At 36.6% G+C, this 57,671-nt stretch carries 50 protein-coding genes (2 of these 50 running past the window's edge); 28 read left to right on the top strand and 22 right to left on the bottom strand.

The window, feature by feature from the left end; translation table 11 throughout:
• On the top strand, positions 1-230 hold the 3' portion of the coding sequence (locus tag LKL37_RS01590) for an SDR family NAD(P)-dependent oxidoreductase (RefSeq protein WP_431608830.1). 784 nt of this gene lie to the left of the window's left edge; only the last 230 of its 1,014 coding nucleotides appear in the window; its start codon lies beyond the left edge, outside the window; the stop codon is at positions 228-230.
• A 41-nt stretch (positions 231-271) separates the two neighbouring features.
• A complete protein-coding gene (locus tag LKL37_RS01585) occupies positions 272-1,078 on the top strand; it encodes a helix-turn-helix domain-containing protein (RefSeq protein ID WP_431608829.1) in 807 nt (268 codons plus the stop codon).
• A gap of 304 nt (positions 1,079-1,382) precedes the next feature.
• On the opposite strand, the gene LKL37_RS01580 is transcribed toward LKL37_RS01585, so the two are convergent.
• Together LKL37_RS01580 and LKL37_RS01575 are read right to left on the bottom strand one after the other, a co-directional pair.
• Positions 1,383-1,814 (bottom strand): branched-chain amino acid ABC transporter substrate-binding protein, encoded by a 432-nt coding sequence (locus LKL37_RS01580; RefSeq protein ID WP_431608828.1) that lies wholly within the window; start codon positions 1,812-1,814, stop codon positions 1,383-1,385.
• A 9-nt stretch (positions 1,815-1,823) separates the two neighbouring features.
• A complete protein-coding gene (locus tag LKL37_RS01575; protein ID WP_431608827.1) occupies positions 1,824-2,990 on the bottom strand; it encodes a THUMP domain-containing class I SAM-dependent RNA methyltransferase in 1,167 nt (388 codons plus the stop codon).
• Positions 2,991-3,127: 137 nt separating this feature from the next.
• Between LKL37_RS01575 and LKL37_RS01570 the strand changes: the two genes are divergently transcribed.
• From LKL37_RS01570 to LKL37_RS01555, 4 genes are all read left to right on the top strand, one after another.
• The gene (locus LKL37_RS01570) at positions 3,128-3,853 is read left to right on the top strand and encodes a class I SAM-dependent DNA methyltransferase (RefSeq protein WP_431608825.1); all 726 of its coding nucleotides are present in this window, start codon (positions 3,128-3,130) and stop codon (positions 3,851-3,853) included.
• A complete protein-coding gene (locus LKL37_RS01565) occupies positions 3,853-4,581 on the top strand; it encodes a ZIP family metal transporter (protein WP_431608824.1) in 729 nt (242 codons plus the stop codon). The genes LKL37_RS01570 and LKL37_RS01565 overlap by 1 nt, the downstream gene beginning before the upstream one ends.
• A 268-nt stretch (positions 4,582-4,849) precedes the next feature.
• Positions 4,850-7,588: a SusC/RagA family TonB-linked outer membrane protein gene (locus tag LKL37_RS01560; RefSeq protein ID WP_431608823.1), complete on the top strand. Its 2,739-nt coding sequence runs from the start codon at positions 4,850-4,852 to the stop codon at positions 7,586-7,588.
• 10 nt (positions 7,589-7,598) lie between these two features.
• A complete protein-coding gene (locus LKL37_RS01555; protein WP_431608821.1) occupies positions 7,599-9,251 on the top strand; it encodes a RagB/SusD family nutrient uptake outer membrane protein in 1,653 nt (550 codons plus the stop codon).
• A 61-nt stretch (positions 9,252-9,312) separates the two neighbouring features.
• On the opposite strand, the gene LKL37_RS01550 is transcribed toward LKL37_RS01555, so the two are convergent.
• Both LKL37_RS01550 and LKL37_RS01545 read right to left on the bottom strand, forming a co-directional pair.
• Positions 9,313-10,698, bottom strand: coding sequence for an OmpP1/FadL family transporter (locus LKL37_RS01550; protein ID WP_431608820.1), 1,386 nt, complete (start codon positions 10,696-10,698; stop codon positions 9,313-9,315).
• A 54-nt stretch (positions 10,699-10,752) separates the two neighbouring features.
• A complete protein-coding gene (locus tag LKL37_RS01545; protein ID WP_431608819.1) occupies positions 10,753-11,874 on the bottom strand; it encodes a prolyl-tRNA synthetase in 1,122 nt (373 codons plus the stop codon).
• Positions 11,875-12,016: 142 nt separating this feature from the next.
• Between LKL37_RS01545 and proS the strand changes: the two genes are divergently transcribed.
• The 6 genes from proS to dnaJ all read left to right on the top strand — a co-directional run bounded on the left by proS (position 12,017) and on the right by dnaJ (position 18,847).
• Positions 12,017-13,492: a proline--tRNA ligase gene (proS, locus tag LKL37_RS01540; protein ID WP_431608818.1), complete on the top strand. Its 1,476-nt coding sequence runs from the start codon at positions 12,017-12,019 to the stop codon at positions 13,490-13,492.
• Positions 13,493-13,611: 119 nt separating this feature from the next.
• On the top strand, positions 13,612-14,937 hold the full coding sequence (locus tag LKL37_RS01535; RefSeq protein ID WP_431608817.1) for a DUF937 domain-containing protein: 1,326 nt from the start codon (positions 13,612-13,614) through the stop codon (positions 14,935-14,937).
• 114 nt (positions 14,938-15,051) lie between these two features.
• A complete protein-coding gene (locus LKL37_RS01530; protein ID WP_431608816.1) occupies positions 15,052-16,380 on the top strand; it encodes an Nramp family divalent metal transporter in 1,329 nt (442 codons plus the stop codon).
• 200 nt (positions 16,381-16,580) lie between these two features.
• Positions 16,581-16,874: a Bor family protein gene (locus tag LKL37_RS01525; protein ID WP_431608815.1), complete on the top strand. Its 294-nt coding sequence runs from the start codon at positions 16,581-16,583 to the stop codon at positions 16,872-16,874.
• A 217-nt stretch (positions 16,875-17,091) separates the two neighbouring features.
• Positions 17,092-17,628, top strand: a complete 537-nt coding sequence (locus LKL37_RS01520) for a nucleotide exchange factor GrpE (RefSeq protein WP_431608814.1) — start codon at positions 17,092-17,094, stop codon at positions 17,626-17,628.
• A gap of 100 nt (positions 17,629-17,728) precedes the next feature.
• Positions 17,729-18,847 (top strand): molecular chaperone DnaJ, encoded by a 1,119-nt coding sequence (gene dnaJ, locus LKL37_RS01515; protein WP_431608813.1) that lies wholly within the window; start codon positions 17,729-17,731, stop codon positions 18,845-18,847.
• Between the two features lie 153 nt (positions 18,848-19,000).
• On the opposite strand, the gene LKL37_RS01510 is transcribed toward dnaJ, so the two are convergent.
• Positions 19,001-19,885 carry a DUF808 family protein gene (locus LKL37_RS01510; RefSeq protein WP_431608812.1) on the bottom strand — a complete coding sequence of 295 codons (885 nt, stop codon included), beginning with the start codon at positions 19,883-19,885 and terminating at the stop codon, positions 19,001-19,003.
• A 155-nt stretch (positions 19,886-20,040) separates the two neighbouring features.
• Here LKL37_RS01510 and LKL37_RS01505 point away from each other — a divergent pair, with 155 nt between their 5' ends.
• From LKL37_RS01505 to LKL37_RS01495, 3 genes are read left to right on the top strand one after another with little or no spacing between them, the layout of a single operon-like run.
• A complete protein-coding gene (locus LKL37_RS01505) occupies positions 20,041-20,526 on the top strand; it encodes a tetratricopeptide repeat protein (RefSeq protein WP_431608811.1) in 486 nt (161 codons plus the stop codon).
• A gap of 41 nt (positions 20,527-20,567) precedes the next feature.
• Positions 20,568-21,956, top strand: a complete 1,389-nt coding sequence (locus LKL37_RS01500) for a serine hydrolase (protein ID WP_431608809.1) — start codon at positions 20,568-20,570, stop codon at positions 21,954-21,956.
• Positions 21,957-22,006: 50 nt separating this feature from the next.
• Positions 22,007-22,876, top strand: a complete 870-nt coding sequence (locus LKL37_RS01495) for an alpha/beta hydrolase (RefSeq protein ID WP_431608808.1) — start codon at positions 22,007-22,009, stop codon at positions 22,874-22,876.
• 284 nt (positions 22,877-23,160) lie between these two features.
• On the opposite strand, the gene LKL37_RS01490 is transcribed toward LKL37_RS01495, so the two are convergent.
• The gene (locus LKL37_RS01490; protein ID WP_105702492.1) at positions 23,161-23,859 is read right to left on the bottom strand and encodes a DedA family protein; all 699 of its coding nucleotides are present in this window, start codon (positions 23,857-23,859) and stop codon (positions 23,161-23,163) included.
• An 86-nt stretch (positions 23,860-23,945) separates the two neighbouring features.
• On the bottom strand, positions 23,946-25,058 hold the full coding sequence (gene prfB / locus LKL37_RS01485; RefSeq protein WP_431608807.1) for a peptide chain release factor 2: 1,113 nt from the start codon (positions 25,056-25,058) through the stop codon (positions 23,946-23,948).
• Between the two features lie 159 nt (positions 25,059-25,217).
• Here prfB and LKL37_RS01480 point away from each other — a divergent pair, with 159 nt between their 5' ends.
• Positions 25,218-25,490, top strand: coding sequence for a hypothetical protein (locus LKL37_RS01480; RefSeq protein ID WP_431608806.1), 273 nt, complete (start codon positions 25,218-25,220; stop codon positions 25,488-25,490).
• On the opposite strand, the gene LKL37_RS01475 is transcribed toward LKL37_RS01480, so the two are convergent.
• The 3 genes from LKL37_RS01475 to LKL37_RS01465 all read right to left on the bottom strand — a co-directional run bounded on the left by LKL37_RS01475 (position 25,487) and on the right by LKL37_RS01465 (position 28,365).
• The gene (locus LKL37_RS01475) at positions 25,487-25,792 is read right to left on the bottom strand and encodes a hypothetical protein (RefSeq protein WP_431608805.1); all 306 of its coding nucleotides are present in this window, start codon (positions 25,790-25,792) and stop codon (positions 25,487-25,489) included. The genes LKL37_RS01480 and LKL37_RS01475 overlap by 4 nt on opposite strands.
• A gap of 64 nt (positions 25,793-25,856) precedes the next feature.
• Positions 25,857-26,963 carry an NAD(P)/FAD-dependent oxidoreductase gene (locus LKL37_RS01470; protein WP_431608804.1) on the bottom strand — a complete coding sequence of 369 codons (1,107 nt, stop codon included), beginning with the start codon at positions 26,961-26,963 and terminating at the stop codon, positions 25,857-25,859.
• A gap of 49 nt (positions 26,964-27,012) precedes the next feature.
• Positions 27,013-28,365, bottom strand: a complete 1,353-nt coding sequence (locus LKL37_RS01465; RefSeq protein WP_431608803.1) for an AAA family ATPase — start codon at positions 28,363-28,365, stop codon at positions 27,013-27,015.
• Positions 28,366-28,481: 116 nt separating this feature from the next.
• Between LKL37_RS01465 and LKL37_RS01460 the strand changes: the two genes are divergently transcribed.
• Both LKL37_RS01460 and LKL37_RS01455 read left to right on the top strand, forming a co-directional pair.
• Complete coding sequence (locus tag LKL37_RS01460) at positions 28,482-29,384, top strand: ABC transporter ATP-binding protein (RefSeq protein WP_431608802.1); 903 nt, start codon at positions 28,482-28,484, stop codon at positions 29,382-29,384.
• 2 nt (positions 29,385-29,386) lie between these two features.
• Positions 29,387-30,232 (top strand): ABC transporter permease, encoded by an 846-nt coding sequence (locus LKL37_RS01455; RefSeq protein ID WP_105702486.1) that lies wholly within the window; start codon positions 29,387-29,389, stop codon positions 30,230-30,232.
• A gap of 73 nt (positions 30,233-30,305) precedes the next feature.
• Here the strand turns inward: LKL37_RS01455 and msrB are convergent, their stop codons facing one another.
• From msrB to LKL37_RS01435, 4 genes are all read right to left on the bottom strand, one after another.
• The gene (gene msrB / locus LKL37_RS01450) at positions 30,306-31,403 is read right to left on the bottom strand and encodes a peptide-methionine (R)-S-oxide reductase MsrB (protein WP_431608801.1); all 1,098 of its coding nucleotides are present in this window, start codon (positions 31,401-31,403) and stop codon (positions 30,306-30,308) included.
• 17 nt (positions 31,404-31,420) lie between these two features.
• Positions 31,421-31,864, bottom strand: coding sequence for a DUF417 family protein (locus LKL37_RS01445; protein ID WP_431608800.1), 444 nt, complete (start codon positions 31,862-31,864; stop codon positions 31,421-31,423).
• A 79-nt stretch (positions 31,865-31,943) separates the two neighbouring features.
• Positions 31,944-32,213 (bottom strand): hypothetical protein, encoded by a 270-nt coding sequence (locus tag LKL37_RS01440; RefSeq protein ID WP_431608799.1) that lies wholly within the window; start codon positions 32,211-32,213, stop codon positions 31,944-31,946.
• A 5-nt stretch (positions 32,214-32,218) separates the two neighbouring features.
• On the bottom strand, positions 32,219-32,773 hold the full coding sequence (locus LKL37_RS01435; RefSeq protein WP_431608797.1) for a sigma-70 family RNA polymerase sigma factor: 555 nt from the start codon (positions 32,771-32,773) through the stop codon (positions 32,219-32,221).
• Positions 32,774-33,011: 238 nt separating this feature from the next.
• On the opposite strand from LKL37_RS01435, the gene alaS reads away from it, so the two are divergent.
• From alaS to LKL37_RS01405, 6 genes are all read left to right on the top strand, one after another.
• Positions 33,012-35,654, top strand: a complete 2,643-nt coding sequence (alaS, locus tag LKL37_RS01430) for an alanine--tRNA ligase (RefSeq protein ID WP_431608796.1) — start codon at positions 33,012-33,014, stop codon at positions 35,652-35,654.
• Positions 35,655-36,164: 510 nt separating this feature from the next.
• Entirely contained in the window at positions 36,165-37,643 is a 1,479-nt protein-coding gene (locus tag LKL37_RS01425) for an alkaline phosphatase PhoX (RefSeq protein ID WP_431608795.1), read from the top strand.
• A gap of 65 nt (positions 37,644-37,708) precedes the next feature.
• Positions 37,709-39,523 (top strand): cytochrome-c peroxidase, encoded by a 1,815-nt coding sequence (locus LKL37_RS01420; RefSeq protein ID WP_431608794.1) that lies wholly within the window; start codon positions 37,709-37,711, stop codon positions 39,521-39,523.
• 303 nt (positions 39,524-39,826) lie between these two features.
• On the top strand, positions 39,827-42,154 hold the full coding sequence (locus tag LKL37_RS01415; RefSeq protein ID WP_431608793.1) for a hypothetical protein: 2,328 nt from the start codon (positions 39,827-39,829) through the stop codon (positions 42,152-42,154).
• A gap of 74 nt (positions 42,155-42,228) precedes the next feature.
• The gene (locus LKL37_RS01410; RefSeq protein ID WP_431608792.1) at positions 42,229-42,465 is read left to right on the top strand and encodes a hypothetical protein; all 237 of its coding nucleotides are present in this window, start codon (positions 42,229-42,231) and stop codon (positions 42,463-42,465) included.
• Between the two features lie 8 nt (positions 42,466-42,473).
• Positions 42,474-43,943, top strand: a complete 1,470-nt coding sequence (locus tag LKL37_RS01405) for a M20/M25/M40 family metallo-hydrolase (protein ID WP_431608791.1) — start codon at positions 42,474-42,476, stop codon at positions 43,941-43,943.
• A gap of 610 nt (positions 43,944-44,553) precedes the next feature.
• On the opposite strand, the gene ilvA is transcribed toward LKL37_RS01405, so the two are convergent.
• The 7 genes from ilvA to folP all read right to left on the bottom strand — a co-directional run bounded on the left by ilvA (position 44,554) and on the right by folP (position 52,821).
• On the bottom strand, positions 44,554-45,828 hold the full coding sequence (ilvA, locus tag LKL37_RS01400; protein WP_431608790.1) for a threonine ammonia-lyase: 1,275 nt from the start codon (positions 45,826-45,828) through the stop codon (positions 44,554-44,556).
• Positions 45,828-46,874 (bottom strand): ketol-acid reductoisomerase, encoded by a 1,047-nt coding sequence (gene ilvC / locus LKL37_RS01395; protein WP_105702476.1) that lies wholly within the window; start codon positions 46,872-46,874, stop codon positions 45,828-45,830. Before ilvC ends, ilvA begins: the two co-directional genes overlap by 1 nt.
• Positions 46,875-46,922: 48 nt before the next feature.
• On the bottom strand, positions 46,923-47,204 hold the full coding sequence (locus tag LKL37_RS01390) for a hypothetical protein (protein WP_105702475.1): 282 nt from the start codon (positions 47,202-47,204) through the stop codon (positions 46,923-46,925).
• Between the two features lie 10 nt (positions 47,205-47,214).
• Complete coding sequence (gene ilvB, locus LKL37_RS01385) at positions 47,215-48,939, bottom strand: biosynthetic-type acetolactate synthase large subunit (protein ID WP_431608789.1); 1,725 nt, start codon at positions 48,937-48,939, stop codon at positions 47,215-47,217.
• A 6-nt stretch (positions 48,940-48,945) separates the two neighbouring features.
• Complete coding sequence (gene ilvD, locus LKL37_RS01380) at positions 48,946-50,628, bottom strand: dihydroxy-acid dehydratase (protein ID WP_431608788.1); 1,683 nt, start codon at positions 50,626-50,628, stop codon at positions 48,946-48,948.
• Positions 50,629-50,808: 180 nt separating this feature from the next.
• On the bottom strand, positions 50,809-51,681 hold the full coding sequence (gene ilvE, locus LKL37_RS01375; RefSeq protein WP_431608787.1) for a branched-chain-amino-acid transaminase: 873 nt from the start codon (positions 51,679-51,681) through the stop codon (positions 50,809-50,811).
• 369 nt (positions 51,682-52,050) lie between these two features.
• The gene (gene folP, locus LKL37_RS01370; protein ID WP_431610425.1) at positions 52,051-52,821 is read right to left on the bottom strand and encodes a dihydropteroate synthase; all 771 of its coding nucleotides are present in this window, start codon (positions 52,819-52,821) and stop codon (positions 52,051-52,053) included.
• Between the two features lie 408 nt (positions 52,822-53,229).
• On the opposite strand from folP, the gene LKL37_RS01365 reads away from it, so the two are divergent.
• The 4 genes from LKL37_RS01365 (at position 53,230) to tpiA (ending at position 56,174) form a co-directional block, all read left to right on the top strand.
• Complete coding sequence (locus LKL37_RS01365; protein WP_062671258.1) at positions 53,230-53,796, top strand: DUF1599 domain-containing protein; 567 nt, start codon at positions 53,230-53,232, stop codon at positions 53,794-53,796.
• Between the two features lies 1 nt (position 53,797).
• Positions 53,798-54,907 carry a BT_3928 family protein gene (locus LKL37_RS01360; RefSeq protein ID WP_431608786.1) on the top strand — a complete coding sequence of 370 codons (1,110 nt, stop codon included), beginning with the start codon at positions 53,798-53,800 and terminating at the stop codon, positions 54,905-54,907.
• Between the two features lie 115 nt (positions 54,908-55,022).
• Complete coding sequence (locus LKL37_RS01355) at positions 55,023-55,370, top strand: TerB family tellurite resistance protein (RefSeq protein ID WP_431608785.1); 348 nt, start codon at positions 55,023-55,025, stop codon at positions 55,368-55,370.
• 45 nt (positions 55,371-55,415) lie between these two features.
• Positions 55,416-56,174 (top strand): triose-phosphate isomerase, encoded by a 759-nt coding sequence (gene tpiA / locus LKL37_RS01350; RefSeq protein WP_431608784.1) that lies wholly within the window; start codon positions 55,416-55,418, stop codon positions 56,172-56,174.
• Between the two features lie 73 nt (positions 56,175-56,247).
• Here tpiA and LKL37_RS01345 read toward each other — a convergent pair whose 3' ends face one another.
• Positions 56,248-57,671, bottom strand: the 3' portion of a protein-coding gene (locus LKL37_RS01345; RefSeq protein ID WP_431608783.1) for a tetratricopeptide repeat protein. 10 nt of this gene lie beyond the right edge of the window; 1,424 of the gene's 1,434 nt are visible here — the last part of the coding sequence; the start codon falls outside the window, past its right edge — the gene reads right to left on this strand; its stop codon occupies positions 56,248-56,250.

Raw genomic sequence — 57,671 nt, 5'->3', positions numbered from 1 at the left:
GAGCAGCAACAACAGTCTGGTGTGCTGTAAGCCCTCAACTCAATGAAATAGGCGGAGTTTATTGTGAGAACTGCGATATTGCAGAAATAGACAGAGGACAAATTGAACATAGATTTGATGAACCGGCAACAATCTATGGAGTACAGCCCTATTCTATCGACAAGAAAAATGCAGAGTGCTTATGGAAATTAAGTGAAGAAATGCTTGGATTCCTTTTTGATGCTAAATAATTGTTTTTTAAATACATTTGTATTGCAAAAAACTTTTAACAATGAATTTCCAGATACAATACCTCACGCCGGATATCAAGCTTTCCAGTTATGATGATAAGCTGTTTAAAACAGAAACGGTTTTTGAATACCATATGCTGGTCTGGTTCATATCAGGAGAAACGAAAATTATTCAGGCAGATAAAATCTATCTGTTCAAGGCAGGAGATATTTTTCTGATTCCAAGAAATCATCTTGCCACGATTATCAATTATCCTAAAGATGGGCTTCCTCATAAAGCTGTAGTGATGCATCTCACCACAGAACGCCTGAAAGATTTTTACAGTTCTGTCGACTATCAGAAGAAAACCGGACATAGGGAATCCAGTATTCACAGCTTCAGCAGCCACCCGCTTCTGAATAGCTGTCTTGCTTCTCTGATTCCTTATTTTGAGATTGAAGGTCCATTTCCTGAGAATATTGCCCATTTAAAAATCACTGAAGCCATTAGTATTTTAAGGGAAATTGATCCGGCTATAGATACTTTACTGGCAGATTTTGATGAACCGGGAAAAGTGAATCTGATCAGTTTTATGGAGAAGAATTATATGTTCAATATGTCATTGGAACGCTTCGGATATCTGACAGGAAGAAGTTTATCAACTTTCAACCGTGATTTCAGAAGAATTTTTCAAACGACACCACAGCGCTGGCTTACCCAAAAACGTCTTGAACTGGCTTATTATCATTTATCAGAAAGGAATAAAAAACCATCAGATGTTTTTCTTGAAGTAGGATTTGAAGACCTCTCCCATTTTTCACATGCCTTTAAAAAACAGTATGGTTTTGCGCCGTCACTGGCAAAATAAAACAAAACAGGTTGTACGAAGATGTACAACCTATTTTTTATGATTTTAATAACTCCTGAAGTTATTTTTTCTTTAAAGTATCTGAATCTTTAGACTCCTTCTTTTGAGATATTACATTATGATTTAAAGCTTTTCTTTCAGGTTTTGAACGTGACGATTTTGATCCAGAACCAATCAGACCGAATAAATCAAAAATAACATCAAATATGTCAAAAAAATTCCAGGACATTTCTAATCTCAGAGGTTATTATTTATTATCTTCAATTTATGCACTCTCTTCGTTCCTTCATACTATTTTGTCCTATTATATAAAAAATCCCGACTTAAAGTAAATATATAATACTGCCGAAATAAAAAAAGCGATTACTGAACAGCTGAAAAGAAGCAGCTTGAACAGCGTTTTAAAATAGTAAAGTTCCAGTACATGCAAAACAAAAAACACTAAAAACGAAATGCCAGTTCCTATTAAAGAACCTACCACCAAAGTTTGCGTGTAGTTTTGCGCAGGTAAAGGATCTTTAAAAACAATAAAAAAAGAAAATGCCGCCAATACTAAAGCCACTGCACTTACTTTTTCTGTGAAGTATTTTGATCTCTTAGATTCCTTCTTTTGAGGTTTTTCATCATAGTTCAAGCTCTTTCTGTCAGGAGTTGAGTGTGATAATCCAGAACCACCTTGAAATATTCTGGATATATTAAAAATGAAATCTAAAAAATCAAGAAAATCTCCTAACACTTTTTCTTACTATTTATTATCTTCAAGTTTGTGTACCTTCTTCGTTCCTTCATACATTTCGTACTGTAAAAATCTCGTTTCCAGCTTTCCGTTGAAAAGTTTGATCTTTCTTGAAGGACGTAATCCAATTTTCTTCACTGCTTCTAAATCTGAAGAAATCAGCCAAGCCAGTGTATTAGGATAATGGGTTTTAAACGTATCTCCTATTTTCTTGTAGAAATCATCGTCATTGATGGAAATTCTCTCATCGTATGGAGGATTGAATACCATTAATAACGGGAAAAGTTCTTTTTTAGAATCAAAGAAATTTTGTTTTTTAATCTCGATAACATCTTCCATTTCTGCCGCCTCTACATTCATTCTTGCAGCATTCAGCATTTTTCCATCAATATCATAACCAACAATTTTTCCATCAAACTGTCTTACTCTGTTAATTCTGAATTCTTTGATTTTTGTAAACAAGTCCGCATCATAGTTATTCCAGTTCTGGAACCCGAATCTTTTTCTGAAGATCTGAGCCGGAAGATCCATCGCAATCATCGCTGCTTCAATCAATAATGTTCCGGAACCGCACATCGGATCAAGGAAATTTCCTTTTCCGTCCCAGCCCGCAAGCTGAAGCATTCCACTTGCCAACACTTCGTTGATAGGCGCTTCTCCCTGTTCTCTTCTGTACCCTCTCTTAAATAAAGGATCACCAGAAGAGTCCATGGAAATCATTACCAATTCCCTGTCTATATGAAGGTGAAATTTAATATCCGGATTTCTCGTTTCTACATTCGGACGTCTTTTGAATTTCTCCTGAAAATAATCCACGATGGCATCCTTCATTTTTAAAGTTACAAACTGAGAATGTTTGAATGTTTCAGAGTTTACAGTGGCATCAATAGAGAAAGACTGCTCAACATCCATAAAGTTTTCCCATTCAAATTTGAACAGTCTGTCATAGAATTGATGTTGATTAAAAGCCTTGAACTCATGAATGGGTACCAGAATTTTCAATGCTGTTCTCGCAGAATAATTGATTTTATAAAGAAAACCAAGATCTCCTTCACAATTTACCGCTCTGTTTTTAATTTCAACATTCCTTCCACCCAGTTTTTTGATTTCTTCCGCTAGAATCTGCTCCAATCCGAAGAATGTTTTTATCTGTATTTTAATATTTTCTGTATCCATAAGTTTGAATTAAAAGATTTAAAGCTTTAAAAATTAAAAGATTAGCCATCCAACTTCTTGTCCAATTGAATTTTTCAATCTCTTAATGTTGTAAAATACTTTGCTTTTAACCGCACAAATTTAGTTATTTTTGCATTATGGAATGGTTTGAATCTTGGTTTGATACCCCTTATTATCATTTGCTTTATAGCAACAGAGACTATACTGAAGCAGAAAACTTCATTACAAAGCTCACTGCGGACCTTCAGTTGCCGCCTCAGTCGAAAATCATAGATCTTGCTTGTGGAAAGGGAAGACACTCTGTTTTCCTTAATAAATTAGGGTATGATGTTTTGGGGCTGGACCTTTCAAGACAAAGTATTGAATCCGACAAACAGTTTGAAAATCAAACTCTGATTTTTGAAGTTCATGATATGAGAAACCCAATTGATGCGGATCCTATGGATGCAGTATTCAACTTATTTACAAGCTTTGGGTATTTTGATAATGAAAGCGACGATAAAAAAGTATTCCAATCCGTTTATAACGCTCTGAAGCCCGGAGGATATTTTGTACTGGATTATCTAAACGAAGAGTTTGTAAGAAATACTTTAGTTCCTGAAACAACAATAACCCGTGGTGATATTGATTTTAAGATTCTGAAGAAGATTGAAGGCAGACACATCATCAAAGATATCCGTTTTGAAGCCGACGGTAAGCCGTTTCATTTCTTTGAAAAGGTAAAGCTTCACACATTGGAAGCCATCCATAATTATGCTTCTGAATGTGGTTTTGAAAGAATAAAAATCTGGGGAGATTATCAGTTGAATGAATTTAAAAAAGAAAATTCCCCGCGTTGCATCAATTTATTTAAGAAAAAATAATGACAACAGTACTTTTACTGATTTTAAGTGTCGTAACAGGAGTATTCCTGGGAAAACACTTTGGTAAAAAAGAAAAACTGGCTAAAAATCTACTGATATTAAGTGCCGGTTTTTTGATTACGATCTGTCTTAATGAGGTCTTTCCGCAGGTTTATACCTCTGCCGGAAGCAATAATCTTGGGATATTCGTGATCGGAGGAGTTCTTCTTCAGATGATTCTGGAAGCGCTTACCAAAGGTTTCGAACACGGACACTTCCACCATCATAGCGAACATAATATTCTTCCTGCTGCTTTAATGGTAGGTTTATTCATCCATGCTTTCATTGAAGGAATTCCTCTTGCCAATGAAACACATGAGATGTCACCTTACCTGTGGGGAATTGTATTTCACAATCTTCCGATTTCATTTATTCTGGGAGCATTTTTATTTAACAGAAAAGGAGAATCCAAAAGTTCTTCATCCTATCCGTCTATTCTCATTGTAGCTTTATTTGCATTGGCTTCTCCAATGGGGATGTTGCTAGGAAATTATTTCAACCCTGATCTCCAGCCTTATTTTCTGGCTATTGTAGGAGGAATTTTCCTTCATATTTCATCCGTGATCATTTTTGAAAGCAATAAAAATCACAATATAGACTGGGTAAAGATCGGACTCGTTGTTTTGGGAGTTTCACTTGCGCTGATGATGCATGTTTTCCATCAACATCCCACTACCCATTCTCATTAAAATAAAAATAGCTCCGGAATCCGGAGCTATTTTTATTTTAATGATACATATTTTCCACAATCATTCTCGTTAATCTTTACCCATAACACTTTAGACAAATAAGTTAAAATTTGTTTTTTTAAAAATATTTTACATGAAAAAATAAATAAAAATTAAACATTTACATTATAAAGTGAAAAATACACATTGTTTAACATTTTTTAACAAACAAATAATAACAATACATTGTTTTTTGTACATTAGCTACATCAACAGCACCTAATAATGTATGAAGAAACATAAAAACTTAACAACATCAGTCTGTTTTTTTTTAATGACCGGTTTCATAGCGGCTCAGACTACGAAAAAAACAGATTCTTTAGAAGAAAAAAAGATTGATGACATTGTAATTATCGGTTACAAGACCCAGAAAAGATCCAGCCTTACAGCAGCTGTTTCTGTTATTTCCGACAAAAAACTCCAGGATTCCAACACCTCCAGCGTATCCGGTCTTCTGCAGGGAAAAGCTGCCGGAGTTCAGATCTTGCCTGGCGGAGGTTCTGCAGGCTCTGTAGCCACTGTAAAAATCAGGGGTACTTCCACTATCAATGGCCCAAGTAATGCCCTTTGGGTGGTGGATGGTGTAGTAATGCCCTATGCCCCCAACCTGGATCCCAATCAGATTGAAAGTATCAACATCTTAAAAGATGCTGCTTCTACAGCCTTGTATGGCTCTAAAGCAGCAAATGGTATTGTACAGGTATTTACCAAATCAGGAAATTCAGGAAAAGGAACATTAAGTGCATCTCTTACTAATTCTTTTAATGTGTTTAACAACGGGCGCTTCAAACTTATGAACGGAACGCAGCTGTATGATTATTTCACCTCATTAAAAGGAGCCCCGGCCATCCCCGAAACACTCAGAAACGATGGCTACAACTGGCTGAAAGATGGTACACAAGCAGGAGTTGTACAAAATTACACTATTGATTTCAGAGGCGGGTCCGACCATTCCAAAACCTATATTTCAGGAAATTATTATAATGAAACCGGAACTATTAAAGGAGATGAATTTAACAGGCTCTCATTCAGAATCAATCATGAACAAACCATAAAACCATGGTTGATACTGAAACCTAAAGTCAGTTTATCATATACCACGAGAAAAGATACACAGGCTTCACTTTATCAAATGTACCTTAATATGCCATGGGATAATCCCAGAGATGCCAATGGGAACCTGATCCGGGTTGATGAGGATTACACAGATTGGTATGGAAGGGATAAAAGCAATTACCTTTATGACCTTCAATGGAACTATGGTAAAAGTAATCAGCTGGATCTCATAGGAAATATAGATGCTGAAATCAAGTTTACCGATTATCTCAAATTCATCAGTACAAACAATGTCACTTACAAAAACTATGATGATATGTACTATACCGATCCCAGATCGATCAGCGGAACAAGTAATAAAGGACAGCTAACAGAAAATTATCAAAAAGATATTAGCAAATTTTTCAACCAGATGCTGAGGTTTGATAAAGATTTTGGAAATCATAACATCAACGCATTAGCTGCGTATGAATATACTGACAGGTTCTATAAGGAATCACGTGCAGGTGTTTATGGCGTAGTACCTGGTACAGATATTTTTAATACCGGTGCAACCACAGGTCAAAAGCCTACAGGGAGAAAGCTTGACCGTGCTTATAATGCCCTCCTCTTTAATACCGAGTATGTATATGATAAAAAATATTTTATCCAGGGATCCTTAAGAAGCGAATCATCTTCTGCATTTGGAGCCAACAAAAGAAATGGCTTATTCTATGCGTATAGTGTAGGATGGAATATTCATAAAGAAAATTTTTTCAACGTAAAACCTGTTAACGAATGGAAATTACGAGCAAGCAGAGGACTTGTGGGAAATACCCCAAGCCCTGATTACGGATGGCAGGATCTATATAGGCTTACAGAGAAATATAACGGACAGATAGGAGCAACATGGTTTCAGCTCGGAAACGCTGGACTAACCTGGGAATCTATCTATCAGAATAATATCGGTACGGATATCAGGGCATTTAACAACAGACTGACTTTAAATATTGACTATTTTAATAATAAGACGAAAGACTTACTGGTGCTTGTCCCTCTGCCATCACTGACAGGTGTTGACAGACAGTACCTGAATATAGGTGACGTCAAAAACAAAGGCTGGGAATTCAATGTAAATTATTCCATTATCCGCTCAAAAGATATCAGCTGGGATCTGGGATTCAATATCAGCACCTATAAAAACAGCGTACTTTCAACCCGAAACAACAGTACACAGGTATTAGACAATTATCATGTAGCCATACAGGGATATGACGTTACCTCTTTCTATATGAGAAAGTGGCTGGGTGTAAATCCGGACAATGGTGAAGGACAATGGGAGGTAATTAATCCGGATGGAAGCAGAAGTGCAACCTCAAAATACAACCTGGCTACCGTACAGGTAGTAGGAGCTGCCACACCAGATTATTACGGCTCTGTAAGCACTAATCTGAATATCAAAAATTTCTATCTTGCCGCGAATCTTTACTTCTCACAGGGTGGACAAGTGTATAACTCGTACAGAGAATTATTTGATTCAGACGGTGCCTATCCTTATTACAACCAGATGGCCTTAAAAGATGGATGGACAAGATGGGAGAAACCGGGAGATATTGCTACCCACCCAGTTGCTGTATACAACAATAATTCATTAACAAATAAGCCATCATCACGTTATCTTGAGGATGCCAGCTTTGTCAAGTTAAGATCCCTGAGAATAGGATATAATTTTCCGGCAGCTCTAACAGAAAAGATGAAAATAAAATCAGCGAATATTTATATTATGGGTGAAAATTTATTTACCATCACCAAATTCTCCGGAGTGGATCCGGAAGTTGGTAATGCAGATAACCAAAGCGCCTATTCTGGCAATGCAGGAGCGATCTACCCTATTCCGAGAAGATTTTCTTTAGGCTTAAACTTTTCTTTTTAAAAAAATAATTATGAAAAAAATACTTATTCCCATTCTCATAATATCATTAACGGCATGTAACATAGACCGTTCACCCTATGATTCAATGGAGTCTGATGTTATTCTGACGGACGCAACAGGACTGAAGACCATAACGCTGGGAAATTATGCATTGCTTAAAGGGGATGCTGATGGTGGCGGGTTTTACAACAACCTGTACAGGATCAGTGAATATGGTGGAGATAATATCGATATCAGCGGAACTACCACCGATTCATTCTTCTATTATTATAATTACAAAAGTATTAAAAACAATGCCCGCACCAATACCATCTGGAACTCCGGATATAAGGCGATTATTGGGTGTAACAGAGTAATATCAAAGGTTGCCGAAGGAAAAGATACAGAAACAGATCAGCTCATAGGCGAAAATTATTTCTTGAGAGCTTATGTATACTTTTCTATGGTTAATGTGTTTGGAAGACCATATAATCAAGGGACAGGCAATTCCGGAGTACCTTTAAAGCTATCTGACGACGTCAACGATTTGCCTGGCAGGGCCACTGTGGGAGAAATATACAATCAAGTGGTCAAAGATCTTCTGAAAGCTGAAAAACTGATGACCCTGAATAAAGATAACATATATGCATCCAAAGAAGCAGCGCAGGCTTTACTCTCCAGAGTCTATTTATACATGGAAAACAATGATAAAGCAATAGAATATGCAGATAAAGTCATCAATTCCGGGAAATATTCACTTCTGTCTAAAACAGAACTGCCTGCTTATGCCACCAAAACTCCCGAAACCAATACAGAAACCATTTTTGCATTTAAATATAATAAAGATGGAGACTATAGTGATGGCTGGTATACTATAGGCTCTATGTATGCCACCATACAGAATGTGGGCTGGGGTGAAATGTATGCTTCTTCCTCTTACCTGGATCTTATCAATCAGAATCCTCAGGATGCAAGACTGAAGTTTATTTCTCCAAAATACAGCAGTCCGGCAGTTCCTGTAGCATATTGGGTACAAAAGGGCACCAACTCATCCGGTGCCGTAACCTACAGTTATCAATTTCAAAAGACCTTCCAACAGAATGGAAATACTTATTTTACCATGAATAATATCAATTATCAGGTACAATCTGAAGTAACACCTAATAAAACAAACTATTATTTTGTTAACGCAGCAGGTGGAAAAACTTATGTTTACCTGGATAACGATATGGATAAAAGAAATGGATACCCTAAATTTTATGTTTTAAAATGTTCATTACAGGAAGGTGTTCCACAATTGTGGTCTCCGGTTGTTATAAGACTGGCCGAAATATATCTGAACAGAGCCGAAGCCAATGCCAAAAAAGGGAATACCGCTTCAGCACTCGCAGATGTAAATACCATCAGAACAAGAGCCGGAATACCTGTATATAATTCAGTACCTGCAGGACAAACTACTCTGGATGCAGTTCTACAGGAAAGAAGGTTAGAAATGGCTTTTGAAGGACATAGAAGATACGATGTCTTTAGAAACAAACTTGATCTCGACAGACAATATCCGGGCACCCATTTAAGTGGAAGCAATGCCTTTTATACAGTACCTTATACCCATAACAGAGTGGTAGAATATATTCCTGAACAGCAGATTCAGATCCAGCCGAATCTGGTGCAGAATCCAGATTAAAAAACAAAAAGCTCCGGATTCCGGAGCTTTTTGTTATATATAACTTTAATGTTTTAAAAGCTTAGAATTTCCACCCTAATGTAAGGAAGAAGTTGTTTCTGTTGCTTTTTACATCACTTACTGCATAAGAATCACTTTCGAAGATTTTACTTGAAGAATAATAAGATGAATCAAAATTATCTCCCATATATCCTCTCATGAAAGGATTGGTATATTTGGAAGAGATATTCTGATAAGAAGCATCTACATAGAATGATTTGAAATCATATCCGATACCGAATGAAAGTGTATTTCTGTCACTTAATATCAGATTGCTGTAAGACTGATCTCCTACACTTCCTGCATCATTAAATCTACTGATTGTAAGCGCATCAAAAGGACTTGACTGGTAAGAATAACCACCTCTCAATCTGAATTGCTGTACTCTGTACTCAGCACCAACTCTTACTTCTGAAAGATTCTTGTAGTTGTCTTTAAAGAAGTCATTTAACTCTCTTTCTGCACCTCCATAAACTTTATAGTCAGGTTTTGTAAGTCCAAGGGTATAGTCTACGTTCAATGAGAAGTTTTTACTTGCTACAAATGCAGCACTCACCGTTGCTTTAAGCGGTGAAGTAAACTTTCTGTTTTCAGCCCCCATATCATCCCCATAAGTAGGATCGTTATAGAAATAATAATTTCTGTCTATATTCCAGAATGTAGGCGTTTCAATAGATGCTCCCAATCTGAAATTAGGACTTAGCTTTCCAATTACCCCTAATGAAGCAGAAAAACCTGAAGACCTTTCTGAATAAGGAGTATCCTGCTTACTGAATCCTTCTGTAGAATTGTTCGTTAGATTTCTATAAAATAAGGTATCATATTGATCCAATGAAGCATTGAAAAAATTGAAACCAGCTCCTAAATATAAATTATGATTGTAATTCGCTCCAACCCCAAAACTCATTTTTGACAAATTGCCGTATCTTTCATACATGTGCCCTGCCATTGCAGCATCTTTCGTTACATCAGCTTTATCAAAAGCATACACGATATTATTATTTCCCGGCGACTGGATTACATTATCAAGCTGCTGATTGGAAAAATTGATACCGATATTGATAAATTTCCATTTAGTCTCCGTCATCAGAGGAAAAGCGATTATTCCTCCTGCATTTCCAAGATCTCCTTTGGTTTTGCTATAGTTCATCGTAGATCCTCCTAAAGAGCTGCTGTTTTTATTTCCTAAAATAGATAAAGTTCCTGAAACCTCTCCTGAAATAGCAACCCCTAAACCTGCCGGGTTGGTAAGCAAAGAGTTTGCATCACCACCTAGCGCACCATTAGATCCAGCCATTGCATTAAACTTAGCAGATCCCACCATAGGAGTATTTGAGTAAACATCCACAGTATTTCTTATCACAGAAACATCCTGAGCCTGCGCATAAAATGCAGCAGAAATACTCATTAATACTAAAGATTTTTTTAACATTATTTTTTAATAGTTTATTAGTTTGAACAATTATCTAAAGCCGCCTCTGCCTCCGCCGCCGGATCTCATTCCGCCACCGCCGCCAGAAGAACCACCTCTGAAGCCGCCGCCGCCGTTGAAGCCTCCGCTAGATCTGAAACCTCCGGAATCATTAGATCTGAAGCCTCCATTATTGTTATTATATCTCGGCTGTGACTGCTGCTGATAATTATAGTTAGGCCTTGTCTGTGGCGCAGAATTACGGAATCCGCCATTGGATTGTGTATTTCTGAATCCGCCTGAATTACCGTTTCTGAATCCTCCTGAGTTGCTATCTCTGAAGCCACCATTACTGTTTCTGAAACCACCATTTGAATTGGAGTCTCTGAAGCCGCCGTTATTGGTGTTTCTGAATCCGCCATTTCCATTACTATTTCTGAAACCTGAATTATTGGTATTCGTTCTGTATACAGCATTTGCTACCCCAGTATTCTGGAATCCTCCTCCACTGATGCCGCTTCTTCTGTAAACAGGTCTGTTGTAGTATCCACCACCCCAGTATCCTCCTCCATATCCCCAGTAAGGGTTTCCGTAGCCACCCCAGAATGGATCATAATATCCTCCATAACCATATCCCCAGTATGGACTTCCCCATCCGTAAGAGCCTCCCCAGCCCCAGCCGAATGATCCGCCCCAACCCCAGGACATGCTTGCACCCCAGCCCCAGCCGCGGTTCATACCCCAGCCCCAATATGGGCTGTAACCACCATACCATCCCCAAGGAGATCCCCATCCCCATGAGTTGTCATAGTAGTTGGTTTGAGAACCTGCATAAAGTCCCCAGTCGGAATCTGTGGCATTAGAGTTCCAATTGGTATTGGTTCCACTCCAGTCACTATATCTGTTTTGCTGCTCTCTGGAATTCGTTTGTGCATTTTGAATGACATTAGAATCCTGATAGTAGTCATAATATTCTCCTACTCTGTTCCCGCTATCATTAATGATAACTCCTTCAGGTAGCGTATCCTTATTGGGGTCGTAATACACCCCGTCTGTCTCGCTATACCCTCCCATCTGAGCACCACAAGACACAAGTAATAATCCGCCCGATATAGCCAATATCCCTTTGGATCTTAGCAGACCAAGCAAATTTTTATGTATATTTCTTTTCATGATAACGTAAAAATTTTTAATTTAAATTATATTTGCAATGTGTACCAAAAATGTACCAAACACTGGTAAAAAATCTATCAAAAATAGATTTTTATTTTTAGATAACAATAATGTACAAAAGTTAAAAAAATTTTAAAAAATAATGGCAAAATTAACCTCAAGAAGCGAAGATTACAGCAAATGGTATAATGAGCTGGTGGTAAAAGCTGATTTAGCTGAAAACTCAGGCGTGCGTGGATGTATGGTAATCAAACCGTATGGCTATGCGATCTGGGAAAAAATGCGTGATGAAATGGATAAAAAGTTCAAAGAAACAGGTCACGTGAACGCATACTTCCCGCTTTTTGTGCCCAAGAGCTTGTTTGAGGCTGAGGAAAAGAATGCAGAAGGTTTTGCAAAAGAATGCGCTGTTGTTACCCACTACAGACTAAAAACCGATCCGGACAATCCATCAAAACTGATTGTAGACCCGGATGCGAAACTGGAAGAAGAGCTTATCGTTCGTCCTACTTCGGAAGCTATTATCTGGAATACCTACAAAAACTGGATTCAGTCTTACAGAGACCTACCGATATTGATCAACCAATGGGCGAATGTTGTTCGTTGGGAAATGAGAACACGTCTTTTCTTAAGAACTGCAGAATTCTTATGGCAGGAAGGTCACACTGCTCACGCTACAAAAGATGAAGCGATTGAAGAAGCAGAAAAAATGAATAAAGTATATGCAGATTTTGCTGAAAACTTTATGGCGATGCCGGTAATTCAGGGATTGAAAACTCCATCTGAAAGATTTGCTGGAGCTGATGAAACCTATTGTATCGAAGCATTAATGCAGGATGGAAAAGCTTTACAGGCAGGAACGTCTCACTTCTTAGGACAGAATTTCGCAAAAGCATTTGATGTAAAATTCACCAACAAAGAAGGAAAAATTGAACATGCATGGGCTACATCATGGGGTACTTCAACTCGTCTGATGGGTGCTTTGATTATGACGCACTCCGATGATTTCGGATTGGTACTGCCTCCTACTTTAGCACCGATTCAGGTAGTAATTGTTCCGATCTTTAAAGGAGAAGAGCAGCTAGAGCAAATCAGTGAAGTGGCTTTAGATATTCAGGCAAAACTAAAAGCAAAAGGTATTTCTGTGAAATTTGACAATGACACTCAGAATAAACCGGGCTGGAAATTTGCAGAATACGAATTGAAAGGAGTTCCTGTAAGAATTGCAATGGGACCAAGAGATCTTGAAAACAAATCTGTTGAAATTGCAAGAAGAGATAATCTGACAAAAGAAGTTCGTTCTATTGAAGGTCTGGATTCTTATATTGAAGATTTATTGAAAACTATTCAGCAGGATATCTATAACAAAGCTTTTGAATTCAGAGAAAATAATATCACGAAAGTAGATACTTACGAAGAATTCAAAAAAGTTCTGGAAGAGAAAGGTGGCTTCATCTATGCTCACTGGGATGGAACAGCTGAAGAAGAAGAACAAATTAAGGACGAAACGAAGGCAACTATCAGATGTATTCCTCTGGATAATGACATAGAAGAAGGAATTTCTTTGATTTCTGGAAAACCTTCTAAGAGACGTGTATTATTCGCAAAAGCTTATTAAAAATTTTAATTATTTAGAACAAAATCATTAAAATTTAAAGAAATATTCAAAAAAAAATGACGTTTGGAGAGATTTTTGTTTAAATTTATGTCAACATTAATCAAAAAAATTTATTTATTATGTCTTTAAATGTCATTGATTTAATTAAAGGACAATTAGGTCCCGCTTTAGTTTCACAGGCTGCATCGCAGTTTGGAGAAAGTGAATCCGGTATTTCTAAAGCAATTGGTGGATTATTACCTGCTGTAGTGGGTGGATTAGCCAATAGTGCAGATAAGCCTGGCGTTGTGGATGCTATTACACAAGCCTCATCAAGTGGAATTTTAGGAAATTTATTAGGCGGATCGTCTAGCAATCCTATTATTTCTACTTTGTTATCTTCAATTTTTGGAGATAAAGTAAGTGGATTAGTCAATTCCATTGCCAGTTTTTCAGGAGTCAGCAACACGACTGCAGGTTCTTTGTTAAACCTGGTGACTGGAGCTACAGTAGGTACAGTCGGGAAATATGCAGCAGACAATAATCTGGGTGCTTCTGGTATTTCCAGCTTACTGAACGATCAGAAAGGCATTATTTCTTCTTTATTGCCGGCAGGTCTTTCTTTAGCTTCCTTTGGATTAGGAGCTGAAAATTGGTTTGGTCAGGCTAAGGAAACTGTTTCTTCGGTAACTTCTACTGCTAAAGATAACATCTCTGAAGGTGTAGCTACAGCAAGAGAAAATGTTTCTGAAGGAGCAAGAGAAATAAGAGAACAATTTAATAATAACAACGATAATCAAGGCGGAGGTTCAATCTGGAAATGGTTGCTTCCGCTTTTATTATTGATAGCAGCCGCCTATTTCTTATGGAAACAGTGCGAGAAGAAGCAGACAACCACTACTACCACTACGTCTGACTCTGCTACTACCAGCTCTACTTCAGATACAGCTGCTACAGTTACAACTGCAACACCTGCTCCGGCTACTGCTAAAACCGACGAAAACATTGACCTTAACGGAGTAATGTTAAAAGGTTACAAAGGTGGTATGGAGGATCAGATGATTTCATTCCTGAAATCTGGCGGTTACAAAAATGCGGCTGATGATTCTGCATTGAAAGATAAGTGGTATGATTTCGATCACGTAAATTTCAAAATGGGAAGTTCTACTGAACTTGAGACAGGTTCACAAGGACAATTGGATAACTTGGTGGCTATCCTTAAAGCTTTCCCTGAAGCAAAAATCAAAGTTGGGGGTTACACTGATAAAACAGGAAACGAAGCTTCTAACGTAAAATTGTCAAAAGCAAGAGCTGAATTTATCAAAGCTGCTTTAGCTAAAGCTGGCGTTGGTGCACAGGTAATTGCTGCAGACGGTTACGGAAGTCAATTTGCTAAAGTAGATGCAAAAGCTTCTGATGCTGAAAGAGCTGCTGACAGAAAAATGTCTATCAGATTTGCGAAATAATCTTTAGACTTAATAAAAATTAGATCCCGGAAATCAATTTCCGGGATTTTTTTATGCCTTAATTCTTTCTGTTTACATTTATTTAATTAAATTTGTTAGTCATTTCTAACATTTATGAATTTCAATATAAAAAGCGCCTGGCGTAAAGATAAAACAACTCATTCCTTATCAGAGGTTTATTCATCAATCAAAGTCCCTAAAAATGCCACTTTCTGGAGGAAATATCTTGCATTTGCAGGACCGGGTCTGATGATTGCCGTAGGATATATGGATCCGGGAAACTGGGCTACTGATATTGCAGGAGGAGCTCAGTTCGGGTATACCCTTCTATCGGTAATTCTTATCTCTAATATTTTCGCAATGGTTTTACAGCACCTTTCTGTGAAACTGGGAGTAGTTGCAGAAAGAGATCTTGCACAAGCATGTAGAGACCACTTCAGTCCTACCACTAATTTTATTCTCTGGGTATTCTGTGAAATAGCCATTGCCGCCTGTGATCTCGCCGAGGTCATCGGTTCAGCCATTGCATTAAACCTGTTATTCCATATCCCGCTGACCTGGGGAATCGTGATTACAACAGTGGATGTTTTAATTATTCTTTTGCTTCAGTCCAAAGGTTTCCGATGGATTGAAAGTATTGTAGGAGGGCTTATATTTATTATTCTGGCATGTTTCGTGTATGAAATTATCATTTCACAGCCTGCTTTTAATGAGATATTGGGAGGTTTGGTTCCACAAAAGGAAATCATTCAGAATCCTGCGATGCTTTATATTGCTATCGGGATTTTAGGGGCTACGGTGATGCCACACAACTTATATTTGCACAGCAGCATTGTACAGACCAGAGATTACACGCGTGATACGGAAGGAAAAAAAGAAGCGATAAAATTTGCAACTATAGACAGTACAGCTTCATTAATGCTGGCTTTCTTCATCAATGCAGCAATCCTTATTCTGGCTGCCGCTACATTCCATACTACAGGGAACGAACATGTGGCGGACATTCATGATGCCTACAAAATGCTGACTCCCATCTTAGGAGCTTCCATGGCAAGCATTGCATTTGCCATTGCTTTGTTGGCTTCCGGACAAAACTCTACATTAACAGGAACACTTGCAGGACAGATTGTAATGGAAGGTTTTTTGAATATTAGATTAAAACCATGGCTTAGAAGGCTGATCACCCGACTAATTGCTGTAATTCCTGCGCTTATTGTCGCTATTCTTTATGGCGAACAGGGAACAACAGAATTACTGGTTTTAAGCCAGGTCATTTTATCAATGCAGCTTAGTTTTGCTGTTGTTCCTCTGGTGATGTTTACCAATGATAAAGCTAAAATGGGTGAGTTTGTCAACAAGCCATTTCTTAAAGTCTGTGTTTGGATTATTTCTTTTGTAATAATTATTTTAAACATCTATTTACTTTATAAAACTTTTTTTTAATTAATATTCATTATTTAAATTTAAATATTATAGTTAAAATTCAAAATTAACAATTTATATGAATTATCAATTTATTAAACAAAATACTGGTAATTAAATTATTTCATAAAAAAAATTAAAAAAGGCATAAATATTGATATCAAATCAATGATTTTGTAATAAATTAATTCACACACACTTTAACTATAATATTTAAAAAAATGAAAAACACATTCAGAGTTATGACTGCTGTCGTAGCTGCGTCAATTTTATTAACATCTTGTTACTCGTACACAAGTGTTGTAGGAAAAGGAGCAATAGGAGTCGAGAAAACAAACAAATGGAACCATTACTTTGTGGAAGGTTTAATTCCTGCTTCTGTTTCAGATTCTAATAAACTGGCAAATGGTTCTGAGAACTACACAGTTCACACCAGACAAACATTCCTTAATGGTCTTATTTCAGCAGTTACCTTTGGTATTTATACTCCTACCACAACTACAGTAACTAAATAAAAATTTATTCTGTATAATGAATGTACAAAAACCGTCTCTTTGAAATGAGTCGGTTTTTTCTATATTAATAGTTGCTGATAGCTAATTTGATGTTTAAATGTTATATGGACTTTAGCACACTACCAGAAAACAAGAGTATTATTAAAACCTGCCTTAATGTCCTGATTTTAGATTTGGCAGGCTCTTTGTCAAACAATCAGTAAATAAATATTGAATTATGGAAAACCAGGATATTAACGAAGAAAGCATCAATAATCAGGAAGAAAACAATGTTCAGAATGACGCAACGTCTCAGGACAATGTGACAGCTACTCTTTCTCCAGAGGAACTTTTGGCAGAAGAAAAAGACCGTTACATCAGATTGTATGCTGAATTCGAAAACTATAAAAAAAGAACGACTAAGGAGAAGATGGAATTCTTTCAGTACGCCAACCAGGAGATGATGGTTTCAATGTTAGGGGTTTTAGATGATTTTGAAAGAGCATTGAAAGAAATCGCTAAAAACGGAAATCCGGCAGACCTTCAGGGTGTAGAACTGATCTATCAGAAATTCAAGAATAAACTTACCGAAAAAGGCTTAAAAACAATGGAAGTAAAGGCTGGTGACAGCTTTGATGTTGATTTCCATGAAGCGATTACTCAGATCCCTGCTCCATCGGAAGATTTGAAGGGAAAAATCGTAGACGTTATTGAAACAGGATATACTTTAGGTGATAAAGTCATTCGTTTTGCAAAAGTAGTAACAGGAAATTAAATTCATAAATGATAAATGATGAGTGATAATAGATGAATATTTCACTTATTAGCTTTACAATATCTTTTATCATTTATCAATAATCAATTATAAAATTGTCATGTCAAAAAGAGATTATTACGAGGTTCTTGAGATCAGCAAATCTGCATCTGCCGACGAAATAAAAAAAGCATACCGTAAAATGGCCATCAAATTCCACCCGGATAAAAATCCAGGGGATAAAGAGGCTGAAGAAAAATTCAAAGAAGCTGCTGAAGCTTACGAAGTTCTAAGCGATGATCAGAAACGTGCAAGATATGACCAATTCGGTCATGCCGGAGTAGGTGGAAACGGTGGTTTCGGAGGCGGAGGCTTCGGAGGCGGAATGAACATGGAAGATATTTTCAGCCAGTTTGGAGATATTTTCGGTGGTGGTTTCGGAGGATTCGGTGGCGGCGGCGGAGGCCGCCAGCAGGTGAAAGGTTCTAATTTAAGAATCAGAATCAAGCTGAACCTTGAGGAAATGGTAAATGGTACTCAGAAAACCATCAAAGTTAAAAAAATGAAGATGGCAGAAGGTGCCACTTCAAAAACATGTCCTACCTGTAACGGTTCCGGTGTTCAGTTAAAAGTAATGAATACCATGTTTGGTCAAATGCAGACTCAGACAACTTGTAGTACTTGTCAGGGAATTGGAAAAGTTGCTGACAAAATTCCTGCGGGAGCTAATGCACAAGGTCTTATTAAAGATGAAGAGGAAATCACGATCAACATTCCGGCAGGAGCAAGAGACGGCATCCAGCTTAATGTAAGAGGAAAAGGAAATGATGCACCATTTGGCGGAATTCCGGGAGACTTGTTGGTTATTATTGAAGAGGAAGTAGATCAAGTGATCAAGAGAGAAGGCGATAATCTTCACCAGGAGCTGTATGTTTCATTTGCTGAAGCTGCTTTAGGAACTAAGAAAGAAATTCCTACCGTAGGCGGAAAAGTAAAAATTACCGTTGATCCGGGAACTCAATCCGGAAAAATCTTAAGATTAGCCGGAAAAGGACTTCCAAGCATCGACAGTTATGGTAAAGGAGACATGTTCATCCACATCAATGTATGGACACCACAGAAGCTTACTAAAGAGCAGAAAGATTTCTTTGAAAAGCAGATGTCCAGCGGAGAAATGGTAGCGGAACCATCCGGAAAGGAAAAAACTTTTTTTGATAAAGTAAAAGATTTATTCAATTAATATAAAAAAAGAGACTTTTTACAAGTCTCTTTTTTTTGTTTAAAGTTCAAAGTTTTATATTCAAGGTTTAAATTTATCTTTGAGCCTGATCATAAAAAATCCTGCACTCTTTCGGGTACAGGATTTTTTTGGTTATTTAATTCTAATTCTGTTTTATCTTTTTGTCGCTAAAGAATAGATTCCTTTTCCTAAAGTAAATACGGCAACCGCTATCAATCCGCCAACAACACCAAGAGTAAGCTCTTTCAAAACATCTGGCCAAGTTGGAAATATCCCATGGAAAAATTCAATCCTATGCAGAAAAATTCCACCAGCAACCATTATCAAAGCAATTGTTCCTACAACTCCTAATATTTTAATAACAATAGGTAAAGCCTTCACTAATAGATGTCCAAGCCTCCCGAAAAAACCTTTATCGTTACTTTTCTTTATTAATTTAAACCCTGCATCATCCATTCTTACGATCAAAGCTACAATTCCATAAACTCCAACAGTAGCGATAAATGCAACCAGGCTCGTTACTAAAATCTGCGTAATGAAGGGATGACTTTCTTCCAATACGGTTCCTAAAGCAATAATAACGATCTCGATTGATAAAATAAAATCAGTTGTAATTGCCGATTTCACTTTCTCTTTTTCAATTTCTTCAGAACTTTTTTCGTCTTCTTCAATTTCCTCTATAACTTCATGACCCTTTTTGTCACGGTGAAAAAGAAATTCTATTACTTTTTCAACGCCTTCAAAAGCCAGATAGAATCCTCCAAGGATCAATACATAATTAATAGCCGGAGCATACAACCAATTAAGTAAAAAAACGATAGGAAGAATAATCAGTTTATTGATAAATGATCCTTTGGTAATGGCCCACAGAACCGGAATTTCCCTTGAAGAAAGAAAGCCAGTGGCTTTTTCTGCATTTACAGCAAGGTCGTCTCCTAAAATTCCCGCTGTTTTTTGGGTAGCAATCTTACTCGTAACTGCTACATCATCCATCAATGCTGCAATATCATCCAAAATTGCAAAAAAGCCTGATGCCATATTTTAATTTTTTTTTAATCTTTGTTAAGTCCAGCAAAAATAAATATTTAATTCCGTTTTTGGATTCATAATCTGACAATAATTTTGAAAATTATAAGAATGATTAAACAATGCTTCACTTTCAATATTTTATATCTTTGTTTAAAATCTAATCAATGAATGAAAACTGGGAAATCCAATTGCAAAGTATATGGCTGAAGCTTGGAACAATAAGCAACGAAAAGTTTATTCAGCAAATTAAAAATCATGTTGATTTACTTTCAGATTCCCAGGCTATTGCAGATTTCGAAAGAGCCTGTGCTTTTGATTCCACAGGACATGAAAAAGAAGCGGAACCTTTGTACAGATCTGCATTGGATAAGGGGTTAACCGGTTTACGGAGAAGAAGAGCAAGAATCCAGCTGGCAAGTACCTTAAGAAATAATGGAAAAATAGAAGAAAGCATCCATATTTTAAGAGAAGAAAAAGCCAATTATTCTGATGAACTGAATGATGCAGTTGATTCTTTTTTAGCATTATCCCTTTCTTCAGCAGGAGAGCACAAAGAAGCGCTGTCTATAGCATTGAAGGCGATATCAAAACATTTGCCCAGATACAATAATTCTTTGAGCCGCTATGCTGAAAATCTACTATCAATATAAACAAAATCTGCTTAATTTTAACCGTTTTTAAAACTGATACGATGCGTCAATTTCATATTTTAACTTTAGGATGTTTGTTCTATCTGTTCAGTACATTCTGCTCTACTTTAGAAGCTCAGAGTCAAACAAATCCCAACAGCTTTAATCAGGAAAAGAAAAAACAGGAAATAGACAGTATTATAAAAGCATTTGAGGGCATTAATAAATTTAACGGAACAGCTTTAATTCATTATCAGAATAAAAATATTTTCGAAAGATCATATGGCTGGCAAGATGCAGAAAAAAAAATTCCCAATCAGGATAAAAGTGTGTATCAGATTGCTTCCTTAACCAAATCATTCACGGCTCTGGTTATTGTAAAACTAAGTGAAGAAGGAAAACTTTCTTTCAAAGATCCTATCTCAAAGTTTATTCCGGATTATCCCAGAGGAAATGAAATCACTATTGAACATCTCCTTACCCACACCTCAGGAGTTTATGAAATACTACGCAATAAAGAGTTCTTCAGCATGCTTCCCACGGGAAAATCAATAACCAAAGATCAGGAACTTTCGTTTTTTAAAAATGAACTACTGGATTTTGAACCCGGCACTCAATTTTCGTATACCAATTCAGGGTATATTTTATTGGGCGTTATCATTGAAAAAATAACAGGGCTTTCTTATGAGGATGCTGTAAGAAAAATCATCTTAAATCCTCTAAAAATGACACACACCGGCTTTAACTATAGGGCTCTGAAAAGTCCTTACAAAACGGTTCCTTATTCTTATATTTCAAAGACAAAACAGGAAAAAACACAGGTTTGGAATTCTACATTAACCGGTCCTGCAGGACAGATCTACAGTACCGTTGAAGACCTTTACAATTATTATTCAGGATTGAGAGATTATAAAATTGTTTCCAAAGAAGCGTTTAAAAAAGCTACTACACCTTATTTGAGCGGCTACGGCTATGGTTGGTTTATTGATGATCTTTACGGGAAAAGACTTATTAACCATGGCGGAAATATAGAGGGTTCCACAAGTTATTTTGCTATGCTTCCTGAGGATGATCTTTGTATTATTCTTTTGAACAATATCACAAGTAAAAAACTGGAGAAAGCAGGAAACACTATTTTAGCAGCACTTTTAGGACAACCTTATACTCTTCCACAACCTAAAAAAGAAACAACACTAAGTGCTGATATTCTTAAAAAATATATTGGCGATTATGAGCTTTCTGATAATAGCCTTATCCATATTTTATACGAAAACGGTCAGCTTTTTATTCAGAACAATAAAGATCCCAAGGTAAGAATGCTGGCCGAAAAAGAGGATGTATTTTTTCTTCAGGATGATGACACCGAGATTTCTTTTACTTTCAAAAAAGGAGAAAAAGACGTTATCACAATAAAAAAAGGACTTTCATCAAAGACAGCAGAAAGACTTTAATTAGGTCTTGACTTCTCTAAAATAAATAGAATTTTTCGTAAATTTAATTAATGAAAAAGTTCATTCTCCGGTATCATTTTTTCGTCATGGGATGCATTGGTTTTCTCCTGCAGTCCTGTAATACGAAATTCAGAGTTTGGGTAGGTCCCGGAGGGCAGCAGAAGATTTACAATTTGAAATACGGCGAACACAAAAGACAGAAAATGGATGTCTTTCTTCCCAAAGATTATGCTGAAGACGCTCCTGTAGTTCTTATCGTTCATGGCGGAGCCTGGACTTTAGGAAAAAAGGAACATATGATTCAGGTTCAGAAAATGCTTTTTGAAAACAGGATACCGAGTATCAGCATAAATTATAGATTGGTTTCTACAAAGGAAAAAATTACTTATAAACAACAGCTTGAAGATATTGGTCTGGTGATTGAGAAGTTCAATTCGTTAACCGAAAAGGCAGAACTTCAGCCCAACAATTATATTCTTTTGGGAGAAAGCGCCGGTGGACATCTTGCTTTACTTTATGGCTATCAGCACCCTGAACAGATTAAAAAAATCATTTCTTTAAGCGGACCTACAGATTTTTTCAGTTCTGAATATCTGAAATCCTTTTATTCCAAATATACTTCTCCTACTTTTCAAAAGGTAGTTGGGACTAAGTTTGACCGGAAAAATATATCTGAAGCCTTTAAGGAAGCCAGCCCTATCGCAAATATTACAAATGTTCCCACCCTCCTATTCCAGGGAAACAATGATGTTCTGGTCAACCAGCATCAGGGAATTGCTATGGACTCAGCGCTTACCCAGATGAAAGTTCCACATAAATTCATTTTTATGAAAGGTGCCGGGCATGCGCCAAGATTTTTCAGTAAAAGAAAAAGAGACAGCATTATCTATCCGAATATTCTGGAATGGATTAAAAAATAAAAATTCCTATCAAACTTTTATTTTATTTAACGCAAAGGATAAATAATTCTAACGTTTCATATTTAAGGAGGCAAAGAGAGGTGACTTTGTCACTGATGAAGCACCCGAATATACATCCATCCGCTTAGAAAGAATCAATTTTATTGATTCCCTTCTTTGCTCTCTTAAAATAGTTTATTATAAAGATAATCTTTGCTTAAAAAAACAATCATACTCAAATCATAAGTAATAAAAAAGCCATCTCACTATTGAGACGGCTCTATATTTTTGATTGAATTTTTTATTTATTCAAAATCCTGGTCTTCGTATTTTTTAGAAAGATCTTCTTTTTTTCCAAAAACAAATTTGAAGATAACCGGAAGTGTAGTTACCAATACGATTACAATAATAATGTATTCCAGCTTTTGTTTTAAGTTAATTCCAAACTGCTCCATGAAAAGTTTGTCCAGATAATGCCCTGCAAAGATCAAAATGAATGACCATAAAACAGCACCAATAACATTATCTCTTAAGAACTCTTTTTTATCCATCTTTACAATACCTGCTACAATGGGTGTAAAAGTTCTTACAACCGGTAAGAATCTTGCCATAATAACAGCTAATGCACCGTGTTTTTCAAAGAAATCGTGAGCCTGATAAAGATACTTCTTCTTGAAAAGCATTGAATCCGGTCTTTTATATAAGGCAGGTCCGGCTTTTCTTCCAAAATAGTATCCTACTTCATTTCCTATAACAGCTGCAAGAGCTACCCCTGAAGCTAATATTGTGGTATCTAAGAAATCACTTCCTGTAGAACCAAAAGTCTCTTTGATGATTTCAACGGCATAAATTCCCGAAACGAATAAAAGAGAATCTCCAGGTAGGAAAAATCCTACAAAAAGACCTGTTTCAGCAAAAACAATAAACAAAATCAGCCAAAACCCTCCCATTTTAATATAAAATTCCGGGTTTAATAAATCCTTCCAGCTATTGAAATCTTCCATAAATATCGATGAACAACAAAAGTAAGTTTAAAATGTCTGAAACAAAAATTAATTATAAGATTTTAACTAAAATTCAAACATGATTTTTATAATTCAAGATCATCATCGGAAACTGCCGTCCCATCGGCCATTAAGAATGCTTTTAGGAAAGGAGTAAGATTTCCGTTCATTACTGCATCTACATCTGAAGTTTCATGACCGGAACGTACATCTTTTACCAGTTTATACGGGTGCATTACATAGTTTCTGATCTGGCTTCCCCACTCGATCTTCATTTTGTTGGCTTCTATCTCGTTTCTTGCTTTCATACGCTCTTCCAATTCCATTTCGTATAGTCTTGAGCGAAGGAGCTGCATTGCTTTTTCTTTATTCTGAAGCTGAGAACGGGATTCTGAGTTTTCAATAATAATTCCGGTTGGTGCGTGGCGAAGACGTACAGCAGTCTCTACCTTGTTTACGTTCTGCCCTCCTGCTCCGGAAGATCTCATGGTTTCGAAACTGATATCGGCAGGATTGATATTGATCTCAATGGTATCATCTACCAAAGGATAGACATATACTGAAACAAAGCTTGTATGACGTTTTGCATTACTGTCAAAAGGGGAAATTCTTACCAGTCTGTGTACTCCGTTTTCTCCTCTTAAATATCCAAAAGCAAATTCTCCTTCAATTTCAAGAGTTACGGTCTTCACACCCGCTACATCACCTTCCTGAAAGTTCAGTTCACGGATTTTATAGCCTTGTTTATCTGCCCACATCGTATACATTCTCATCAGCATAGCTGCCCAGTCACAACTTTCTGTTCCTCCTGCTCCTGCTGTAATCTGAAGGACTGCAGAAAGCTCATCTCCTTCATTGGAAAGCATATTTTTGAATTCCAGGTCTTCAATTTTCTCTACCAACTGCGGGAATGTTTCGTCCAGCTCTTTTTCAGAATCCGGATCTTCTTTGGCAAAATCAGCTAAAACCTGCAGATCTTCAAACTGTGTCTGAATTTCATCATAGCCTTCCACCCATTTTTTCTTGGATCGAAGCTGTTTTAAAAATGCCTCGGCGGTTTTGGGGTTATCCCAAAATTCAGGTGCTGCAGTTTTTTCATCATCATTGGCAATTTCAATCTTCTTTTTTTCAATCTGAAGGTATCTGTGTAAGTCTTCAATTCTGGATTGAACGTCTTTTATCTGGTCGTTGTTAATCACGAATGTTTCTTTTTTGCAAAAATAAGGAATTCTTTTAGAGTGGAGAGGTACTGGTTCAAAGTTACGGGTTTAAAGTTTGGGGGTTGAGGTTTTGATTTTTGGAATTTAAAGAAGAGAAAAATATTTTTCCTTTATATTTATATTTTAAAACAGGTTTAAATGGATATCAATGATTGGATTAATGAGCGTAATGGAAATTTTGCTCAGTTAAAGAAACTTATTGTTTCAATGAATTTAATTCCGGGACTTTCCAAAAGCAATTTTGATCATCTCACTGAAAAACTTCTTCAACAGCTGGAAAAAGGAGCAGATCAAGATAAATTGGAAAGAATTATAGAAACTGAATTGTGTGTTTCTTATGGCCTTTACAGATATGAGTTCAATTCAGAAGAATTGGCATCTGAAATTTTTAACTGGTGGGAAAATAATTAACTAAAAAAATAGTCTCTTTTCAAGATAAAAACAGTACACATACCTATAACATGTATTGCAATAATAAAAGGAAGAGCTTTTTTTGTTCCAAATTTATCCATTAAAAAACCATAAACAGGTAATTGTATTATTCCTATAAATACAGGTATTTCTTCATTTAAAAAAGTCCCCAGTAAACTAAACGGAAAGATAGCTAATAAAGGAAAATAAGTCCCGTGGCCTCCACCTCCTGCACGGATTGCAAGAAAGCCAAGAGGAATTGTTAACATAGAAAACCATACTGTATATTTATAACTACTCATACTGTTTTATTCCATTTTATTCGTAAAATCTCAGATTAAGATCTCAATTTAGTTTTATCATTTATCAAATCTTTTCTGCAATCATTTCACCAATCTTAGGAGCTAAAGCAACCCCCATTCCTGAAAGTCTTACAGCACAAAACTGTCTTTCCGAAAGTTGTTTTACAATAGGTGTTTTCTCATCACCCATAGCCATGATTCCTGACCAGCGAAGCGCAATTTTAATGCTTTGATGAGGCAGAATGACTTCTTTCAAAAAGTTTTCCAAATGATTCTGCAGGAATTCTGTTGTTTCAAAAGTAGTTGTTTCTTCTGTTTTAAAATCCTGATTTCTTCCGCCACCCAGTAATATTCTGTTTCCTATATTTCTGAAATAATAGTAACCTTCATCATAATGGAATGTTCCTTTAAGTTTCAATCCATCTATTGGTTCTGTCAGAAGAACCTGCCCGCGGGCAGGAATGATATTTTCATTTTCCAGAAACTTTGATGTAAATGCGTTGGTACAGTAAATAATTTTATCCGCTTTTATCGAAAGATTATCGGAAACATAAACCTCAACGTCATTTACTTTTTCATCAATGTTATTCACCTCTGTTCCGAATAAAAATTCAATTTTCAGTTCGTGGCATTTTTCCAGCAATTTTTGCAGCAGTTTTCCGGAATGAAGACTTCCTTCACACGGATTTTCAATCAGAAATGCAGATTTCCCAAGTCCAAATTCTTGTATTTTATTCTGTCTCAAAGTATAAGTTTGATCCAATCCGGTTATTGCTTTCAGTTTGTCATTTACTGTGTCAATATGGACTAAAGGTTCTTCATTATTTACAATTTCATAACCTCCGTTGAGTTCAAAATCAATTTCATCATTTCTAAAATAATGCTGAATTTTCTGAAGCCCGTCAAATCTCATTGTAACAAGTTCCAGTGTTTTTTCCCAGCCCATTTTCTGCGAATCGGCAACAACTTCGGTAAGGCTTCCGAAACAGGCAAAACCGGCATTTCTCGTGGAGGCACCCAATGGAATGGCATTCCGTTCAATAATGAGAACAGATTTGTCAGGATATTTCTCTTTGATGGATATCGCTGTCCAGAGCCCGGAAAATCCCGCACCAATAATGATAATATCTCTTTTTCTGTAGAAAGTGTCCAGTTCCCAGATGCTGTTCATGAGTAATGAATGATAAGTAATTTTTGAAAAACACTAAACTTTGAACGATTTACCCTTTATCTCCCTCATCATTATGCTGAAAACCGATTGCTCTTTGGGGTTCTTCAACAACTCTGTAGGTTTCCAGTTCGCTCTTCAATGCCTGAATCCTAAACTTAAAATCATCAAAATTATTGATAATGGCGTCTGCAAGGAATCTTGCTACCTGATCAAGATATTCTTCGGTAAGCTTGGAACCGGCATCCCTTAAAGCTCCGCTCAAAAGATCCTGATCAATCTTAAGCTTTTCATTTCTGGTTCTTTGATAAAGATTTTTAATTCTTTTCTTTAAACTTTGGGTAAAATCGATCAGCATGGTATTGCTGAATGCTTTCATCTTTGAAGCTATTTCATGCCAGAAAGGAACTTTATCTGCTTTATTGTTTTTAAGTATTTTGTAGAGTAAAGAATCTTCTTCCAGTCCTCTGGTCATGGCATATAAAATGATTTCTGACCGCTCTGAAGCATTGGGAGGAAAAATAGGAATCAGCACATCGAATCTTCCCGGAGCAAGAATTTCTTCGTCGATTTCTGAAACAGAATTGGCTGAACCAACCATTAAAACTCCTTCTTTTTCAAATTTTCCGATATAATGGAGAATAAGCTCCTGGGCTTCAAGATTACAGGAAGCAACATCTGTTTCTGCTTTTCTCTGCATCATAATTTCATCAAAATCGTCCATGAAGAGCAGCATTTTATTTTCCTTCATCATGTTCAACAGAAAATCACTGAAGTTGATTTCATTTCCGTCAATCAATGAGGTTCCCAAATAATGTTTTTTGACTTCTTTAAACTGATAGCCTATGATTTCAGCAATTTTATTCGCCCAAAATATTTTACCGCTTCCCGGAGGGCCATAGAGAATAATTCCTGCAGGCTTGTTGATCCCCCAATCTTTGATCTGCTGTGGATTCAGAAAGGGTTCCAAAACAGTAGATGTATAAAAAAACAGATCTCTGTATCCTATAAAATCTCTTTGCTGAAGACTGGTTTTACTCCCGAAATAATCATAGACAAACTTATAGTTTCCTCCTAATTTATTATCAATTCCATAACTTGATATGGAGGATTTAAAAAAACCGTTATCAAAAATATTGAGATCATTATCTTTAATCACCTTTTCTACCTTGTCTTTAGGCTGGTTGATGACTTTGGCAATCTGCTCCAATGTTTTATTTTTGTCCAGATCTTTTTCATATAACCTTAAAAAGTCTACATTTTCCCGGGCAAATTTTTCAAAATCTTCTTTTACTTCAAAATTCGTACTGACACAGTCTACCAATTCAAGATCAAAATCCTGTATAAACTGTTTTATGGCTTCTGCAGATACATTCAGTTCTTCTGCCAGTTCAATTAGCTTCATAAGTGTTGATTAATTCTATCAAATTTAATGTATTTACCAATAAATTGATATTGATTTATGATAATTCTGTAACATTATCTAATTTATATAGACTACTACTATGTAAAACAAATTACATGGAAAAGATTTTATCAGTAAAAAATTTGACGAAGAAATTCAAAAGAGTTGTGGTCAACAATATTTCTTTTGATGTCGAAAGAGGAAATGTTTATGGGCTTTTGGGTCCCAATGGAAGCGGAAAATCCACGACTTTCGGGATGCTGCTTTCAACAATCAACCCTACCAGCGGAGATTGGTTTTGGTTTGGTAAAAAAGGAACAGATCCGGAAACTTTAAAAAAGATTGGAGCAATTATCGAGCAGCCCAACTTTTATCCTTATTTAAGTGCGGAAACCAACCTTAAGATTGTAGCCGAAATTAAAAAAACTCCTTATTCCAGAATTGACGAAGTTCTGAAAACCGTAAATCTTTATGAAAGGAGAAAAGATACTTTCAAAACCTTTTCTTTGGGAATGAAACAGCGTCTTGCCATAGCTTCAGCGATGTTGAATAATCCTGAAGTCATGATATTAGATGAACCAACCAATGGATTGGATCCTGAAGGAATTATTCAAATCCGAGAAATCATCAGCGATATTGCCAAGCAGGGAATCACGATTATCATTGCAAGCCACCTTTTGGATGAAATTGAAAAAATATGCAGCCATGTCATTGTACTGAAAGAAGGAAATTCTATTTATTGCGGACGAGTGGATGAAATGACTTCCAACAATGGATATTTTGAACTGAAAGCTGATAATAACACATTACTTTTAAATGCTCTGAATGAGCTTCAATGGTTCACTTCTATCAATCAGGAAGGAGATCTTATCAAAGCTCAGATCCGTGATGATGCTTCTATTTCGGCTTCGGCAATGAATCAGAAACTGGCAGAGAGGGGAATTTACCTTTCTCATCTGACCAAGAAAAAACTGTCTCTTGAATCTCAATTCCTTGAACTTGTAAAAAACATTAATTAGTCATGATAAAATTATTAAAACTGGAATACTACAAAAACCTGAACTACAAACCGTTTAAGGTTTTCACGATACTCTATTTCGCCATTCTTATTGCTTTGCTTTTCGTCGGGTTGGTTGATTTTGATGTTTTTGGAGGAACGATTAACTTAAAAGAACAGGGGATTTATAATTTCCCGGAAATCTGGAATTTTACCACATGGATTGTTGCTTTGTTGAAAATTTTCCTGGGATTGATTATTGTTTTCTCCATTTCGCAGGAGTTCAGCAACAGAATGTTTAAACAGAATACGATTGATGGATTAAGCAGAAAGGAATTCATCACTTCAAAACTACTGACAATAAGTATTTTCACTATTGTTTCAACGGCCATTGTATTGGGAATTACTTTGTTTCTGGGATATCAATACTCCAATACAACAGAATCTACAAAGGTTTTTGCTGAAATCTTCTTTATTGGAAATTATCTGGTAAAATTATTTACATTCTTCTGTTTCTTGATGTTCCTTTCCATTTTGCTGAGAAAATCGGTTTTTGTATTTCTTGCTCTTTTTGTTTTATGGATTGGTGAGGCAATTTTAACAACTATTGAAGTGTTCTCAAAAGTAAAAGGAATGCAGGGGCCGCAAAGAAATGAAGTTCTTCAGAATGACTTTTTCATCACCCATCTTTTACCATTGGAAAGTATGTCTAATCTTATTCCTAATCCGATGATGAGATTAAATATGGCTAAAAGTATGGGCATAAAATATGAATTCCACTACCCTACAGAAAGTCTTATCGCTTGCCTGGTGTGGTGTGCTATTTTTATATTTGGATCGTACTGGATTTTGAGAAAAAGAGATTGGTAAGGTTGAAATGAAATTTCAATTACGCCATTAATTCAAAATAAAAAGGCTGCCATCTGGCAGCCTTCCTTTCACATTACTTTTTATCTAACAACGGAAGATATTTTCCGTATCCTTTACTTTCCATTTCTGCTTTTGGAATAAATTTCAGCGAAGCACTGTTGATACAGTAACGGAGTCCTCCTTTATCTTCCGGTCCGTCTGTGAAGACGTGTCCTAAATGGGCATCACCGGTTTTACTTCTTACTTCTACTCTATCCATACCATGGGTACGATCCAGTTTTTCGTCAATCAAACTCTTTGTAATTGGTTTTGAGAAGCTTGGCCATCCACAGCCGGATTCAAATTTATCTGTAGAGATAAACAAAGGTTCTCCTGTTGTAATATCTACATAAATTCCTTCACGGGTTTCGTTCCAGTATTCATTCTGGAAAGGTCTTTCCGTACCGTTTTCCTGAGTTACATTATATTGTTCTGCAGTAAGTTTTTCTTTTAAAACCTTTTTATCCTGTTTGTGATAAGCCGGTTTTGGAAGCGGATTGGCTTTTTTGGCCATTTCAAAAAGTCCTGGTTCAATATGGCAGTATCCGCCTGGGTTTTTATCCAGATAATCCTGATGATAATCTTCTGCTCTGTAGAAATTTTTCAATGGAATAGTTTCTACGAGTAATGGTTTGTTGTAATTTTTTGCCAGTTTCTGGACTTCATCTTTTACTAAAGCTTCATCTGTTTTATTGGTAAAATAGATTCCTGTTCTGTACTGGTTTCCTCTGTCATTCCCCTGCTGATCTTTACTGGTAGGATCGATTGTTTTAAAATACAGATCAATCAACAGTTTCAGATCCACCTGTTCCGGATCATATTTCACTTTTACGGTTTCTGCAAAACCTGTTGTATGGCTTACTACCTCCTCATAAGTAGGATTTTGGGTATTCCCGTTGGCATAGCCTACTTCTGTTCCTACAACTCCACGAATTTGTTGAAAAAAATGTTCTGTTCCCCAGAAACATCCACCTGCAAAATAAATCTCTCTAACGTTTTTGTTATCCATAATTTTCTCATTTTCTTTTTTTATTTCCACTACATTAGGCTTATTTTTTTTGAAAAGCCCGGATCCCGCAGCAAAGACTGCTATACCCAGAATGATTCCGAGTACAATAAATATATTTTTCATTTTTACCTTTTTATTCATTACTTATTATTTTTAACGATCATGAATCCAAATCCTAAAAGCATAAGGTCTTTTAGAATAAAGAAATCCGTCACAGGCACTCCATCTACTATCTTCCATATTCCCGGTGTTGTAAATAAATAGCTTAATGTCACCAGAAAAGTTACTATCATTCCGATACCTGCATATTTTTTCAATACAGCAAATTTCGCACTAAATATCAGGAGTAATGCAATGATAATTTCTATCGTTCCGATAAGATTTGACACTGCCTGGACGCTTATGATTTTATATACGAAAAAAGTTAAGAAATGGTTTTCCACCAAAGGTTTTATAGCTGCTGCTTCTGTAGGGGTAAACTTGAAGATACCAATCCACAGCAAAATAAGCGCTGCTCCGAAAAGCGAAATGTAATACCCGATTCGGGATAATAGATTTTTAGATTCCTGTACTGTTCCGACCATGTTTTTAAGATTTTAATTAATACTTTATTGTTTTCAAAAGTATAGTCGGAAGCTTTTTAAAATCCTGACAGAAATTTTCTTAGAAATTCAATTTATCGATCATTTTATTTTTAAAGTCCTGAATTTCAGATTCATTTATTTCAGTTTTTTGTTCAGAAAATGTCTTTTTAAACACTTTATCCAGAAGTGCCAGCTTTTCATTGTACATTCTGCACCATTTGCAGATCATAAGGTGCATGCTCAACATCCTGTTCTCTTTGGCAGAAATGGATTGGGCATTCCTCTTTTCCATCAGTAAAGTAGCCTCACTGCACGGTAAAAATAATATATGTAGTATTCTTCTTATCATATCACTTATGATTTTGAAAACCAGTTAAACTCCAGACATTCTCTGAGCTGCATGCGGCTTCTTTGCAAAATCTTCCAAAGATTAGTCGTAGAAACCTCTAATTCCTGACTTACTTCCGGAGCTTTTTTTTCTTCTATATAATACATTTTAAGCAGGATCTTCCATCTGGAGGGCAATTCCTCAATACATTCCTCTAAGGTTTTATTAAAATCTGTACTGTCTAAAAGCTCATCTCCTTCGCCGGATACATTCCAGTCATTTAAAACATCATTATTTTTCCATGATCCTGTTTCATCAAAAAAATGATCGAGTCTCACATTGGGTTCTGATTTATATTTTTTCCGGTAAAAATCTGCCACTTTTCTGTTCAGAATAGCCATCAGCCACGTAAGCGCCTGACTTTTTCCTTCAAAAGAATCATAAGCTGAGTAAGCGGCAAGAAAAACATCCTGAACAACATCCTGTGCGTCTTCTTTATTCGAAAGTATATACAGTGCCCGCTTCAAAAGCGGTCCCGAATATTGTTCTATCCAGCTTTTCAGTTCTTCATCTTTTGTCATTGGAAGGATTTTTTGTCTTATTTCAGATCACAACGAAGGTAGTAAGTTAAACGGAAATTGCAAAATTAGGAAGATTATTATTGATTACAGTCACTTCAAACCTTATAGGTTTACCACACATCCATTAAGCAAATCCTTCACCATTCAAAACATAGCATAAAATTATTACAAATCGCTTAAAAATCTTAAATTTGCATCTTATCAAAAATTTGATACTTAAAAAAGCAAAAGCAATACTATGACATCACAAGAGATACGTCAAAAATTTTTAGATTATTTTAAAAGTAAGGAGCACCTGATCGTTCCTTCAGCTCCTATTGTGCTGAAAGACGACCCTACCCTTATGTTTTCCAACTCCGGAATGACGCAGTTCAAGGATTTCTTCCTTGGCTACAAAACACCTACCGCCCCTAGAATTGCCGATACACAAAAGTGTCTTAGAGTTTCAGGGAAGCACAATGACCTGGATGATGTAGGTAGAGATACTTACCACCACACCATGTTTGAAATGTTAGGAAACTGGTCTTTCGGGGATTACTTCAAAAAAGAGGCTATTGCTTTTGCCTGGGAATTACTGACTGAAGTATATGGAATTCCAAAAGAAAATTTATACGTAACGATTTTTGAAGGGGATGCTTCAGAAAATCTGGACAGAGACCAGGATGCTTATGACTTCTGGAAATCTCACATTTCAGAAGATAGAATCATCAACGGAAATAAAAAAGATAACTTCTGGGAAATGGGTGAAAGCGGACCGTGCGGACCGTGTTCAGAAATCCATGTTGACTTGAGAACACCGGAAGAGAAAGCTAAGGTTTCTGGACTTGAACTGGTAAATAATGACCACCCTCAAGTTGTAGAAGTATGGAACCTGGTTTTCATGGAGTTCAACAGAAAGGCAGATAAATCTTTAGAAAAGCTTCCTGCTCAGCACGTAGATACAGGAATGGGCTTTGAACGTCTTTGCATGGCGCTTCAAGGGAAGTCTTCCAACTATGATACCGATGTTTTCACTCCGCTTATTGCTAAAGTTGAAGAACTTTCAGGTAAAAAATATACCGGAGTTTTAGAAAACGAAAAAGATATTGCAATCCGTGTTGTGGTAGACCACATCAGAGCGGTTTCTTTTGCTATTGCAGACGGACAATTGCCATCCAACGGAGGAGCCGGTTATGTTATCAGAAGAATTTTAAGAAGAGGAATTTCTTATTCTTACAGATTCCTGGATATGAAAGAACCTTTCCTTTACAAATTGGTTGCTGTTCTTCAGGAACAAATGGGTACTTTCTTCCCGGAACTTGAAAAACAGGGGAAATTGGTTTCTGAAGTCATCAAAAGTGAAGAAGATTCATTCTTAAAAACAATTGAAAACGGTCTGATCAGAGTAGAAAAGCTGATTCAGCAAACTATTGCAGATAATCAGAAAGTATTACCAAGTGAAGAAGTTTTTGAGTTGTATGATACGTATGGTTTCCCTGATGATTTAACAAGAATTATTGCTGAAGAAAAAGGATTAACTATTGATGAAGAAGGTTTCAAAGCTGAAATGGAGAAACAGAAACTTCGTTCAAAAGCAGATTCTGCTCAGAAAGTATATGACTGGGTAAATCTTGAATCTAAGCCTGAAACATTTGTAGGGTATGACCAGACTGAGTCTGAAACATACATTACAAGATATAGAAAAGTAGAAAACAAAGACGGAGAATTTTACCAGGTAGTATTAAGCAGCTCTCCTTTCTATCCTGAAGGAGGTGGACAGGTTGGAGACAAAGGTGAATTAATAAACTTAGATGCAAAAGGAGAAACTGAAAGTGGCACGTTTTTCTATCCAGATGTAATTGAAGTTCTTGAAACAAGAAAAGAAAATAATCTTATAATAAGCCTTGTAGATAGACTTCCAGAACCTCCATCATCATTATTATTAGCAAAAGTAAACGCTTCTGAGAGAAAAAATTCTCAGGCTAACCACTCTGTAACTCACCTTCTGCATGAAGCTTTAAGAGATGTTCTAGGAACTCACGTAGAGCAGAAAGGTTCTTATGTAGGTCCGGATTATCTTCGTTTCGACTTCTCTCATTTCAACAAAATGACGGAGGAAGAATTGGCATTAATTGAGGAAAAAGTAAATAAAAAGATCAAAGAAAGTATTGCTTTACAGGAATTCAGAAATATTCCGATTCAGGAAGCTCTGGAAAAAGGAGCAATGGCTTTGTTTGGTGAAAAATATGGTGACAGTGTGAGAATGATCCAGTTCGGAAGTTCGAAAGAACTTTGCGGAGGAACTCACGTAAAAAACACCAGCGAAATTGGTCATTTCAAGATTACTTCTGAAGGTTCTGCAGCTGCGGGAATCAGAAGAATTGAGGCTATCTCAGGAGACAAATCTGAAGAATATTTCAACAATCTTGAAAAACAGATCATTGAACTTTCTCAATTATTAAAGTCTAAAGATGTGGTTAGATCTATCGAAAAACTGATCGAAGAAAACACTTCATTAAAGGCAGAAGTAGATGCTCTTAAAAAGGAAAAAGCAAAAGGAGAAATCGGAGAATGGAAGAATGCTTATGAGCAGAAAGGCAACAAGCAGCTTTTAGTAAAGAAAACTTCTCTGGATGCAGGTTCTGTAAAAGATATCGTATTCCAGTTGAAGAGAGAAATTCCTGCTTCAGTAACGATCATTCTTTCTGATGCAGATGGAAAACCAATGATTACCGTTGGTGTTTCTGATGATCTTGCAGCAGATTACCAGGCTGGAGCTATCGTAAAGGATCTTGCAAAAGAAATCCAAGGCGGTGGCGGTGGAAACCCAGGCTTTGCGACAGCTGGTGGTAAAAACCTTGAAGGGATAGAAAACGCTTACCAAAAAGCTTTGAATATCTAAAATAGAAATCTCTATTATAAATTTTAGCCCCGGCTGTCTCAAAATTGAGACAGCCGCGGTTGTTTTTACTCTATAACATATTTTTCAACGCAAAGTATTTTCTATAATACTTTATATTTCAGGAGAATCAACTTTATTGATTCTAACCAGGCTTATGTAATAATCATGCTTCTATCAGATAAAGCATACTTTCCCATAAACATCTGTGTAATCAGTGAAATCCGTGGGAGTTTAAAACAATTTAGCAAAGGATATACAAGTTATTTCATAGCTGAGTGTAACGCCTTTGCAAACGAAAAAAGCAGGAAATAAAAATTTTACATACACTGCGTTATATTATTCTTATTACAAACATTTTCATCAAAGTCTCTCTATTTATATCCGTTCTAATTATTGACCTTATCTTAACAAATCATTACCTAATATTAAACTAATTGTTTTGTCCTCGTAAAACATAGTTAACAATAGACCATTAGTTTTGCCATAATCGAAATTCAAAAAAATATAATTATGAAAATTAACCAAACTATTGGAGCTCTATTCCTTGCAGCTATTGTCTTTCAAGGCTGTAACGATGACAATAACGGGGACTCCAATACCCCTGTCAATGACAAAATAAAGATTGAAAATTTTTCTAAAGAGCCTGCTTTCGTTTTTGGAATGCCTGGTTTTGAAAATTTAAATATTACCACCCTAATCTCCAGTTCTGATGTTCTTCCAGGGTCTCCTGACTTCGTTTTCGGAGGTCAGCCGGACGGAATGGGAGTTATGAAAGATCCTAACTCTGACGGTTATCTGATGATTACCAATCATGAGATCAAACAATCGGTATCAAGAGTATATTTAGACAAAACATTTAAGCCTGTAAAAGGAGAATATATCTTAAACGGAACCGGAGGAATGACAAGATTGTGCTCTGCAACACTAGCAACTCCAGAAATTCATGGTTTCAGTGCATTTCTTACTGCTGGGGAATCTGGTGAAGAAAGTATGGTTCATGCTTTGAATCCGTTGGCGCCAGCTTCTCAGGCATCAGATAAAACAAGAGTAAAACCAGCCCTGGGAAAGGCTTCTATGGAAAATGCAGTTCCGCTTTCTAAAGATGTTTCTAACGGAAAATCTTATATTATCATTGGTGAAGACCAGTCTTACTCTTCTTCTCATCAGTCTGCAGGACAGCTGATCATGTACGTAGCCGACACACAGGGAGATCTGGATAACGGTAAATTGTATTCTTTAAAAAGAACAAACAACAACTATACTGAAACGGATATGACGAAAGGAAGCAGCTACGATGTAGAATTCGTAGAAATTCCGAATGCTAAGAACCTTACAGGAGCTCAGATCAATCAGAAAAATATTGATAATAATGCGATCCGTTTTTCAAGAGTGGAAGATGTAGATTACAGAAAAGGAGCAGGAAAAGGAAGAGAAGTTTACTTTACCGCTACCGGAGAATCTTCTGACGGTGTGAACCCTAAAGCAGGATTAACAATGTGGGGAAGAGTGTACAAGCTTGTCTTGAATGCTAATAATATGCTGACAGGAAAATTAGAAGTTGTGGCTGAAGGAGATTCTAATCCTGGAAACAATCTTATCAATCCTGACAACTTATGTGTAACTGAAAACTTTGTATACATCCAGGAAGACGGAGATTCTTATTATAAAAATGCCAACCATGATTCTTACATCTGGCAGCTGAATATCGCTACAAAACAATACAAACCATGGCTGAATATGAAGCATAACAGAAGTGATTCTGCATGGCAGACCGCTTATAACCAATCCGGAGATCTTCAGAAGTTCGGTTCATGGGAATTCGGAGCAATGGTTGATATTTCTGACATCATCGGAATTCCAAATACATTCTCTGTGAATATCCACTCTCACACATGGCAGCTGGATAAATTCAAAAACCCCGACGGTTCCGGAATCAACACCAATAAAGAAGGTGGGCAGATTGTAATTATCAGAAACGTAGAAAAATAGTTTTAATCCCTTCATATCAAATTAAAGTATCAATAGAGAATCTCTGTTGATACTTTTTCATACCTATGCATAAACTTTCAAAATACCCGATACTCCTTTTGTTATACTGTGCAGCAGCACTTTTCACCCTTTATTATTGTAAAAATGATAAGCAGCAGCCAGTGTATGAAGATCTTGGTTCTGTAAAAAACAGGATTATCAAAACCAATGCTGATTTTGAAAAACAAATCAACGAACTGAAAACCCTGGTTTCTAAAAACTCTGATGAAAAACTTCTTCAGGAAAAATTTCAGGACATCAGAAAAACCTACAAAAAAATAGAATGGGCGGTAGAATACTTCCTGCCCCACTCTGCAAGATTTATCAACGGTCCTGCTCTTCCTGAAATTGAAATGGATGAACACACAGAAATAGAGCCGGAAGGATTGCAGGTTTTGGAAGAAATGCTCTACCCTTACGATAAGGGGAATAAAGAGGAAGTCATTCGAATGCTCAATAAACTCATCAATAAAAGCAACACTATAGAAACCAACTTTCAGGTCATTACCATTAGTAAAGATCAGGTTTTTGATGCGTTGAGGCAGGAAGCATTCAGAATTTCCAGCTTAGGAATTTCAGGTTTTGATACTCCTGTTTCGGGAACATTTTTAGAGGAAATGCCTTTTTCTCTTAAAGGAATAAAAGAAACTCTGGAACAGATTTCCACTGACCGTTCAAAAGACAAAGCCTTAAAAAGTATTGTAACAGAAATCAATTCAGCCATTGAAGTTCTCAAGAAAAACACAGACAAAAATACGTTTGATTATGCCAACTTCATTCCGGATCATCTGAATAAGATTACGGCTCTGATGTTGGATTTTAAAAATCAGGAGAACATTCCGGATGTTGAAGTAACGACTGCTTTAAACAAAAATGCCGCTACTTTTTTCACTAAAAATGCTTTTAATCCTAATGCCTTCACTCCTGGAAAAGAATATGCATATTCGGAAGAAAAGGCGGCTCTTGGACATCAGCTTTTTAATGACAAAATTCTATCCAACAGCAATAACCGAAGCTGTGCAACCTGTCATATTCCGGAGAAAGCATTTACAGATGGGCTTGCTAAAGCAATGTCCCTTGAAAATTCTGAACTGGCAAGAAATACACCTTCTCTCAACTACGCAGGATATCAGCACGGTCAGTTTTGGGATATGAGAAAGGATGATCTGGAAGGACAAAGCTCTGATGTGATCTCCAATAAAGAAGAAATGCACGGTGACCTGAATGTGATTTTGGCCAAAATCAATCAGGATAAAAACTATCAGGCAGCATTCAAAAAGATCTACCATTCTCAAAAAACCGAGGTTTGGCAGCTCCAAAATGTACTGGCAACCTATATCCGTTCTCTCGCAAAATTTAATTCTGATTTCGATGAATACATGAGAGGAAATAAATCGGCAATGACAGAAAATCAAAAACGTGGTTTTAATCTTTTTGTTGGAAAAGCCCAATGTGCAATTTGCCATTTCATTCCCTTGTTCAACGGTACAGTTCCGCCGAATTTCAAGAAAACCGAACAGGAAATATTGGGAGTGGCTCTAAATGCTGAGAATAAAACATTTGACAATGATCCGGGAAGAGGAAAATTTCATGAAACAGTTCCTTCATTACAGCATTCATTCAAAACACCAACTCTTCGAAACATTCATAAAACAGCTCCTTATATGCACAACGGAGGGTACAAAACGTTAAAAGAAGTTATGAATTTTTACAACAAAGGTGGTGGAAAAGCTTTTGGATTTAAAGTAGAGAACCAGACACTTTCTGATGCGCCGTTACAGCTTACCGATAAGGAAATAGATGATATTATTGAGTTTATGAAAGCACTGGATGATCGATAAAGTTTTTCAGGAACGCATAAAACAAAAACAATTAAAACTCCTGAGAATCATCTTTTCAGGAGTTTTTTTATTGGAAATTTAAAGAAATGTGAGAAAGACTATCTAAGTGACTTTGCCATTCAATTTTATCAGGAGAAAATCCATAAAAACATTAGATTAAATCAATGTTATACTGTGTTAAAAACTTTTTTACAACGATAAATATCATTAATTTTGACGTAGTTTTTTTACATGAAAAGGGAATTACTGTTATTATTTTTTCTGCTTAGCTTTTTGGGGTATTCGCAATCAAAAATTAAGGTTGTGGATGACGCCAGTCAAAAGCCTGTTTTCAATGCTAAAGTGTCGTGTGACAATACAATCATTGGATACACTGACCAACAGGGTATTCTGGAGTTCAAAACAGGATGCAAAAACATTGATGTTGATGCTGATTCTTACCAGAAAGAAAACATTACTGTTGAAAGCAGTATGGAAGTTTCACTGCTCAAGAAAGCCTCAAAAACCACGAATATTGAAGCTGTAGTCATTGAAGACAAAAGTGATCCCAGAGCTTTGGAAATTCTGAGAAAAGTCAATAAACTCTTTAACGAAAACTCTCCAAAAAGTTTAGGATCCTATTCCTACAAATCCTACGAAAAAATATCTATGGATATTGATGAAGACAGCCTTTCCCAGTTTAATCAGTATTTCAATGATCTCAATATTTTCAAGAAAAAACGAGAAAAAGACTCTTTAAATAACATCACTGCAAGAAAAATATTTTCAAAAAGTAAGCTTTTCCTTTGGGAAAGGGCTCAGGAGTTTTTATACTCCAAAAAGTATGGTGAAAAAATCAATATTCTGGACAACAGAATCTCCGGACTGAAGCAGCCTATCTATGAAATGATCGCTCTTCAGCAGAGTAACAGAGATGTTGTTCCGGAACAGATAAAACCGGAAAACAGAGGACTGTACAGGTTCTTCCTTTCAGATACCGTTACTCTTGACGGGAGAAAAAATTTTGTGATCCGTTTCCGTGAGGTGAATTACAAAAAACCGGACAGAAAACGAAAATACAATGGTGCTATCTACGTAGATACCGAAACTTACGGGCTCAAAAAAATTGAAAATTTCAGTAAAAATAAAAACGACGGGATTATCACCAGTACCTGGGTTTTTTACAATAATAAATGGTTCCTTGCCCACGAAAAAGCCAAGCTTAAAATGGGTAAAATGGCCATGGATGACAAGGTGCATCCGGACGATAAGAAAGACAAAAAAAGCTTTGGCACTTACGCTTTTCTTACCTCAAAATATTTTGATTTTGAAGCTCCTATTGAAGAGAACCCCAAAGATTTCAAAGGCTACACTTTTTCTGTAAAAAATATTGATGGGCATTCTCTGGATCAATACAGAACAGAACCTCTTACCGACAGGGAAAAAAATACCTATAAAACGATCGACAGTTTAGGTAAAAAATATAAAATTGATACCAAAGCACAGATTTTATCGGGATTACTGAACGGACAGATCAGAGTGGGATCTGTAGACTTTGCCGTAGATGAAGTTGTCAATTATAACTCCTATGAAGGTTTCAGATTAGGTTTAAAAGCCAAGCTGAATGAAAATTTTAACCCTTATTTTTCACCGGATTACTACTTTGCCTATGGAGTGAAGGACAGAAAATGGAAATATGGAATGGGGCTTGACATGAAAACCACACTGGAAAAAAACTCAATTTTCAGATTTGAGGTGTATGATGATGTAACAGCCTCTGGGGAATTCAACCGCAAGTTTTGGAATTTCAAAATGAGAACGATGAACTTTGGGAATAATCTAAACAATGACAAGTATTTTCACTTTAAAGGAATGTCATTATCTTATCTGAACGATGTCACAAACGGTCTTACCCTTGCCCTTGCTGTAAGAAGAAATACAGAACAAGCAGAGTTTGATTATCAGTTCAGAGACAGAGGAACTTCCTATCGAAATTTCAACACGCTTTTCACCTTAAAATATTCTCCGAATTCTACCAATATTATGACTCCACAGGGAAAATCTCTGATTGACCAGAGATATCCTGAGCTGTATTTTAATTATGAGCAGAGTTACAAAATGCTGCAGGGAGATTTTAATTACTCCCGTTTTGATGCCCTGTTTGTTCATAATTTCAAAACACCGATCGGGACTACCGGTTTCAGATTGTACGGAGGTGCTGTTCTGGGCGGAGCTCCTATCTGGAAAAACTTTACGATGAACGGATTGGCTTCTCCTGGTAAAGATTTTAATTTTAACCTTACTTCTTACCTTGGGTTTGCTACTCTGGAGGGTGGAAAATACTATAATGACAGATTCGTAGCGTATTACTTTACACACAAACTGCCATGGTATTTCAAGAGTTTCGGGCATAATGTTTCCAGCTTTGATTTCGTCTTAAGAGGGACTATCGGAGACATGAAACATCCGGAATACCATCAGTTTAAATTCAGAAAACTGGATCACCTGTATCAGGAAGTAGGTTTGGAATGGAACAATTTCCTTTCCAGCTATTTTAATCTGGGCTTATTTTACAGAGTGGGTTATTATGCGACTCCACATTTCAGGGAAAATTTTGCTATCCAGTTTAAGCTGAAGTTTCTTGAGTTTTAATACCCTGAAAAATACAAAATCTTTATTTTTGAATCAGAATTCAGAAATATTCACCGATAATATATAAAAAGAACATGCAGAAAATCGAAATCAAAGCAGAACAGTTTTTTGAATTATTAAAATTAAAAGACACTCCGATGTGGGAGATTTTCTCACAGATGATTGATGGAAATGAAAAGGAAATTATCTTTTTAGACCATGAAGACAAGATCCTTTTTAATTATTTTTTGCCTTCTACGCAGGAAAAACTTGAAGAAGACAGAAAAGAGTTTTCAAAACAGTTTTCAGAGAAATTAGCCAACTTCAATTAAGAGCTGCCATGAATAAAAATTATATTTTTTCTTTGCTTGGGCTCTTCATATTTGCCTTTGTAAGCGCTCAGAATTATAAAAAGCCTTTAGTTTCTGCCATCAAAGAAGCAGATCTTCGTACCGATATGTATCAGCTTGCCGCAGATCAGTTCTGGGGACGTGAAGCCGGAACGCTGGATGAATTAAAAGTTTCTATGTGGCTGGCTGACAAAGCCAAAGAAGCAGGAATGAAACCTGCCGGAGATAACGGAACTTTTTTCCAGTTTTTTGATATGTACAGACATCAGGTTATTCCTCAAAGCAGCCTGAAAATCGGAGATACAAATCTGAAATTATGGAAAGATTTTTTGGTTGCTGAACCTGTAAACGCTTCTGTAGATGCTGAAATAGTATACGCAGGAAATGCAGAACCTGAGGATCTTGCTAAATTAAACATCAAAGGAAAAGTACTTGCCGTAAACGCTTCTGACAAAAATATCTCAAAAGATATGACGCTTTTCGTAAGAAGATATCCTGGATTTGTAAGAAATAAATATTACGATAAAGCTTTTCAGTTGGGAGCGAAAGCCATTATTTTCATTACCGATGATACCTCTGAAAAAAGCTGGGTAGAAGTACTGCCTCAAATGACAAGAGGAAGCTATGGTGTAGAAGGATTAAGAGAGAAAATCACGAATAATATTCCTGTTTTATGGATCAAAAGAGAAAATGCCGGCTTGGTAAAAAACAATTCTAAAGCTTCTCTGAATCTGATCACTGAAACTTATAAATATCCTTCAGTTAATATCATTGGGAAAATAGAAGGTACAGATCCGGTTCTTAAAAACGAATATGTTTTGCTGAGCGGGCATCAGGATCATGACGGGATCAGACATCCTGTAAAGAACGACACCATCTACAACGGTGCTGATGATAATGCAAGTACCTGTGTTGCGATGTTGGCTATGGCCAGAGCTTATAAAAAACAACCGGGAAAAAGAAGTATTCTGTTTGTTTTCCATGGGGCTGAAGAAAGAGGATTGCTGGGTTCAAGATGGCATGCAGCACATCCTGTTGTTCCGAAAGAGAAAATTGCAGCCGTTCTGAATGGTGATATGATCGGAAGAAATGATAACAATGAAGCCGCTTTATTAGGAGGAAATGCTCCTCACAAAAATTCTGAAGAGCTTGTAAAAATGGCTGAAGATGCCAATAATGAAAGTACAAAATTCAAATACCTGAAAGATTGGGATTCTCCAAGCCATGCTGAGTATTTCTATTTCAGAAGTGACCATCTTCCATATGCGAAAATTGGAATTCCTTCGATATTCTTCACCAGCGTGCTGCACGACCAGTATCATACACCACAGGATGAATCTGAAAATATCAATTACAAGAAGTTGTATAAAATGACCGAATGGATGTACAGAACATCCTGGAAAGTTGCTAATGAAACTGAACGTCCAAAAGTAATTTCAAATTTTTCATTGGAAAGATAATTGATAAAAATAATTATAATTCTTTTGTATTGAAACAAAAGAAACAAAAATTCAAGACTTAGAAACTTCAGCTAAAAATGAAATCTGTTCTCTAAAAACTCTAAACTCGTACGGAAACGATCTATGTTTAGAATCACAGGTTGCCCCGCCCTCAAACAATAGAGTTTTTTAACGTTCACAGAATTCATTTTCTTAACGCTTCAGTTTCTTATGTCGTTTGATATTATCGAAAAACAAAGAGCTTCACAGATTGTGAAGCTCTTTTCATCATTGTGTTTTTAGAATCTGTCTTTAAATACGAAATAATTTAATATAGAATATGATTTGGAACTATTAAAAAAATTATTTTTAGTTAGTCATAGTTCTTTTACCTTGAAGCAAAAGAACCAAAAATTCAAGACTTAAAAACTTCCGCTAAAAATGAAATCTGTTCTCTAAAAACTCTAAAATCGTGCGGAAACAATCTATGTTTAGAATCACCTATTAACCCCGCACTCAAACAATAGAGTTTTTTTAACGTTCACAGAATTCATTTTCTTAACGCTTCAGTTTCTTATGTCATTTGATATTGTTAAAAAAGAAACATTTCTCTTTTTTGATCTAAATTCTTTTAAATAAGAAGGTTCATCAGCGAAGGATCATTATTCAGATAGTTGACAAAAAAATCATATTGTTTCATCTTATCGATTAACGGGGTGAAATCTTTGTTTTGCTTCAGAGCAATTCCTACGACTGCAATTCCCTTTTCTTTTGAATTTTTTTGGGTGTACTCAAAATAAGTAATATCATCATCAGGACCCAGTACATCTATCACAAAGGTTTTCAATGCTCCGGGACGCTGTGGAAATCTGACCAGGAAATAATGTTTTAACCCTGCATAAAGCAACGCTTTTTCCTTGATTTCTTCCATACGGGTAATGTCGTTATTGCTTCCGCTGATAATACACACTACATTTTTACCTTTTATTTCCTCTCTGTATCTTTCCAATGCTGCTACTGAAAGCGCACCTGCCGGTTCTACTACGATAGCATCTTTATTATACAGGGATAATATGGTTTCACAGACAAGTCCTTCATCTACTACAGCCATATCGTACAGGATATTTTTACAACGTTCGAAAGTGAGGTCTCCTACTTGCTGTACGGCTGCTCCGTCTACAAAACGGCTTATCTTTTCGAGAAGAACAGGTTTTCCTTTTTCAAGGGCTTTTTTCATGCTTGCTGCTGCGGAGGGTTCTACCCCAATAATCTTTGTTTGCGGAGACAAATGCTGAAATACAGTACAAACTCCTGCTGCCAGTCCACCACCACCTATAGGAACAAAAAGATAGTCGACCAGACCTTCTGCCTGCTCCAGAATCTCGAGGGCTGTTGTTGCCTGCCCTTCAATAATTGCCGGATCATCAAAAGGATGAATAAATACGCTGTTATGATCTTTGCAAAACCTCATCGCAGCATCTTTTGCCACATCAAAAGTATCTCCGAAAAGGATAACATCTATGTATTCTCCTCCGAACATCTTTACCTGTTCAAGCTTTTGTCCGGGTGTTGGTAAAGGCATAAAAATAGTTCCTTTCACCTTCATGGTCTGACATGCAAACGCAACGCCCTGCGCATGATTTCCGGCACTGGCACAAACAACCCCTTTTGAAAGTTCTTTTTCAGACATGGTCGCCATCTTATTATAGGCTCCTCTTATTTTATAGGATCTTACCCTTTGAAGGTCTTCTCTTTTAAAATAAATATTCGACTCGTAAATCGCTGACAAATTATTATTGACAGCCAAAGGTGTTTTTACCACTACATTTCTTAATCGTTCCTCCGCTTTATAGACATTCTCTAAAACGGAGGAACTTACTCCCTCTCTCATCATCTGTTTAGTCATTAATTGTTTTCTGGTCTCAGGCTTCGCACCGTCTTACCAGCTTTCCACATTTCGCTTTCTCTCAGCTCAGTAAGTTCGGCTTCCAATTTTTCACGATAATCCGGTTTGCTGTTGCTGTCGATCGAACGTTGTGCTTCATTTCCTTTCGCTACATTGTCATATAGTTCTTCAAACAAAGGCGAAGTAGCATCTCTGAAACGCTTCCACCAGTCTAAAGCTCCTCTCTGAGCGGTTGTACTGCAATTGGCATACATCCAGTCCATTCCGTTTTCCGCTACTAAAGGCATTAATGACTGGGTCAGCTCTTCTACGGTTTCGTTAAAAGCTTCGGAAGGGCTGTGTCCGTTTTTTCTCAATACATCATACTGAGCGGCAAATATTCCCTGTACAGCTCCCATCAATGTTCCACGTTCTCCGGCAAGATCACTGTATACTTCTTTTTTAAAGTCGGTTTCAAAAAGATATCCACTTCCGATTGCAATACCTAATGCTGTTACCCTTTCTCTGGCTTTTCCTGTAGCATCCTGATAAACGGCAAAACTGCTGTTCAGTCCTCTGTCCTGCAAAAACATTCTTCTCAATGATGTTCCTGAACCTTTTGGTGCTACCAGAAATACATCTACATCGGCTGGAGGAACAATTCCTGTACGCTCGCTGAACGTGATTCCGAAACCATGAGAGAAGTACAATGCTTTTCCTGGGGTAAGATGCTGTTTTACTTTCGGCCAGTATTCAATCTGTGCGGCATCACTCAGAAGATAGCAGATAATGGTTCCTTTTTCTAATGCTTCTTCGATTTCGAATAAGGTTTCTCCCGGTACAAATCCGTCTGCAACTGCTTTATCCCATGATTTGGAGTTTTTTCTCTGCCCTACAATAACATTGATTCCGTTATCTTTCTGGTTCAAAGCCTGTCCCGGTCCCTGTACTCCATATCCAATTACAGCTACGACTTCATTTTTTAATGCTTCCTGAGCTTTTTCCAACGGAAATTCTTCTCTTGTTACTACGTTCTCCTCTACTCCTCCAAAATTCAATTTTGCCATTTTTTTTGATTTTATTTATTATTGATTGTGATGTTTAATTTTTGTTTTTTAGCTGGCATATTCTACTGCCGTCAGGTATGGAGTTCTGTGATAATGTACTTCCAGAACATCTACCTGCTTTTCCATTTGTCTGCTGATCTTCTGAACAGAGTCTTCTGTTTCTCTGATTACGATGACAAACTTTTTTACTTTTTCTATTTCCGAAGGACCTACATTGAAGGTTACCATAGAAATTCTTCTTCTTGAAAATATAGCATTGATGCGGCTGATCAATCCTAAATAATCTTCTGTGTACGCCGTAATGGTGTATTCTTTATGATCTGTTTTCATCTTTTTATTTTTAAGCTTTATTATTTAATACAATCTCCGAAACACTTTTTCCCTGCGGAATCATCGGAAATACATTATGTTCTTTTCCTGTCATCACTTCAAGGAGGAAAGATCCCTTGTGATCAAGCATTTCACGGAGAGCCCATTTCAAGTCTTCTCTCTCGGATACTTTCTTTCCTGATATATTGTATCCTTTTGCCACCTGAACAAAATCCGGACTCTGAATATCTACTGAGGAATATCTTTCTTCGTGAAACAATTCCTGCCACTGTCTTACCATTCCCAGATAGCAATTATTCAGAATTAAAATCTTTACTTCCGGATGATACTGCATGATCGTTCCCAGTTCCTGAATATTCATTTGAGCTCCTCCATCACCCATCACTGCAATAACAGGACGATTGGTCTCTGCATAAGTTGCTCCTATCGCAGCAGGAAGACAGAATCCCATTGTTCCCAGCCCTCCACTTGTGACGTTGGTTCGGGAATGTTTGAAATGAGAGTAACGGCATGTTGCCATCTGGTGTTGTCCCACATCTGTTACAATTACCGCCTCACCTTTTGTCATTTCATTCAGGTAACGGATAACTTCTCCCATGGTAATCTCGCCTTCTTCAGGGTAAAGCTCTGTATTGATCAGCTTGATAGTTTCAACTTCATGACATTTTTTGAATCTTTCATGCCAGTCATGATGTTCTTTTTTCGTAATTCTTTCTGTGAGAAGAGGAAGGGTATGTTTACAATTCCCTAAAACCGGAACATCAGCTTTTACATTTTTATTGATCTCAGCGTTATCAATATCAAGGTGAATAATTTTTGCCTGTTTTGCGTACTGATCCAGTCTTCCGGTCACACGGTCATCGAACCTCATCCCGACAGCTACTAAAACATCGCATTCATTGGTTAATATATTCGGGCCATAATTTCCGTGCATTCCTACCATTCCTACAGCTTGTGGGTGATTAGTTGGAATAGCGCTCATTCCTAAAACCGTCCATGCTACCGGAATTCCTGATTTTTCTGCAAACTGCAAAAACTCTTTTTCCGCTTTCCCCAGCATAATCCCCTGTCCTGCTATGATGAATGGCTTTTCTGCTTTGTTGATCAACTCTGCAGCTTTACCAATATTTTCCATACATGGATCTGGATCCGGCTTATAGCTCCTCAATGAGTTACATGTAGAATATCCTTTATAAGCAACAGACTGCAGCTGGGCATTTTTGGTCACATCAATCAATACAGGGCCAGGGCGGCCTGATTTTGCAATGTAAAATGCTTTTGCCAATACTTCGGGAAGCTCATTAGCATCAGTCACCTGATAATTCCATTTGGTAACCGGACTTGTAACGTTCATTACATCTATTTCCTGAAAGGCATCAGTTCCAAGAAGGTGTTCAAAAACCTGCCCTGTAATACATACCAAAGGAGTATTATCCAATAGCGCATCTGCCAAACCGGTTACAAGATTGGTAGCTCCGGGACCACTGGTTGCCAATACAACCCCGACTTCTCCAGAGACTCTTGCTAAGCCCTGTGCTGCATGTACTGCCGCCTGCTCGTGGCGTACCAATATATGTTTCAGGTTCTCCTTATAGTCGTAAAGGGCATCATAAATAGGAATAATAGCACCTCCCGGATATCCGAAAACGGTTTTCACTCCTTCCTGAAGAAAGGCTTCAAGAATGATCCGGCTTCCGCTCAGTTGTATTTCTGTTGATATAATCAGGTTTTCCATATTTTTTTATTGAGTGATTTCGTCTGTTACACAGCCTTCTGCCGCTGATGATACTGTTAATGCATATTTATAAAGCAATCCTTTCTGTACTTTAAGAGGTGGTTTTTGCCATCCTATTTTTCTTCTTTCTATTTCTTCTTCTGAAACTTTGAGCTGTATGGTGTTGTTTACAGCATCAATTTCAATCAGGTCATCATCATTTACAAATGCTATCAGACCTCCTTCGTGAGCTTCCGGAGTGATATGTCCTACTACAAAACCATGGGTTCCTCCGCTGAATCTTCCATCTGTAATTAAAGCAACACTGCTTCCCAAACCTGCTCCTATCAATGCACTGGTAGGTTTCAGCATTTCCGGCATTCCGGGAGCTCCTTTTGGGCCTTCGTGGCGGATGACAATGACATCACCATGCTGAACAGTTCCATCCTGAATTCCTCTGATCAGATTTTTTTCGCCATCAAATACCCGGGCTTTTCCTACAAAACGTTCTCCTTCCTTCCCTGTGATCTTGGCTACACTTCCTTTTTCAGCAAGATTTCCATATAATATTCTCAGATGTCCGGTAGCTTTTACAGGTTCTGATAATGGTTTAATAATTTTTTGAGTATTAAAATCAAGATCTGGAACATTTTCTAAATTCTCGGCTAATGTTTTTCCGGTTACCGTTAAGCAATCGCTGTGTAATAATCCCTGGTTTAAAAGGTATTTCATTACGGATGGTATTCCTCCGTGTTCATACAGATCCTGCATCAGATATTTTCCGCTTGGCTTTAGATCTGCCAGCACAGGAGTTTTATCACTCATCTTCTGGAAATCATCCTGAGTAAGCGGTACTCCGACACTTTTTGCCATGGCTATAAAATGCAAAACTGCATTGGTACTTCCTCCGAGAATAACAATCATGCGAAGAGCATTTTCAAAAGCTTTGCGGGTCATGATGTCCGAAGGCTTAATATCTTTTTCCAATAATATTTTCAGGTATTTTCCTGCCTCAAGACATTCTTCCTGCTTTTCTTTGCTTAAAGCAGGGTTAGAAGAAGAATACGGAAGACTCATTCCCAATGCCTCAATAGCAGAAGCCATTGTATTGGCGGTATACATTCCACCGCATGCGCCTGCACCCGGGCATGAATTCTTTACAACACCATCAAAATCTTCTTCTGTGATTTCTCCTGCAATCTTTTTACCTAACGCTTCGAAGGCAGAAACGATATTAAGCTGTTCTCCTTTGTAGCAGCCTGGAGCAATTGTCCCTCCATACACCATGATGGATGGTCTGTCCAGTCTTCCCATCGCAATAATAGTTCCCGGCATATTTTTGTCGCAGCCTGGCAATGCGATCAGCCCGTCATAGTATTGTGCTCCGCAGATCGCTTCGATACTGTCTGCAATTACATCACGGCTTACTAAGGAATAACGCATTCCATCTGTTCCGTTACTCATTCCGTCACTAACTCCGATTGTGTTAAAAACCAGACCAGCCAATCCATGATTCCATGTTCCTTTTTTTACAACCTGAGCCAGATCATTCAAATGCATATTGCAGGTATTTCCATCATACCCCATACTGGCTATTCCGACCTGAGCCTTGTGCATATCTTCTTCTGTAAATCCTATCCCGTACAACATGGCTTTGGCTGCGGGTTGTTCACTGTTCTGCGTGAATGTTTTTGAATATTTATTTAACATATTTTTCCTGCATTTTCTGTTCTTTTCTTCTTCTTAAAATGGAGTTCTTTACTAAATTTCGATCCAAAACTACATTTTGTAATATTCTTTTCATTTTCGGTTTTTCTAAAAACTACAATATTCAACTGTTTGAAAAATAGATTCATTTAATTGAAAATCAAACAATTAAACTCTTAAAATTTACAATGACAGAACTCTTACCAATTTCAAATATGCCTGCTGTACCCTCCCGCTTGCCGTATCTTCCCAGTTTCTGGTAAAAGGAACATCATCAAGCGAATTCAGTGCAACAATTTCTGCTGCTGTACCACAGAAAAAGCCTGCATCTGCTCCTCTCATTTCTTCCGGTTTAAAAAAGGTTTCTTTTACAGGAATATCAAGCTCATTACAAATTTCCATCACGGTTTGTCTTGTAATTCCCGGAAGGATACTTCCTTTGGCCGGAGTATATAAAACCCCGTCTTTTTCGTAGAAAACATTGGCACCTGAACTTTCGGCAACGTTTCCGTTTTCATCCAGTACCAGTGCTTCATCATAACCTTTGTCTTTGGCATCCTGACAGGCCAATATTGAGTTTACATAATGGCCTCCTACTTTTGCTTCAACCTTAAAAGCTTTAGGATTCGGACGTTGAAAGGGAGAAGTCATAATTTTCATTTTATCTGCCAGATAGCCGTTATTCCATTCCCAGGCAAGAAGCGACAGGTAAGATTTTTGTCCTTTTGAAAGTGACATATTGGGTGAACATGTGACCAACGGACGGATATAAGCATCTGTAAAGCCGTTACGTTCCAGAAGTTCGTAAGTAAGATCTGTAAGCTGTTCTACAGAATAATCAAAGGGAATGTGCATCAGTTCTGCTGATCTTTTCAGTCTTTCATAGTGTTCTTTTGCTTTGAAGATTCTGGTTCCCTGATCTGTGCTGTAGGATTTAATTCCTTCGAAAACAGAGTAACCATAGTGAAGTGACTGCCCGTAAAGATCTGTTCCGGCATCTTTCGCTTTCATAAATTTTCCGTCAAAATAGATGGTCGTGTCGTCGTTGTAATACATGTTATAAGGTTTAAAAAAAATTAAAATGGGAATAAAAAAAGCCCTCTCACGTTGTGAGAGGGCTCAATATATGTACAGTCATACACTTTCCTTCTCACAGACGCAAGGGAATAATAATGACGATAATAATTACTGATAATAACTGATACATACTCTTGTACTTTAAAAAATTAAAACAAAAAAAACCGTTTCATAATTTGAAACGGTTCTATATATAATTTAAATTAAAATCTATTTAAAATGCCGTTTCCTTCCTGTTGCTAATGACAACAGCAATAATAGAAATGACAATAATATTTTTCTGATTCGTAAAATTCATATTGCAAATGTATAAACTTTTTAATTACTCACAAGTTTTTTTCACACTTTTTATTTTTTTCGTAAAAAACAAGTCAAAGTTTCCTTTGCTGCAGCCACATCATGAACCCTTAAAATCTTTGTTCCCTGTTCCAATACTTCCCTATGAAGTTTTTGTGTTTCCTCATTGATATCAAGAGGTGATTTTCCCAGAGGTTTATAGATAAATGACTTTCTGGAAATGCCTATTAAAAGAGGAAATTTTCCAAATCCGAGATATTCAACTTCGTGAATCATTTTCATCTGATCTTCTCCAGTTTTTCCGAAACCAAAACCGGGATCAAGAATAATATCGTTCACTCCTTTTTCGAAAAGTTCTTTTGTTTTTTTGGAAAAATACTGGTTCACTTCCAGCGTAATATCTTCGAATTTTATTTTATCGTGCATGGTTTGGTAGGAAGGATTTACATGCATGAGGATGTAAGGAAGCTTCGTCTCAGCAGCTGCATCAGACATTTTGGGATCATACTGTCCACCTGAAATATCATTAATCAGATCTATTCCTTCGTTAAATCCGAATTTCACTGTTTCTGCATAAAAAGTATCAAGGGAAATCAGAGCTTCCGGAAATTCTTTTTTGATCAGAGAAATGAGGTTTCCGATTCTGTTGATTTCTTCTTCGGCGCTTAAGAATTCAGCATTGGGACGTGTAGACTGGGGACCGATATCTAATATTTCCGCTCCATCCTTCAATAATTTTTCAGCGTGTTTCAATGCTGATTTTTCATTATTAAATTGTCCACCGTCAGAGAAAGAATCCGGAGTCAGATTCAGGATTCCCATGATCTTTGGAGTGTCCAATTGTACTAAACGACCGTTGCAATTGATTGAGTAGGTCTGAGGGTCTGAAGGTTGGAGAGTTGGAGGGTTGGAGAGCATGAGTTTAGTATTGGTGGGTGAAAATTAATAAATGATAATTGATAGTTGATAAATGATTTTGTAGTGCAAAATTAGTGATTTATGAGTTTTTATGAGGGGTTAGAAGCTAGAAATTAGAAATTAGTGGCTGGAGGTTGGAGGCTAAATGAGCCTTCTCAAACCTCAAACACTCTTACTCTAAAACCTAACAACTCTAATCCCGAACCCCGCATCACGAATCCGAAACACTCAAACCCTCTGACTTACAAACTCAGCTTTTCAAATTCAAAAATCTAAAACCGAATTCGTATATTTGGAAGATTAAGAAAATTTATGCTAAAAACATCAGTACAGTTCGAGAAAGTTATCAGTCAGTGCCGTGATCTTTTCGGTAAAAAATTACAGGATTATGGTGCAGCATGGAGGGTTTTAAGACCAAGTTCCATTACAGATCAGATTTATATTAAAGTCAATAGAATCCGTACGCTGCAGATGACTGATAAAAAAATGGTGGATGAGAGTGAGGAAGATGAATTTATCGCCATTGTGAACTATTCTATCATTGGGCTTATTCAGCTGGAGAAAGGCCTTTCCAATGATTTCAACGAAAACAAAGAAGAAATTTTAGGTCTTTATGACAAATATGCCAATGAAGCGAAAGCTTTAATGGAAAGAAAAAATCATGATTATGGTGAGGCATGGAGAGATATGAGAATCTCTTCGATCACGGATCTTATTTATCAGAAAGTATTAAGAACCAAGCAGATTGAAGACAATCAGGGAAAAACAATTGTTTCGGAAGGGCTTGATGCCAACTATTTCGATATGCTGAATTATGCTGTCTTCTGTTTGATCAAGTTCTCAGAAAAAGAAAATCAATTCGAACCCAAAAATATTTAATATGCTCAAAGGTTTATTACGCTTTATTATTGCTGTTATTTTCATCCTTTCAGGCTTTGTAAAAGCCGTGGATCTGGTAGGTTTTTCTTTCAAAATGGAAGAATATTTTGCCCCTCCGGTTTTCAACATGCCATTTTTAGAAAAGTTTGCCCTGCTGTTTTCCATTATTGTGGTGGTACTGGAGCTTTTCTTAGGATTTATGCTGCTGCTGAAATTAAAGCTTAAATTTACCTTATCCATATTAATCGCACTTTGTATTTTCTTTGGATTTCTTACATTCTATTCAGCATATTTCAATGTGGTAACAGACTGTGGATGTTTCGGAGATGCCATCAAATTTACCCCTTGGCAGAGCTTTTTTAAGGATATTGCCCTTCTGATAGGGCTGATTATTCTTTTTGTTCTATACAGAAAAGATTTCCGTAAAAAAGATGAGTATGGAATCACTCAAAAAGAGCCTTCCAACACATTTAAATATATTCTTTTAACAGTATTTTCTCTGGGAATGATCTACGTGATGGCACAGGGAATTATGCATGAACCAATCATTGATTTCCGTGATTATAAAATTGGAACAGACATTAAAGGTGAAAAAGGAAAAATTGAAAAAAATCCTTCCGAATATAAGACTTTCTATTCTCTGAAAAATCAGAAAACAGGAGCTGTTATAAAACTGAACCAGGATGATTATATCAAAAAAACTGAATACTGGGCAGAAGGTTCTCCATGGAAAATTGAGGATGGAAAAAATGAATCTGTACTAACCAAAGAAGGGTACAAATCTGAGATTGTGAAATTTAAGATTGAAGACCCAACCGGAATGGAAATTACGAATGAAATCATTAACGCTCCTAAAGCTGTTTTGGTGTTCTCTTATCATCCAAAAGATGTTCCTGCTGATCTTCTTCAGAAAGTGGAAGCAAAAGTAAACACTCAGAAAGGAGCTCTTATCTATGGAATTTCCACCTATCCGAATACATTTAAAACTATTAAAAATGCAATGATGGATGCAACTGCCATCAAAACCATAGCGAGAAGCAATCCATTTGTATTGATTCTTGAAAACGGAAAAATTATTGACAAACAGCCTGCGAAGGACTACGTTAATTAATTATAAATGATGAATGATGAATTATAAATGATAGGTGGTTGTGACAAATAATTGACACCAATTATCAATTATCAATTATCAAATTTAAACACTAAACTTATACATACAACAACTCATGCAAAAATCAAATAAATCAATCGCCGGTTATCACTTATTAATGATTCTTTCTTCTGTAGACGGAGAGTTTGCCCCTGAAGAAGGAATGCTGGTACAACAATATTTGGCGGATGAATTTCCTTTCAGAATGAACCTTGACAACGAATTAGACACATTAGCTCTTTTGCAGCCTGGAGAATGGAAGGATCATTTTGAATTTCACGCAAGATGTTTCCAGGATGATTCTACAGAGGATGAACGTGTAAAGTTTGTTCAGTTCGCAAAATCACTGATCAAAGCTGACAATAAAGTAACTGAAGAGGAACATACATTCTACGTTCTGCTGAAAAATCTTTGGGGATTATAGACGCTAAACGAATTTTAATTAAAAATAAATCTATATTTAAATCTTATGAGAAGAAAAATAGTTGCAGGAAACTGGAAAATGAACAAAAATGTAATTGATGCACAACAATTGATGATTCAGTTACTAAGCTATAAAAATAACAATGCTACCAATTGTGAGGTTTGGATTGCTCCACCGGCATTATATTTAATGATGGCAAAAGATATCTTTGAAAAGGATGAGATCGGCGTATTTTCTCAGGATATGAGTGAGTATGAAAGCGGTGCATATACTGGTGAGATTTCTGCAGATATGCTAGAATCTATCGACGCAACCGGTTCACTGATCGGGCACTCTGAAAGAAGACAATATCATGGAGAAACCGATTCTCACTGTAACAGAAAAATCAAATTAGCTCTTGATAAAGGTCTTATTCCGGTTTACTGTAACGGAGAAACTCTTGACCAGAGAAAAGCAGGACAACACCTTGAAGTAGTAAAAAATCAGACTGAAGTAGCTCTTTTCACACTTTCTGCTGAAGAGATCAAAAAAGTAGTGATTGCTTATGAACCGGTTTGGGCTATTGGAACAGGAGAAACTGCAAGTCCGGAGCAGGCTCAGGAAATCCACGCTCACATCAGAAACATTATCGCTGCAAAATACGGACAGGAAGTTGCTGACGAGGTTTCTATCCTTTACGGAGGTTCTGTAAAGCCTGACAATGCTAAAGAAATCTTCTCTCAGCCGGATATCGACGGAGGTCTTATCGGAGGAGCAGCTTTGAAGCTGGAGGATTTCTCTAAGATTATCGAAGCATTCAACTAAGATAAAACATATCAATATATTTCGGGCGGCATCTTCGATGCCGCCCGAAATATATTATAAAACACTCCTAAATTTATCTTCCTTCAATATTTTTCATCCAGGTGTAGATATTCTGATCTGAAGGGATATTCAGACGTTTTCTTAGTCTGTTTTTTCTGGTTTGTACAGATTGTGGCTGTACAAAAGTATAGGCTGCAATATCTTTTGTAGAAAAATTTAAAAATAATAAAGCACAGAATTTCAATTCACTTCTCTGTAAATCTGACACAATTGATAATAATTTTGGAAAAAACGTGGGATACACTTCTTCAAAACGAATATAAAATTCAGAATCATTATTTTTTGCCAACTGTATGATTTCTTCAAAGGCAAAATTCAACCTTTGATTTAATACTTTAGATTCCTGTTCTTTTATTTCCAAAATTTCATCTTTCCTGCGTATTCTGATAAGAATCAATACAATAGATCCAATAACAAGTACAATTCCTATAAGGATACCATAAAATAAAAAGCTATTTTTATTCTTCAGAGATTTTTGTTTTTCTTCTACCAGAAGATCAACAGTATCTTCTAGATTCTTTGATTCTATTATGTTTAAACTATCATTAAGAGTGGTATATTTAGACAAATATTCTTCACTGGTGTCCAGTTTTCCTATTTTTTCATAGACTTGAGAAAGCAGAGAATATAATTCTAAAACTCTTTTGACAGCGTGTGATTTTCTAGCAAGATCTATTGATTTTTCATAATCTGCAATTGCCATTTCATATTCTTTTTTTACCTCATGAATTTGTCCTGAAACTTTAAAAGTCTGATCCTCACGATTACCCATTCTTATAGGAAGGGATTGTGCAGACTTTAAATAAAATTCTGTAGAATCAATTTTATTTTCTGAAAATTTTACTTCTGCCAGATTTAACAATGTCATTTTTAAATGAGTGCCAAAAATTGAATTCATCTTATTTTGGGTTTTCAATTCCTCAATAGCCCTCTTATCATAATATGTAGCAGAATCATAGTTCCGCTTTCTATAATAATTTTTGCCCATACCCATGAGGGCCAGGCTTTTGAAATAACTCCTGTTGGAATCTATTTTCACCTTATTAGTCAATATTAAATTCTCCTTCAGCTTTTTTATGGCTTCGTCATACATTTTGATGCCATAATAGTTATTACTGTACAATATATTCATTGTAATTTCTTCATCATCCAATTGTGTATTTTTAAGCTCAGATTCCATTAATTTTAAATAGTAATTGCTTTTGCTATAATTGTACTTCAAATTATAAGCAACCGCTAAATTATAATACGCAGCAACCTTACCCTTTGGATAATTAATAGATTGAGAATCTTCCAAAATAGAAAGACTCAGCTTAATAAAAGCATTTGTCTGCCCCTTAGAATTAAGCGTTTCCGAATTATTTAATTTCAATTCGATACTCTCCTGAGTTATTTTTTGCTGGGAAAAAAGGAATAAAGGGAAAAAGAAAATAAAAA

The organism is Chryseobacterium sp. 'Rf worker isolate 10', assembly GCF_050753305.1.
In the GTDB taxonomy this organism is placed as follows: domain Bacteria; phylum Bacteroidota; class Bacteroidia; order Flavobacteriales; family Weeksellaceae; genus Chryseobacterium.
Note: the sequence above shows the minus strand (reverse complement) of the source record. Positions and strands in the feature narration are given on the sequence as shown.

Excerpts from the sequence above, each read along its gene's own strand:
- LKL37_RS01585 (WP_431608829.1), top strand. The coding sequence starts at position 272 with ATGAATTTCCAGATACAATACCTCACGCCGGATATCAAGCTTTCCAGT.
- LKL37_RS01575 (WP_431608827.1), bottom strand. The coding sequence starts at position 2,990 with ATGGATACAGAAAATATTAAAATACAGATAAAAACATTCTTCGGATTG.
- LKL37_RS01570 (WP_431608825.1), top strand. The coding sequence starts at position 3,128 with ATGGAATGGTTTGAATCTTGGTTTGATACCCCTTATTATCATTTGCTT.
- LKL37_RS01565 (WP_431608824.1), top strand. The coding sequence starts at position 3,853 with ATGACAACAGTACTTTTACTGATTTTAAGTGTCGTAACAGGAGTATTC.
- LKL37_RS01560 (WP_431608823.1), top strand. The coding sequence starts at position 4,850 with ATGAAGAAACATAAAAACTTAACAACATCAGTCTGTTTTTTTTTAATG.
- LKL37_RS01555 (WP_431608821.1), top strand. The coding sequence starts at position 7,599 with ATGAAAAAAATACTTATTCCCATTCTCATAATATCATTAACGGCATGT.
- LKL37_RS01550 (WP_431608820.1), bottom strand. The coding sequence starts at position 10,698 with ATGAGTATTTCTGCTGCATTTTATGCGCAGGCTCAGGATGTTTCTGTG.
- LKL37_RS01545 (WP_431608819.1), bottom strand. The coding sequence starts at position 11,874 with ATGAAAAGAAATATACATAAAAATTTGCTTGGTCTGCTAAGATCCAAA.
- proS (WP_431608818.1), top strand. The coding sequence starts at position 12,017 with ATGGCAAAATTAACCTCAAGAAGCGAAGATTACAGCAAATGGTATAAT.
- LKL37_RS01535 (WP_431608817.1), top strand. The coding sequence starts at position 13,612 with ATGTCTTTAAATGTCATTGATTTAATTAAAGGACAATTAGGTCCCGCT.
- LKL37_RS01530 (WP_431608816.1), top strand. The coding sequence starts at position 15,052 with ATGAATTTCAATATAAAAAGCGCCTGGCGTAAAGATAAAACAACTCAT.
- LKL37_RS01525 (WP_431608815.1), top strand. The coding sequence starts at position 16,581 with ATGAAAAACACATTCAGAGTTATGACTGCTGTCGTAGCTGCGTCAATT.
- LKL37_RS01520 (WP_431608814.1), top strand. The coding sequence starts at position 17,092 with ATGGAAAACCAGGATATTAACGAAGAAAGCATCAATAATCAGGAAGAA.
- dnaJ (WP_431608813.1), top strand. The coding sequence starts at position 17,729 with ATGTCAAAAAGAGATTATTACGAGGTTCTTGAGATCAGCAAATCTGCA.
- LKL37_RS01510 (WP_431608812.1), bottom strand. The coding sequence starts at position 19,885 with ATGGCATCAGGCTTTTTTGCAATTTTGGATGATATTGCAGCATTGATG.
- LKL37_RS01505 (WP_431608811.1), top strand. The coding sequence starts at position 20,041 with ATGAATGAAAACTGGGAAATCCAATTGCAAAGTATATGGCTGAAGCTT.
- LKL37_RS01500 (WP_431608809.1), top strand. The coding sequence starts at position 20,568 with ATGCGTCAATTTCATATTTTAACTTTAGGATGTTTGTTCTATCTGTTC.
- LKL37_RS01495 (WP_431608808.1), top strand. The coding sequence starts at position 22,007 with ATGAAAAAGTTCATTCTCCGGTATCATTTTTTCGTCATGGGATGCATT.
- LKL37_RS01490 (WP_105702492.1), bottom strand. The coding sequence starts at position 23,859 with ATGGAAGATTTCAATAGCTGGAAGGATTTATTAAACCCGGAATTTTAT.
- LKL37_RS01480 (WP_431608806.1), top strand. The coding sequence starts at position 25,218 with ATGGATATCAATGATTGGATTAATGAGCGTAATGGAAATTTTGCTCAG.
- LKL37_RS01475 (WP_431608805.1), bottom strand. The coding sequence starts at position 25,792 with ATGAGTAGTTATAAATATACAGTATGGTTTTCTATGTTAACAATTCCT.
- LKL37_RS01470 (WP_431608804.1), bottom strand. The coding sequence starts at position 26,963 with ATGAACAGCATCTGGGAACTGGACACTTTCTACAGAAAAAGAGATATT.
- LKL37_RS01465 (WP_431608803.1), bottom strand. The coding sequence starts at position 28,365 with ATGAAGCTAATTGAACTGGCAGAAGAACTGAATGTATCTGCAGAAGCC.
- LKL37_RS01460 (WP_431608802.1), top strand. The coding sequence starts at position 28,482 with ATGGAAAAGATTTTATCAGTAAAAAATTTGACGAAGAAATTCAAAAGA.
- LKL37_RS01455 (WP_105702486.1), top strand. The coding sequence starts at position 29,387 with ATGATAAAATTATTAAAACTGGAATACTACAAAAACCTGAACTACAAA.
- msrB (WP_431608801.1), bottom strand. The coding sequence starts at position 31,403 with ATGAAAAATATATTTATTGTACTCGGAATCATTCTGGGTATAGCAGTC.
- LKL37_RS01445 (WP_431608800.1), bottom strand. The coding sequence starts at position 31,864 with ATGGTCGGAACAGTACAGGAATCTAAAAATCTATTATCCCGAATCGGG.
- LKL37_RS01440 (WP_431608799.1), bottom strand. The coding sequence starts at position 32,213 with ATGATAAGAAGAATACTACATATATTATTTTTACCGTGCAGTGAGGCT.
- LKL37_RS01435 (WP_431608797.1), bottom strand. The coding sequence starts at position 32,773 with ATGACAAAAGATGAAGAACTGAAAAGCTGGATAGAACAATATTCGGGA.
- alaS (WP_431608796.1), top strand. The coding sequence starts at position 33,012 with ATGACATCACAAGAGATACGTCAAAAATTTTTAGATTATTTTAAAAGT.
- LKL37_RS01425 (WP_431608795.1), top strand. The coding sequence starts at position 36,165 with ATGAAAATTAACCAAACTATTGGAGCTCTATTCCTTGCAGCTATTGTC.
- LKL37_RS01420 (WP_431608794.1), top strand. The coding sequence starts at position 37,709 with ATGCATAAACTTTCAAAATACCCGATACTCCTTTTGTTATACTGTGCA.
- LKL37_RS01410 (WP_431608792.1), top strand. The coding sequence starts at position 42,229 with ATGCAGAAAATCGAAATCAAAGCAGAACAGTTTTTTGAATTATTAAAA.
- LKL37_RS01405 (WP_431608791.1), top strand. The coding sequence starts at position 42,474 with ATGAATAAAAATTATATTTTTTCTTTGCTTGGGCTCTTCATATTTGCC.
- ilvA (WP_431608790.1), bottom strand. The coding sequence starts at position 45,828 with ATGACTAAACAGATGATGAGAGAGGGAGTAAGTTCCTCCGTTTTAGAG.
- ilvC (WP_105702476.1), bottom strand. The coding sequence starts at position 46,874 with ATGGCAAAATTGAATTTTGGAGGAGTAGAGGAGAACGTAGTAACAAGA.
- LKL37_RS01390 (WP_105702475.1), bottom strand. The coding sequence starts at position 47,204 with ATGAAAACAGATCATAAAGAATACACCATTACGGCGTACACAGAAGAT.
- ilvB (WP_431608789.1), bottom strand. The coding sequence starts at position 48,939 with ATGGAAAACCTGATTATATCAACAGAAATACAACTGAGCGGAAGCCGG.
- ilvD (WP_431608788.1), bottom strand. The coding sequence starts at position 50,628 with ATGTTAAATAAATATTCAAAAACATTCACGCAGAACAGTGAACAACCC.
- ilvE (WP_431608787.1), bottom strand. The coding sequence starts at position 51,681 with ATGTATTACAACGACGACACGACCATCTATTTTGACGGAAAATTTATG.
- folP (WP_431610425.1), bottom strand. The coding sequence starts at position 52,821 with ATGGGAATCCTGAATCTGACTCCGGATTCTTTCTCTGACGGTGGACAA.
- LKL37_RS01365 (WP_062671258.1), top strand. The coding sequence starts at position 53,230 with ATGCTAAAAACATCAGTACAGTTCGAGAAAGTTATCAGTCAGTGCCGT.
- LKL37_RS01360 (WP_431608786.1), top strand. The coding sequence starts at position 53,798 with ATGCTCAAAGGTTTATTACGCTTTATTATTGCTGTTATTTTCATCCTT.
- LKL37_RS01355 (WP_431608785.1), top strand. The coding sequence starts at position 55,023 with ATGCAAAAATCAAATAAATCAATCGCCGGTTATCACTTATTAATGATT.
- tpiA (WP_431608784.1), top strand. The coding sequence starts at position 55,416 with ATGAGAAGAAAAATAGTTGCAGGAAACTGGAAAATGAACAAAAATGTA.